Source organism: Curtobacterium uvaldense (genome assembly GCF_028307415.1).
Taxonomy (GTDB): Bacteria; Actinomycetota; Actinomycetes; order Actinomycetales; family Microbacteriaceae; genus Curtobacterium.
Map to the genome: position 1 here is coordinate 1 of NZ_JAQMHU010000019.1, position 56,579 is coordinate 56,579.

54 protein-coding genes (1 of these 54 running past the window's edge) are annotated in these 56,579 nt (G+C 72.9%); 29 read left to right on the forward strand and 25 right to left on the reverse strand.

Translation table 11 applies throughout. The features are described from left to right. Window positions 1–174 precede the first annotated feature (174 nt). Both PIJ49_RS11655 and PIJ49_RS11660 read right to left on the reverse strand, forming a co-directional pair. A complete protein-coding gene (locus PIJ49_RS11655; protein ID WP_235426368.1) occupies window positions 175–1,506 on the reverse strand; it encodes an NAD(P)/FAD-dependent oxidoreductase in 1,332 nt (443 codons plus the stop codon). A 101-nt stretch (window positions 1,507–1,607) separates the two neighbouring features. Further along, a complete protein-coding gene (locus PIJ49_RS11660) occupies window positions 1,608–2,156 on the reverse strand; it encodes a dihydrofolate reductase family protein (RefSeq protein ID WP_209685528.1) in 549 nt (182 codons plus the stop codon). Between the two features lie 93 nt (window positions 2,157–2,249). Between PIJ49_RS11660 and PIJ49_RS11665 the strand changes: the two genes are divergently transcribed. Both PIJ49_RS11665 and PIJ49_RS11670 read left to right on the forward strand, forming a co-directional pair. Then, on the forward strand, window positions 2,250–3,068 hold the full coding sequence (locus PIJ49_RS11665; RefSeq protein ID WP_271826659.1) for an alpha/beta fold hydrolase: 819 nt from the start codon (window positions 2,250–2,252) through the stop codon (window positions 3,066–3,068). Next, window positions 3,065–3,808 carry an esterase/lipase family protein gene (locus tag PIJ49_RS11670; RefSeq protein WP_251154452.1) on the forward strand — a complete coding sequence of 248 codons (744 nt, stop codon included), beginning with the start codon at window positions 3,065–3,067 and terminating at the stop codon, window positions 3,806–3,808. The genes PIJ49_RS11665 and PIJ49_RS11670 overlap by 4 nt, the downstream gene beginning before the upstream one ends. 130 nt (window positions 3,809–3,938) lie before the next feature. On the opposite strand, the gene PIJ49_RS11675 is transcribed toward PIJ49_RS11670, so the two are convergent. From PIJ49_RS11675 to PIJ49_RS11695, 5 genes are all read right to left on the reverse strand, one after another. Continuing rightward, complete coding sequence (locus tag PIJ49_RS11675; protein ID WP_235426366.1) at window positions 3,939–4,328, reverse strand: VOC family protein; 390 nt, start codon at window positions 4,326–4,328, stop codon at window positions 3,939–3,941. Window positions 4,329–4,412: 84 nt separating this feature from the next. Further along, a complete protein-coding gene (locus PIJ49_RS11680; RefSeq protein WP_066655952.1) occupies window positions 4,413–5,420 on the reverse strand; it encodes a LacI family DNA-binding transcriptional regulator in 1,008 nt (335 codons plus the stop codon). A 180-nt stretch (window positions 5,421–5,600) separates the two neighbouring features. After that, entirely contained in the window at window positions 5,601–7,121 is a 1,521-nt protein-coding gene (locus PIJ49_RS11685; protein WP_209685533.1) for a tripartite tricarboxylate transporter permease, read from the reverse strand. Between the two features lies 1 nt (window position 7,122). Further along, a complete protein-coding gene (locus tag PIJ49_RS11690; protein ID WP_271826660.1) occupies window positions 7,123–7,758 on the reverse strand; it encodes a tripartite tricarboxylate transporter TctB family protein in 636 nt (211 codons plus the stop codon). Then, window positions 7,755–8,711: a tripartite tricarboxylate transporter substrate binding protein gene (locus PIJ49_RS11695; RefSeq protein WP_271826661.1), complete on the reverse strand. Its 957-nt coding sequence runs from the start codon at window positions 8,709–8,711 to the stop codon at window positions 7,755–7,757. Before PIJ49_RS11695 ends, PIJ49_RS11690 begins: the two co-directional genes overlap by 4 nt. 249 nt (window positions 8,712–8,960) lie before the next feature. On the opposite strand from PIJ49_RS11695, the gene PIJ49_RS11700 reads away from it, so the two are divergent. Together PIJ49_RS11700 and PIJ49_RS11705 are read left to right on the forward strand one after the other, a co-directional pair. After that, window positions 8,961–10,238 carry an ATP-binding protein gene (locus tag PIJ49_RS11700; protein WP_271826662.1) on the forward strand — a complete coding sequence of 426 codons (1,278 nt, stop codon included), beginning with the start codon at window positions 8,961–8,963 and terminating at the stop codon, window positions 10,236–10,238. Continuing rightward, the gene (locus tag PIJ49_RS11705; RefSeq protein ID WP_235426364.1) at window positions 10,235–10,960 is read left to right on the forward strand and encodes a response regulator; all 726 of its coding nucleotides are present in this window, start codon (window positions 10,235–10,237) and stop codon (window positions 10,958–10,960) included. Before PIJ49_RS11700 ends, PIJ49_RS11705 begins: the two co-directional genes overlap by 4 nt. Before the next feature lie 196 nt (window positions 10,961–11,156). On the opposite strand, the gene PIJ49_RS11710 is transcribed toward PIJ49_RS11705, so the two are convergent. From PIJ49_RS11710 to PIJ49_RS11720, 3 genes are all read right to left on the reverse strand, one after another. Beyond that, window positions 11,157–12,029 carry a PASTA domain-containing protein gene (locus PIJ49_RS11710; protein WP_066655942.1) on the reverse strand — a complete coding sequence of 291 codons (873 nt, stop codon included), beginning with the start codon at window positions 12,027–12,029 and terminating at the stop codon, window positions 11,157–11,159. Between the two features lie 222 nt (window positions 12,030–12,251). Further along, complete coding sequence (locus PIJ49_RS11715) at window positions 12,252–12,725, reverse strand: nucleoside deaminase (RefSeq protein ID WP_066658599.1); 474 nt, start codon at window positions 12,723–12,725, stop codon at window positions 12,252–12,254. 76 nt (window positions 12,726–12,801) lie between these two features. Then, entirely contained in the window at window positions 12,802–13,452 is a 651-nt protein-coding gene (locus tag PIJ49_RS11720) for a CatA-like O-acetyltransferase (RefSeq protein ID WP_209685540.1), read from the reverse strand. A gap of 61 nt (window positions 13,453–13,513) precedes the next feature. Here PIJ49_RS11720 and PIJ49_RS11725 point away from each other — a divergent pair, with 61 nt between their 5' ends. Further along, complete coding sequence (locus PIJ49_RS11725; RefSeq protein WP_066655937.1) at window positions 13,514–14,185, forward strand: DUF2461 domain-containing protein; 672 nt, start codon at window positions 13,514–13,516, stop codon at window positions 14,183–14,185. Between the two features lie 43 nt (window positions 14,186–14,228). Beyond that, window positions 14,229–14,822 (forward strand): YbaK/EbsC family protein, encoded by a 594-nt coding sequence (locus PIJ49_RS11730; protein WP_251160406.1) that lies wholly within the window; start codon window positions 14,229–14,231, stop codon window positions 14,820–14,822. A gap of 6 nt (window positions 14,823–14,828) precedes the next feature. On the opposite strand, the gene hrpA is transcribed toward PIJ49_RS11730, so the two are convergent. From hrpA to PIJ49_RS11760, 6 genes are all read right to left on the reverse strand, one after another. Then, a complete protein-coding gene (gene hrpA, locus PIJ49_RS11735; protein WP_251160405.1) occupies window positions 14,829–18,698 on the reverse strand; it encodes an ATP-dependent RNA helicase HrpA in 3,870 nt (1,289 codons plus the stop codon). Window positions 18,699–18,735: 37 nt separating this feature from the next. Continuing rightward, window positions 18,736–20,565, reverse strand: a complete 1,830-nt coding sequence (locus tag PIJ49_RS11740; RefSeq protein ID WP_271826663.1) for a thioredoxin domain-containing protein — start codon at window positions 20,563–20,565, stop codon at window positions 18,736–18,738. 118 nt (window positions 20,566–20,683) lie between these two features. Continuing rightward, a complete protein-coding gene (locus PIJ49_RS11745; RefSeq protein WP_251160403.1) occupies window positions 20,684–21,214 on the reverse strand; it encodes a DEAD/DEAH box helicase family protein in 531 nt (176 codons plus the stop codon). Window positions 21,215–21,218: 4 nt separating this feature from the next. Continuing rightward, window positions 21,219–22,286 (reverse strand): NAD-dependent epimerase/dehydratase family protein, encoded by a 1,068-nt coding sequence (locus PIJ49_RS11750; protein WP_271826664.1) that lies wholly within the window; start codon window positions 22,284–22,286, stop codon window positions 21,219–21,221. 108 nt (window positions 22,287–22,394) lie between these two features. Continuing rightward, the gene (locus tag PIJ49_RS11755) at window positions 22,395–23,255 is read right to left on the reverse strand and encodes a sulfurtransferase (protein ID WP_271826665.1); all 861 of its coding nucleotides are present in this window, start codon (window positions 23,253–23,255) and stop codon (window positions 22,395–22,397) included. Window positions 23,256–23,514: 259 nt separating this feature from the next. Beyond that, complete coding sequence (locus tag PIJ49_RS11760) at window positions 23,515–25,086, reverse strand: MFS transporter (RefSeq protein ID WP_271826666.1); 1,572 nt, start codon at window positions 25,084–25,086, stop codon at window positions 23,515–23,517. 162 nt (window positions 25,087–25,248) lie between these two features. Between PIJ49_RS11760 and PIJ49_RS11765 the strand changes: the two genes are divergently transcribed. Beyond that, on the forward strand, window positions 25,249–25,908 hold the full coding sequence (locus PIJ49_RS11765) for a TetR/AcrR family transcriptional regulator (RefSeq protein ID WP_271826667.1): 660 nt from the start codon (window positions 25,249–25,251) through the stop codon (window positions 25,906–25,908). 169 nt (window positions 25,909–26,077) lie between these two features. Here PIJ49_RS11765 and PIJ49_RS11770 read toward each other — a convergent pair whose 3' ends face one another. Continuing rightward, complete coding sequence (locus PIJ49_RS11770) at window positions 26,078–27,709, reverse strand: dolichyl-phosphate-mannose--protein mannosyltransferase (protein WP_271826668.1); 1,632 nt, start codon at window positions 27,707–27,709, stop codon at window positions 26,078–26,080. Between the two features lie 53 nt (window positions 27,710–27,762). Here PIJ49_RS11770 and rsmI point away from each other — a divergent pair, with 53 nt between their 5' ends. The 5 genes from rsmI (at window position 27,763) to PIJ49_RS11795 (ending at window position 32,564) form a co-directional block, all read left to right on the forward strand. After that, window positions 27,763–28,584 (forward strand): 16S rRNA (cytidine(1402)-2'-O)-methyltransferase, encoded by an 822-nt coding sequence (gene rsmI, locus PIJ49_RS11775; RefSeq protein ID WP_066655921.1) that lies wholly within the window; start codon window positions 27,763–27,765, stop codon window positions 28,582–28,584. Between the two features lie 120 nt (window positions 28,585–28,704). Then, on the forward strand, window positions 28,705–30,285 hold the full coding sequence (gene metG, locus PIJ49_RS11780) for a methionine--tRNA ligase (RefSeq protein ID WP_271826669.1): 1,581 nt from the start codon (window positions 28,705–28,707) through the stop codon (window positions 30,283–30,285). Next, window positions 30,282–31,220 (forward strand): TatD family hydrolase, encoded by a 939-nt coding sequence (locus tag PIJ49_RS11785; RefSeq protein ID WP_066655919.1) that lies wholly within the window; start codon window positions 30,282–30,284, stop codon window positions 31,218–31,220. The genes metG and PIJ49_RS11785 overlap by 4 nt, the downstream gene beginning before the upstream one ends. 2 nt (window positions 31,221–31,222) lie before the next feature. Further along, complete coding sequence (rsmA, locus tag PIJ49_RS11790) at window positions 31,223–32,071, forward strand: 16S rRNA (adenine(1518)-N(6)/adenine(1519)-N(6))-dimethyltransferase RsmA (protein ID WP_066655916.1); 849 nt, start codon at window positions 31,223–31,225, stop codon at window positions 32,069–32,071. Window positions 32,072–32,141: 70 nt separating this feature from the next. Beyond that, entirely contained in the window at window positions 32,142–32,564 is a 423-nt protein-coding gene (locus PIJ49_RS11795; RefSeq protein WP_271826670.1) for a hypothetical protein, read from the forward strand. Window positions 32,565–32,699: 135 nt separating this feature from the next. Here the strand turns inward: PIJ49_RS11795 and PIJ49_RS11800 are convergent, their stop codons facing one another. Then, window positions 32,700–33,440: an SDR family oxidoreductase gene (locus PIJ49_RS11800; RefSeq protein ID WP_066655912.1), complete on the reverse strand. Its 741-nt coding sequence runs from the start codon at window positions 33,438–33,440 to the stop codon at window positions 32,700–32,702. Between the two features lie 101 nt (window positions 33,441–33,541). Here PIJ49_RS11800 and PIJ49_RS11805 point away from each other — a divergent pair, with 101 nt between their 5' ends. Then, window positions 33,542–34,399, forward strand: a complete 858-nt coding sequence (locus PIJ49_RS11805) for a helix-turn-helix transcriptional regulator (protein WP_209685564.1) — start codon at window positions 33,542–33,544, stop codon at window positions 34,397–34,399. Between the two features lie 3 nt (window positions 34,400–34,402). Here the strand turns inward: PIJ49_RS11805 and PIJ49_RS11810 are convergent, their stop codons facing one another. Continuing rightward, window positions 34,403–34,903 carry a hypothetical protein gene (locus PIJ49_RS11810; protein ID WP_271826671.1) on the reverse strand — a complete coding sequence of 167 codons (501 nt, stop codon included), beginning with the start codon at window positions 34,901–34,903 and terminating at the stop codon, window positions 34,403–34,405. A 140-nt stretch (window positions 34,904–35,043) separates the two neighbouring features. Between PIJ49_RS11810 and PIJ49_RS11815 the strand changes: the two genes are divergently transcribed. The 4 genes from PIJ49_RS11815 (at window position 35,044) to PIJ49_RS11830 (ending at window position 39,478) form a co-directional block, all read left to right on the forward strand. Beyond that, complete coding sequence (locus PIJ49_RS11815; RefSeq protein ID WP_271826672.1) at window positions 35,044–36,072, forward strand: ATP-grasp domain-containing protein; 1,029 nt, start codon at window positions 35,044–35,046, stop codon at window positions 36,070–36,072. A gap of 84 nt (window positions 36,073–36,156) precedes the next feature. Continuing rightward, on the forward strand, window positions 36,157–37,203 hold the full coding sequence (locus PIJ49_RS11820) for an LLM class flavin-dependent oxidoreductase (RefSeq protein ID WP_209685568.1): 1,047 nt from the start codon (window positions 36,157–36,159) through the stop codon (window positions 37,201–37,203). Next, window positions 37,203–38,510 carry an O-acetylhomoserine aminocarboxypropyltransferase/cysteine synthase family protein gene (locus tag PIJ49_RS11825; protein WP_251160394.1) on the forward strand — a complete coding sequence of 436 codons (1,308 nt, stop codon included), beginning with the start codon at window positions 37,203–37,205 and terminating at the stop codon, window positions 38,508–38,510. The genes PIJ49_RS11820 and PIJ49_RS11825 overlap by 1 nt, the downstream gene beginning before the upstream one ends. 35 nt (window positions 38,511–38,545) lie before the next feature. Continuing rightward, a complete protein-coding gene (locus tag PIJ49_RS11830; RefSeq protein WP_251154473.1) occupies window positions 38,546–39,478 on the forward strand; it encodes a 4-(cytidine 5'-diphospho)-2-C-methyl-D-erythritol kinase in 933 nt (310 codons plus the stop codon). 52 nt (window positions 39,479–39,530) lie between these two features. Here PIJ49_RS11830 and PIJ49_RS11835 read toward each other — a convergent pair whose 3' ends face one another. Then, entirely contained in the window at window positions 39,531–41,189 is a 1,659-nt protein-coding gene (locus tag PIJ49_RS11835; protein WP_271826673.1) for a glycosyltransferase family protein, read from the reverse strand. A 90-nt stretch (window positions 41,190–41,279) separates the two neighbouring features. Between PIJ49_RS11835 and PIJ49_RS11840 the strand changes: the two genes are divergently transcribed. From PIJ49_RS11840 to PIJ49_RS11860, 5 genes are read left to right on the forward strand one after another with little or no spacing between them, the layout of a single operon-like run. After that, complete coding sequence (locus PIJ49_RS11840; RefSeq protein WP_066655894.1) at window positions 41,280–41,693, forward strand: TOBE domain-containing protein; 414 nt, start codon at window positions 41,280–41,282, stop codon at window positions 41,691–41,693. Then, window positions 41,690–42,853, forward strand: coding sequence for a ThiF family adenylyltransferase (locus PIJ49_RS11845; protein ID WP_271826674.1), 1,164 nt, complete (start codon window positions 41,690–41,692; stop codon window positions 42,851–42,853). Before PIJ49_RS11840 ends, PIJ49_RS11845 begins: the two co-directional genes overlap by 4 nt. A gap of 25 nt (window positions 42,854–42,878) precedes the next feature. Further along, entirely contained in the window at window positions 42,879–43,712 is an 834-nt protein-coding gene (gene modA / locus PIJ49_RS11850; RefSeq protein WP_271826675.1) for a molybdate ABC transporter substrate-binding protein, read from the forward strand. A gap of 32 nt (window positions 43,713–43,744) precedes the next feature. Further along, window positions 43,745–44,554 carry an ABC transporter permease gene (locus tag PIJ49_RS11855; protein WP_271826676.1) on the forward strand — a complete coding sequence of 270 codons (810 nt, stop codon included), beginning with the start codon at window positions 43,745–43,747 and terminating at the stop codon, window positions 44,552–44,554. Next, entirely contained in the window at window positions 44,551–45,573 is a 1,023-nt protein-coding gene (locus PIJ49_RS11860) for an ABC transporter ATP-binding protein (RefSeq protein ID WP_209685578.1), read from the forward strand. Before PIJ49_RS11855 ends, PIJ49_RS11860 begins: the two co-directional genes overlap by 4 nt. Window positions 45,574–45,580: 7 nt before the next feature. Here the strand turns inward: PIJ49_RS11860 and PIJ49_RS11865 are convergent, their stop codons facing one another. From PIJ49_RS11865 to PIJ49_RS11875, 3 genes are read right to left on the reverse strand one after another with little or no spacing between them, the layout of a single operon-like run. Further along, window positions 45,581–45,811: a MoaD/ThiS family protein gene (locus tag PIJ49_RS11865; RefSeq protein WP_245172441.1), complete on the reverse strand. Its 231-nt coding sequence runs from the start codon at window positions 45,809–45,811 to the stop codon at window positions 45,581–45,583. A gap of 12 nt (window positions 45,812–45,823) precedes the next feature. Further along, window positions 45,824–46,903, reverse strand: a complete 1,080-nt coding sequence (gene moaA, locus PIJ49_RS11870; protein WP_209685581.1) for a GTP 3',8-cyclase MoaA — start codon at window positions 46,901–46,903, stop codon at window positions 45,824–45,826. 10 nt (window positions 46,904–46,913) lie between these two features. Then, entirely contained in the window at window positions 46,914–48,371 is a 1,458-nt protein-coding gene (locus PIJ49_RS11875) for a glycosyltransferase 87 family protein (RefSeq protein ID WP_271826677.1), read from the reverse strand. A 21-nt stretch (window positions 48,372–48,392) separates the two neighbouring features. On the opposite strand from PIJ49_RS11875, the gene PIJ49_RS11880 reads away from it, so the two are divergent. The 4 genes from PIJ49_RS11880 (at window position 48,393) to pheA (ending at window position 52,432) form a co-directional block, all read left to right on the forward strand. After that, complete coding sequence (locus PIJ49_RS11880; protein ID WP_271826678.1) at window positions 48,393–49,868, forward strand: molybdopterin-dependent oxidoreductase; 1,476 nt, start codon at window positions 48,393–48,395, stop codon at window positions 49,866–49,868. After that, a complete protein-coding gene (locus PIJ49_RS11885) occupies window positions 49,865–50,320 on the forward strand; it encodes a hypothetical protein (RefSeq protein WP_144411360.1) in 456 nt (151 codons plus the stop codon). Before PIJ49_RS11880 ends, PIJ49_RS11885 begins: the two co-directional genes overlap by 4 nt. Window positions 50,321–50,329: 9 nt before the next feature. Further along, on the forward strand, window positions 50,330–51,355 hold the full coding sequence (locus PIJ49_RS16955; RefSeq protein ID WP_307810456.1) for a GNAT family N-acetyltransferase: 1,026 nt from the start codon (window positions 50,330–50,332) through the stop codon (window positions 51,353–51,355). 114 nt (window positions 51,356–51,469) lie between these two features. Then, entirely contained in the window at window positions 51,470–52,432 is a 963-nt protein-coding gene (gene pheA, locus PIJ49_RS11900; RefSeq protein ID WP_271826679.1) for a prephenate dehydratase, read from the forward strand. 239 nt (window positions 52,433–52,671) lie between these two features. Here pheA and PIJ49_RS11905 read toward each other — a convergent pair whose 3' ends face one another. Further along, the gene (locus tag PIJ49_RS11905; protein ID WP_066658581.1) at window positions 52,672–53,754 is read right to left on the reverse strand and encodes a diacylglycerol/lipid kinase family protein; all 1,083 of its coding nucleotides are present in this window, start codon (window positions 53,752–53,754) and stop codon (window positions 52,672–52,674) included. 180 nt (window positions 53,755–53,934) lie between these two features. Next, entirely contained in the window at window positions 53,935–54,300 is a 366-nt protein-coding gene (locus PIJ49_RS11910; protein WP_066655875.1) for a VOC family protein, read from the reverse strand. Window positions 54,301–54,360: 60 nt separating this feature from the next. Here PIJ49_RS11910 and PIJ49_RS11915 point away from each other — a divergent pair, with 60 nt between their 5' ends. The 3 genes from PIJ49_RS11915 to PIJ49_RS11925 form a co-directional block, all read left to right on the forward strand. Next, window positions 54,361–54,822: a MarR family winged helix-turn-helix transcriptional regulator gene (locus tag PIJ49_RS11915; RefSeq protein WP_209685587.1), complete on the forward strand. Its 462-nt coding sequence runs from the start codon at window positions 54,361–54,363 to the stop codon at window positions 54,820–54,822. Between the two features lie 74 nt (window positions 54,823–54,896). Next, the gene (gene serS / locus PIJ49_RS11920; RefSeq protein ID WP_209685589.1) at window positions 54,897–56,165 is read left to right on the forward strand and encodes a serine--tRNA ligase; all 1,269 of its coding nucleotides are present in this window, start codon (window positions 54,897–54,899) and stop codon (window positions 56,163–56,165) included. Continuing rightward, window positions 56,162–56,579 carry the beginning of an HAD family hydrolase gene (locus PIJ49_RS11925; protein WP_081985027.1) on the forward strand. 527 nt of this gene lie beyond the right edge of the window, so only the first 418 of its 945 coding nucleotides appear in the window; its start codon is at window positions 56,162–56,164; the stop codon falls past the right edge of the window. The genes serS and PIJ49_RS11925 overlap by 4 nt, the downstream gene beginning before the upstream one ends.

Genomic DNA, 56,579 nt, shown 5'->3' on the forward strand with positions numbered 1-56,579 from the left:
ACTCCGTGTCGCGCCCGCCGGGCGGCGAGGCCCGCCCGGGCCCCCCGCCCGCGACCCCCGGGGGGCGAGAGGCGCCAGGGCGGACTTTAGGGCCACCAACCCCCCGATAATGTGCCGCATTGGCCTTGACTCGGCCGGCCCGGCGCCGGGCCGCCGGCCGGCCCGGCCGGCCGGCTACTCGGCCTTCTGCATCTGCCAGGGCTCGGGCTCGCGGTCGCCGTTCGGGCGCACCGGCCGGACGTCCCCGACGATCGGGATCGAGCGCTTCCGCATGAACCACAGGTAGCGGACGAAGAAGTGGGAGAGCGTCGACAGCCGGTTGCCGTTGCCGAGCAGCGAGGCGATGTGCACCGCGACCCACGCCAGCCACGCCACGGGGCCGACCATCGTGATGCCGCCGCGCAGCTGCGCCACCGCGGCGTTCGTCCCGATGGTCGCCATCGTGCCCTTGTCGAAGTACTTGAAGTGCTCGGTCGGCTTCCCGTCGAGCAGACGCACCACCTGGCGCGCGACGTGCTTGCCGCCCTGCAGTGCGGGCTGGGCGAGCTGCGCGAGCGCGTCGTCCTGCGCCGCGATGTCGCCGGCCGAGAAGATCCGCTCCACGCCCTTCACGCTCAGGTCGTCGTTCACCTGGATGCGACCGCCGTGGGTCTGCGGCAGGCCCCAGCCGGAGACCTCCTTGTGCGCCGCGACCCCGGTGGCCCAGATGACCTGCGACGCGGGGATGAACTCGCCCGAGGCGGTGACGACCCCGTCCTCCTTGACCTCGGCGACGCCCGTGTCCAGGCGGAGCACGACCCCTCGCTTCCGGAGGACCTTGGCCGCGTACCGACGGAGGCGCGGGGCGAACGGCTTGAGCAGCTCGCCGCTGCGGTGCACCAGCGTGATGGAGATGTTGCCGCGCTCGATCTCCGGGTAGGCGCCGACGAGCGCCTGGTCGCGGAGTTCCGCCAGGGCGCCGGCCATCTCCACGCCGGTCGCGCCGCCGCCGACGATCACCACGCGGATCTCGTCGGGACCCTGCTGGGCCGCGGCCTGCTCGAGGCGGGTGAACAGCTCGTCGCGGATGCGGAGTGCCTGCGAGCGGGAGTACATCGAGTAGGCGTACTCGTACGCACCGGGGGTGCCGAAGTAGCTCGTGTTGACGCCGTTCGCCAGGATCAGCCAGTCGTAGTGCAGGTGCTCGCCGTCCGACATCTCGGCGATGCGGTGCTCGGTGTCGATGCCGGTGAGCAGTCCGTGCCGGAAGTCGGCGTTCGACTGCTTCGCCCGCAGGCTCCGCAGGAAGTACGTCACGTCGCCCGCGTTCAGGCCGCCGGTGGCGACCTGGTACATGAGCGGCTGGAACATGTTGTAGACGTGGCGGTCGACGAGCGTCACCCGGACGTCCGCGTCGGCGAGTTCACGCATGGCCGCGATCCCCGCGAAGCCACCCCCGACGATGACGACGTGCGGGCGGGTGTCCTCGGACATGGTGTTCTCCAGGGTGGTGCGGTCGACGGCCACCCAGAAGGGTACGCCGGTCTCGGCACCCGTCCGTCCACCTGCCCGTCCGGCTGCCGATGGAGCGGTCCCGCGGTCCGGCCTGGAGGCACGCCCCGCCGCCGTCAGGCGTCGAACGGCGCGTAGGTGCTCAGCACGTTCCCCTTGCTGGTCACCACGCTCTGCACCAGGCGCAGGCGGGTGGGCGGGTCCGTCGGTTCGAAGAGCCGCCGCCCGGCTCCGGCGATCGCCGGGTGCACCATGAGCTGCAGCTCGTCGAGGAGTCCGGCGAACAGCAGGTGGCGCACCAGCGTGACGCTGCCGGTGACCGCGACGTCGCCGCCCTCGCCGGCCTTGAGGTCGCGGACGAAGTCGTCGACGTCGCCCTGGATCCGGTGCGCGTTCTGCCACGTCAGGTCGTCACCGAGGGTGGTCGACGCGACGTGCTTCTCGATCGGGTTGATCCACCGGCCGAACGGGTCGTCCTCGTGCCGGGGCCACCACTCGGACCACTCCAGGTAGCTCTGCTTGCCGAGCAACACCGTCTCGGTCCGCTCCATCCACGCCGTCATGGCGGTCCCGAGCTCGGCGTCGAACGAGTCGTACTGGAACTCGTACGGGTCCTGCACCACACCGTCGACCGATGCGAACAGCCCCGAGGTCACCTTGCGCATGCTGCGGAGCATAGGGCCGCGGCGACCCCGCGTCGAGAGGTGCGTGCCGATCAGGCTGACCCCGCGCCGGGGAGCGCCGGGTAGGTTCGCACCGTGCGCGCACGGGTGGAGTCCTTCGAGGTCGGTGGGCTGTCCGTGCGGCTCCGGACCCTCGCGCCGGCCGGGCGGCTGCACGACACGCTCGCGCCGACGGTCGTCCTCGTGCACGGCATCGGCATGTCGCACCGCTCCTTCGACCGGACGCAGCGCCACCTCGCCCGCACCCACCGCACGATCGCGGTCGACCTGCCGGGTTTCGGCGGGCTCCCCCCGGCAGGCCGCCCGCTCGACCTGCAGGAGCTCGGCGACCTGGTGGTCGAAGCCGTCCGGTCGCGGGGCGTCGGGGACCTCGTGCTCGTCGGCCAGTCGATGGGCACCCAGGTCGTCGTCGAGGCAGCCCGTCGGCACGCCGAGACGGTGACCGCGGTCGTCCTGGTCGGGCCCGTCGTGGACCCGGCGCGGCGGACGCTGCTGCAGCAGGCGACGGACCTCGGACGCGACTGCCTCGTCGAGGACCCGCGGATGAACCTCGTCGTGCTCACCGACTACCTGCGGAGCCTGCGGCAGTACGTCCGGCAGCTCCGACCGATGCTCCGTTACCGGCTCGAGGACACCGTCCCGGAGCTCCCGCAGCCGGTGCTCGTCGTGCGCGGCGACCGCGACCCGATCGGGCGACGGGACTGGGCTGCTGCGCTCGCGGTCGCAGCGCGTCGGGGTGTCCTGGTCGAGCTCCCCGGCGGTCACCACGTGCAGGACCGGCAGCCCGTCGCGTTCGCGCGGCTGGTCGACGAGTTCCGGCGGGTGCAGACCGTCGAGGACCTCGCGGCCGGTGGCCCGTCGACCGGTGACACCACGACGGGGCCGGCACGGTGACGGACCGGACCACCCCGGGGACGGGAGCGGCGTCGGGGACGGCGGCCGTGCCTCCCGGCCGTGTGCCGCTGCTGCGTCGTGCCTGGTGGGCCGCCCTCGACTGGTGGTACGCCGCGCGGTGGCAGCTGCGGAGCACCGGACCGACGACCGCCGAGGACTACCGGACCGGTGACGGCCAGCCGGTCGTCGTCGTGCCCGGCGTCTACGAGACCTGGCACTTCATGCGCCCGCTGATGGACGCCCTGCACGACGCCGGACACCCGGTGCACGTGCTGCCCGTCCTGCGGCACAACCTGCGTCCCGTGCCGGAGTCGGCGCGCGAGGTCCTGGCGTACCTCGACGAGCACGACCTCCGTGGGGTGCTGGTCGTCGCGCACAGCAAGGGCGGTCTGATCGGCAAGTACGCGATGACCCTGCCCGAGGGGGAGCGCATCGACCGGATGGTGGCGGTGTCGACGCCGTTCGGCGGGTCCGTGTACGCCCGGCTGGCGCCCGTGCCGCACCTGCGGGCCTTCCGTGCGGCGGACCCGGTGCTCGCAGCGCTCGGACGCGACCTCGCCGTGAACGCCCGGATCACGTCCGTCTACGGGGTCTTCGACACGCTCATCCCGGGAGGCAGCGAGCTCGCCGGGGCCACGAACGTGCGCGTGCCCGTCGGCGGGCACTTCCGGATCCTCGGCGCGCAGCAGACCCGCGAGGTCGTGCTCGACGCGGCCGCGGGCCCGGGCTCAGCGGGCTGAGCCGCGAGAGGCCGTGCGGCGGCCGTGCGCGAGACTCGCGCTGACGGACACTTTCGTCCCCGGGGCCCGCGAGTCTCGTCCGCCTGGCCGAGTCTCGGGGCCGTGCTGTGCCGCGCCGCTGCCGCCGCGGTCAGGCGCCGGGCAGGAACAGGCAGAAGGGGTGCCCGTCGGGGTCGAGGAGCACCCGCACGTCGTCCTGGGGCTGGAAGTCCGCCTCGGTCGCACCGAGCTCGAGCGCGCGGGCGGTCGCGGCGTGGAGGTCCTCCACCTGCAGGTCGAGGTGCAGCTGCATGCCCTGCGTCCCCGTGACCGGGGGCCAGGTCGGTGCCTCGTAGGCGTCGTCGTACTGCACCGAGAGCCCGACCCCGCCGTCGGCCGGGCGCACCCGCAGCCAGGTCGGACCGTCCTCGTGCACGGTCCACCCGGTCAGCGCACCCCAGAACCGCGCGAGGCGCACCGGGTCGGGGGACTGCAGGACGGTCGCGGTCAGCACGGGCATCGCGGGGTCGTCGGCACTCATGCGGCGCACGGTACCCGGGCCTGTCGACAGGACGGTCCAGCACCGCGACGGCCGCGCGACGGGCGCGCGACGGCTGCCGGCTGGTCAGCGGGCGGCGACGCTCGCGCGCTCGACGATCCGGTGCGGCACGACGACGGTCTCCGGAGCGGCCGTCGGGTCGGCGATGCGTCGGGTGAGCAGGTCGAGCGCCGCCGTGGCGAAGGCCCGCCGGTCGAACGACACCGTCGTCAGCGCCGGGATCGCGAAGGCTGCGGCGTCGACGTCGTCGAACCCCACGACGCTGACCTGCTCCGGCACGTGGACACCCCGTGCCGCCAGGACGTGCAGCACGCCGAAGGCGATCGAGTCCGTGTACGCGAACACCGCGTCCGGCAGCGGGTGCGCGTCCAGCCAGGTCGCGAACCCCGCCGCCGCCGCACTCGTCGACCACGTCGGCAGCGGCACGCGCAGGGCGGGGTCGACCTCGAGGCCGACCGCGCCGAGCGCATCCGCGTGACCCTGGTCGCGCAGCTCGCTCGTGGCGGTGGCGTCCGTCGGACGGGCGGCTCCGACGACCGCGATCCGACGGTGCCCGCGGTCGAGCAGGTGGGTCGTGACCTCGCGTGCGGCGCGGCGGCTGTCCACGTGCACCTGGTCGACGTGCTCCGGTTCGACCTCGCCGATGACGACGGTCGGCGGGAGCCCCTCGGTCTCGGCCAGGACGCTCGCGCTGAGCGATACCGGGTTGAGCACGAGGCCGTCCACCAGGTGGGCCCGGGCCCGGGAGACGAGGTCCCGTTCACGTCCGGGGTCGTGTCCGGTCTGGTCGAGCTGCACCGTCCAGCCGCGCTCGCGGGCGAGTTCGACGAACCACTGGGCGAGTTCGGCCGAGTAGGCGCTGCCGAGCTCGGGCAGCGTCAGGGCGATCGCGCCGGAGCGTCCGTTGCGCAGGCCGCGCGCGGACAGGTTCGGCACGTAGCCGAGCTCGGCGACCGCGCGCTCGACCCGCTCCCGTGTCGCCGGCCGCACGGGCACGCCGCCGTTCACCACGTTGGAGACGGTCTTCGGGGAGACCCCGGCGAGGGCCGCCACGTCCCGCACGGTCGCGCGCATCGGGACGAGCGTAGCGCGCCGCCCGGCGGACGGGAGGCGCGGTGCGGTGCCGCCACGTGCCTCCCGTCCGTCGCGGTGACGGACGGGAGGTGCGGTGCAGGACTGCCCCGTGCCTCCCGTCCGACACGGGGCGGGTCCGACCCGGACCGCGCGCCGCGGGCCGGCGCCGCTCGGTCGTGGCTACGCGTCGACCAGCTCGCGCCGCGCCGCTCGGCGTGCGCGGACGCGGCCGGTCACCGTGACCGCGACCACGACCGCCAGCACCGCGTAGAGCACGATCGGGATGGGGCCGGCCACCAGCACCGAGAAGTCCCCGTCGGCGCTCAGCGCCGCGTCCCGCAGGCTCGTCTCGGCGAGCGGACCGAGCACCATCCCGATGATGAGCGGTGCGAGCGGGATGTCGAGGGCCCGCATGAGGAACCCGACGAGGCCGATGCCGAGCAGCATGAGCAGGTCGAAGACCGAACCGCTCGTCGCGTAGATGCCGAGCCCGCAGAAGACGGCGATGCCCGCGTAGAGGTACGCGCGCGGGATCCGGAGCAGCTTCGCCCACAGCATCGCGAACGGGAGGTTGATGACGAGCAGCACCACCATCGCGATGAAGAACGACGCCAGCAGCGCCCAGACCAGGTCGGGGGACCGGTCGAAGAGCAGCGGACCCGGCTGCAGGCCGTACTGGCGGAACGCGGCGAGCATGATCGCGGCGGTCGCCGACACCGGCAGGCCGAGGGACAGCAGCGCACCCATCGCCATGCCGGTCGTGGAGTTGCCGGCTGCCTCGGGTGCCGCCAGGCCGCGGATCGCACCCGTGCCGAACTGCGGGTCCTTCCGGCGGGCGTCGAGACGCTTCTCGAGCCCGAACGCCAGGAAGGTCGGGATCTCCGACCCGCCGGCGGGCACGACGCCGAAGGGCAGCCCGATCGCGGTGCCCCGCAGCCAGGCGGGCGCCGCCTCGCGCAGTTCCCGCTTCGAGAGCCACGGGCGTCCGGTCGCCTGCACCATCCGGCCGTCCTTCAGGTGTCGGGCCAGGCACGCGACGTAGATGACCTCGCCGAGCGCGAGGACCGCGACCGTCACCGTGACGAGCGAGATGCCGTCGAAGAGCTCGGGCACGCCCATCGTGAAGCGCGGTGCACCCGAGATGCCGTCGACGCCGATCACCGCGATGCCGAGACCGAGGCACAGCGAGCCGAGGCCCTTCAGCGCGTCGTCGGTGACGACCGACGACGTCGTGACGAACGCGAACAGTGCGAGGGCGAAGAACTCCGCCGGTCCGAAGCTCGACGAGAACGACGCGAGTGCCGGTGCGAGGAACACGACCAGGACCGAGGCGATCATGCCGCCGACGAACGCGCCGATCGCGGCCGTCGCGAGCGCCTGGGCCGCTCGTCCGTTCAGCGCCATCTTGTGGCCCTCGAACGTCGAGGCGATGGCCGAGGCCTGGCCCGGCGTGTTCATCAGGATGCCCATGGTGGAGTCACCGAAGAGCCCGCCGAAGTAGACGCCGGCGAACATGATGAACGCCGCGGTCGGGTCGAGCGAGAACGTCACGGGCAGCAGCAGCGCCACCGCCATCGACGAGCCGAGGCCGGGGAGGACGCCGACCGCGGTGCCGAGGAGGCACCCGACGACGACCCAGAGCAGGTTGGCGGGGGTCAGGGCGCCGGCGAAGCCGTCACCGAGGAGACCGAGCACGTCCACGTCAGAACTCCCATCCGACGATGCCCGAGGGCAGCGACAGGTCGAGCAGCATGTCGAAGGCGATGTAGCTGATCGCGCTCACCGTCAGACCGACGACGAGCGGACGCAGCCACCCCGGGGCGCCGAGCCCCTTCGCGACACCGAGGAAGAGCAGTCCGGCACCGACGATCCACCCGAGCACGCCGAGCAGCAGGGCGAAGGCGGCGAAGGACAGGACCACCCAGGCCAGGGAGCGCCAGTCGACGCGGACCGAGCGCTGCTCGACCGAGGTGCCGGTCGTGTCGGTGTCGGCGGCGGTGTGCGCGTCGGCGCGGACGGCGGTGTCGGTGCGGGCCTCCGACGGTGTGCCGTCGGACCCGACCCGTCGGCCGCGCGCAGCCCGGACGACCAGCAGGGCGGCCAGCAGCAGGAGTGCGGCGGCGACGATGCCGGGGAACACCGCGGGCCCGGGGAACGCGGTTCCGTCGGGGACCTCCATCGTGACGATGCCGACGACGAGGTAGACCGCGAAGGCGGTGAAGAGCGCCGGGGTGGTCAGCTCCTTCGCCACCGCGGCGACGCGGCCGGGGTCGGCCCGCAGCGTGAGCCGCTGTCCGACGACCGCGGAGGACGACGTGGGGTTGCTCGGACGGGTCATCGGCCCAGCTCCTCGTACAGCCCGGTGATGCGCTCGCGCTCCTCGTCGATGAACGCGTCGAGCTCGTCACCCGTGATGATCCGCTCGGTCCAGTGGTACCGCTCCACGGCGTCCGCCCACTCGGGGGTGTCGAGCGTGTCCAGCACGATGTCGGTCAGCTGCGCCCGCTGCTCGTCGTCGAGTCCGCCCGGTGCAGCGATCTCGCGCCAGTTCGTCAGCGTGACGTCGTGCCCCTGCTCGACCGCGGTGGGGATGTCGATGCCCTCGACCGGCTCCGCCGCGACGAGCGCGAGTGCGCGCAGACGACCGGACTCGATCTGGTCGATGTTGTCCGGGTACCCGCCCGAGGCCGCCGCCGCCGTGCCGTTGAGGAGCGCCTGGATGGCCTCGCCACCGCCGTCCGACGGGATGTAGTTCGTGTCCTTCGGGTCGATCCCGGCCGAGACGGCGAGGTCGGTGACGACGAGCTGGTCGAACGAGCCGCCGCCCGTCCACGGCACCGAGCCGGGGCGCTCGCGCCAGGCGCTGACGAGGTCGTCGAGCGTCTCGTACGGCGAGTCGGCGGGGACGACGATGACGTCGTACTCCTCGACGGTGACCGCGAGCGGCGTGATGTCGTCGTGGGTGACCGCGGAACCGAACTGGATCTCGGCCGCGAGGAGCCCCGTCCCGCCGACGAGCAGCGTGTCCGTCTGTCCGGCGAGCCGAGCGACGTTCCCGAGCGCGATGGTGCCACCGGCGCCCGGCATGTTGACCACCTGGACGGAGTTGACGATGCCGTTCGCGCGCTGCGCCTGCTGCATGGACCGTGCGACGCCGTCCCAACCGCCGCCGGCCGCCGCCGGTGCCACGAGGGTCACCGACCGGGTCGGGTCGCCTCCGGCCGCTGCCGACGTCACCGAGCCGAAGGCCGCGACAGCGATGGACACCGCGGCGACGGCTGTCCCGACCACGCGTGCGACGGGGCGACGGGCACGCGGCGGACCCGGCGTCCCCGTCGTCGGCTGCTCCGGCACTGGTTGCTCCGCGGGCACTGGTTGCTCCGGCTGCACTGGTTGCTCTGGCATTGCTGGCTCCCTCCTGCGCACGTCGTCGTGCCGCAGGTCGAGAAGTACGATGGCAGCCGCCGACCGGGCGAGCACCCGGCGGCGGAGATGTGCTCATTGACGCTCACGGCGTCGCGGCCGAAGGGGGACGCCACGGTGACCAGGGCTCGTCTCGGGCGGTTGCGGCGGACCGCGGTGCTCGCGCTGCCGAGCGTCATCGTGCTCGCGGCGACGGGTGTCACGACCGGGGTCGCGGCCGTGGTGCAGGAGCGCGCCATCCGCACGTCCGTGGTCGACCAGGTGTCCGGCGTCGCGTCGAGCCTGGCCGACCTGCCCGAGGTGCGGGACGCGGTGGCGTCGGTCGCCGACCGGGGCGCACCCGGCGCGCTCGCCGACGCCGACGACCTCACCTCCGCCACCGCGGCACTGCAACCGATCGCGACGCTCGTCGAGGGTGCCGCCGGCGTCTCGTACGTCGTGGTCACCGACGACGACGGCGTGCGGATCACCCACCCGGACCCGGCGGAACGCGGTGAGCCCGTCGAGACGACGATCGCGCCCGTGCTCCGCGGTGCGGAGTTCGTCGGCACCGAGACCGGCCCGACCGGGACGACCCTGCGTGCGAAGGTGCCCGTCGTCGGCGAGGAGGGCGAGGTCGTCGGCGTCGTGGCGGTCGGCGTGCTCGAGTCCACCATCGCGGCGGACCGGGAACGGGCCCTCGGCACCCTGCTCCCGTGGAGCACCGGCGCGCTGGTCGCGGCGACGCTCGCGAGCGTGCTCCTGTCACTCGTGATCGCCCGACGGCTCCGCCGAGCCGACGCGGTCGACGCGGAGAGCCGGCAGGTCCGGTGGACGACCGAGGCGCTGCGCGAGCAGGCACACGAGTTCGGCACCCGTCTGCACGTGGTGCGCGGACTGGTCGAACAGGGGGACGACGAGGACGCGATGGCCTACATCGACGCCGTGGCACCCGGGCTGACCAGCGGCGGCGGTGCCGGGTCGCCGCGCCGCGGTGCGGTGGCGACGGCGTCGGTCGCGGCGGTGCGCTCGGAGCTCGCCGTGGCCGGGACCACGCTCGACCTGCGGATCGCCGACGACGTCGTGCTCGACGACGCGGTGCTGCTCGTCCTCGCCAACCTGTGCCGGAACGCCGCCGAGGCCGGGGCGGCCACCGTCAGCTGCACCATCGGCTCGCATGACGGGCGTGTGACGGTGACGGTCGAGGACGACGGACCGGGCATCGACCCGGCCGACGCGCACCGCGTGCTGACCCGCGGGTGGTCGTCGAAGACCGACGAGAGCGGCCTCGGGCGCGGCATCGGCCTGGCACTCGTCCGACGCACCGCCACCGACCGCGGCGGATCCGTGGTCGTCGGACGGTCGGCTGCGCTCGGCGGTGCCCGGCTCGACGTCGAGATGGCGGCGGGGTCGTGACGGCGGCGCTCCGCGTGCTCGTGGTCGACGACGACGCCGGCGCTCGCGCACTCCACACCCGGTGGGTGGCCGCGACCGAGGGGTTCGCCGTCGTCGGGGCGGTCGCGTCCGGCGGCGCCGCGCTGGCATCCGTGGAGCGCGGGGTCGACCTCGTGCTGCTCGACATGCGCCTGCCCGACATCAGCGGCATCGAGGTCCTGCACCGCATGCACGTCGCCGGCGTCGACGACACCGACGTGCTGGTCGTCAGCTCGTCCCGCGACCAGGTCACCGTCCGGCAGGCGCTCGCCGCGCACCCGGTCGGGTACCTGCTGAAGCCGTTCGACCGCGAGGCCCTGCAGGACCGGCTCCGCGCCTACGCGGCCGAACGTCGGTCCCGCGAGGACGCGCAGCGCGACGTCCCGATGGGGCAGGGCGACGTCGACCGGCTGCTCGCCACCGGATCGGTGCGCGTGGTCGGACCCGACCGCACGGCGACGCGAGCGCCCGAGGACGCCCTCCCGAAGGGCGTCAGCGCCACCACGCTCGGTCGGGTCGTGACGGCGCTCGACCCCGTGGTCGCCCGCTCGGTCGACGAGGTCGCGGCAGCGACGGGCACCTCGCGGGCCACCGCCCGCCGGTACCTCGACCACCTCGTCGCGACCGGCGCCATCGACCTGGCGCACCGGTACGGCCGTCGAGGCCGCCCGCAGGTGCTCTACCGGCTGACGCCGGCTCCCTGAAGGCCCGGCCACGGCAGCCGGGTCGCGATCCGCACCGGACGGGAGGCCCGTGGCGGCGTCGCCACGGGCCTCCCGTCCGTCACCGGGTCACGCGCGTCGCGTGGTGCCGCCCCGCCGTACGGACGCATCCGTGGCGGGCGGGCGTCCGGTCAGGACGGGTGGCGGGCGGTCCACTCGCGGAATGAGGCGGCGCAGCTCAGTTCGTCTTTGCGAACACGCTGCCGTCACCGAAGGAAACGATTCCGCCGTGGAAGGTGTTCGGGACCTGGAAGACGACCTCTCCGCTCGCGCTCTGGCCGGCACCGAGTGTGACGCTCGGCATCGACTTCGCGCCGGTGATGAACTCGGAGTCGTAAACGGAGCCGTCCGTGCCAGCAAGCGCGAGGTCGTAGGCGACAGATCCCGCTTCGACTCCCGCGGTCGTGGCCGTGACGTGCACGATCAGGAGCACGTACTTCATCCCGGCGTCCGGCTGCTCGAACTGGTTGGACGACGTGAAGTTGTCGTTGTAGCCGTCGACCCACTGCGTGTAGTCGGCGGACGACCCGTCGAGGCGGTTCGTGCTCGTCATCTCGAACTTGGTTCCGGCCGGAGCGGGGTTGGCGGCGCTCGAACCGTCATCGGCTGCCGGCGTCAAGAGGACGGTGGTACCCGGCTTTACGCTCGCTCCGGCGTCGGGTGCCTGTGAAGCGACCGTGTCGGCAGCTTCGCCGCCCCCACCGACGTTGAAACCAGCGGCCTTGAGCAGGTCGGTTGCCTCGTCGAAGGTCTTCCCGACGACGTCAGGCACCTCCACTGGCGCAACTTCCGCGACCTCGGCGGCCTCGGTCGCGGAGGTCAACGAAGCCGCCGTCTCGCTGGCAGCACCGAGCGACGCCACCCCGTAGATGGTCCCGAAGAGGAGGGAGACGACAACAGCAGCACCGCCCAGGATGACGCCAGCCAACGACTTCTGCAGGCGGTGACGCAGTGTGACGAGGCCGAAGACCAGGGCCAGGACCCCGAGGATGAACCCGAAGTGGAGCAGAACCGGGATGAAGGCGATGGCGAGGCCGATGATCCCGAGCACCAGGGACGCGGTTGCGAGCGGGACGGTCCGATTTCTCGGGTCTCCGGATTGCGGTGCGAAGGGCGGTTGCGGCGTACCCGGGGCGTACGGTGCGGACATTGGAGACTCCTGAATGAGTGATGGTCAGGATGACCGTAGCCGCTGCACTCCTGGTTCGGTAGTTCGCTCGGTCGCCAGGAACCGTCGGCGCGGTTCCCGGCTCGGAGACAGACGTCACCTCGGTCAGGACGGGTGGCGGGCGGTCCACTCGCGGAACGGGGCCGTCGGGTCGTCGACCCGGCCCTGCTCGCTCGGCAGGGCGCGCTCCGTGACGGGCTTCGCGTACTCGTCGTAGAAGGTGGCGAGCGTCATCAGGCGGTTGCCGTCCTCGTAGTGCTCGCCCTCCTGCTCCCGCGTCGCGGCGAAGACCACGCGGTCCGGCTGGGCGTAGTACAGCGCGCCGAGGCACATCGGGCACGGGTACGCGGTGACGAACACCTCGTGGCCGGTGAGGTCGGTGATGCCCTGCTCGGCGGCGGCGCGGATCGCGCGGATCTCGGCGTGCGCGGTCGGGTCGCCGGTCTGGGCGACGTGGTTGACGGCTTCGACCACGACCTCGCCGTCGCGGACGATCAGGCAGGCGAAGGGCTTGCCACCGTCGTGGACGTTGTCGAGGGCGCGAGAGACCGCGAGGGCGGTGAGTTCGTCGTCGTGCATGCCGGCCACGGTGCTCCCGGTCGGTGCTCGTCGGGTGTGCGTCCGGGGGACGGGGACGATCGGATCGCGGTGCTGGTCAGCCGAGCCAGGACGGGTCGGCGAAGAGCTCCTCGACCTCGGTGACGAAGCGCGAGGCGTGGAAGCCGTCCACCGCCGCGTGGTTGATCCGGAGCGCCATCGGCATGCGGGTGCGTCCGTCCACCTGCCGGTAGCGCCCGAGCGTGATCACGGGCGCCAGGTGGTCCTCGGCGCCCGTCAGGTGCAGCGCGAAGCCGGTGAACGACGTGCGGGGGAGCGTCGAGACGTCGAAGAGGTCGGTGCGACCGGTGCCCTGCGGGAACATGCGGTGGTCGTCGCGGTACCGCTCGGTCGTGGCGACCACGGCGTCGTGGAACGCCCGTGCGTCGGGGTCGTACTCGGTGACGAGCACCGAGAAGGTCTCGGTGTCGGGGTGGAAGACGGTGAAGGTCGGGTGCACCACGTCCCACACCGCGGGCCGGCCCTCCTCGGTGAGCTGCATCCGGAACTCGTCGTGCCGGTTCACGACCGTCGCGAGCACCCAGATCTGGGACGGGTACGTCTTCGCGCCGGCGGCCCGGGCGGCGTCGACGAAGGCGGTGACGTCGACCTCCACGGTCATCTCCCACGCACAGGGCTCCCGCCGGTAGTGCGCGAAGTGCTCGGCGCGGGGCCACTGGTCGAGGTCGATCGGTCGGAGTCGGTCCACCCGGCCAGTCTCGTCCCCCGGACTCCCGACGCGCGTGCACCGGACGGCGGTTCAGTGGTGCATGCCCTCGACCCCGTTCTCACCAGCGCTCGCGACGTTCTTCCGCGGGCTCGCCGCGCACAACGAGAAGTCGTGGTTCGAGGAGCACCGCGACGACTGGGAACGGCACGTGCAGGAGCCGATGGAGGCGCTCCTGCACGAGGCCGAGCGCCGCTACGGTGCCGGACGGGTGCTCCGGCAGCACCGCGACCTGCGCTTCACGCCGGACGAGCGGCCCTACCGCGAGGACACCGGTCTCACCGCGGGCGGCACGTACCTCAGTGCCGGAGCGGACGGGTTGCAGGTCGGCGGTGGACTCTACGAACCGTCCCGCGCACAGCTGCGGGCAGCGCGCACCACCATCGACGAGCACCCGCAGGCCGCGGCCGCGCTGCAGCGTGAGCTCGACGAACTGACCGATGCCGGGTACGAGCTGGCCGGACCGCCGCTGAAGACCGCCCCGCGCGGGTACGACGTGGACCACCCGCGGATCGACCTGCTCCGGATGCAGCACTACGCGGCGCTCGTGCACCTGCCGCTGGAGAGCTCCCTCGACGACATCACCGCGGCGTGGGACCGCGTGCAGCCGCTGGTCCGGTGGACGGTGAAGTGGGCACGGGCGGACGACCCGGAGGCTTCGGACGACCCGGCGCCGCCCGTGCCGGGAGCCCGGTCGATCGACGAGCGCGCCTGACCGCCTGATCGCCCGTCCGTCGGCTGCTCCCTAGGCTCGGGGCATGCCGACGCTCGATCGTTCCCCTGCCCTCGTCGCCACCGGGTTCCTCGCGATCCCCGTCGCCCAGGCGCTCGTCGCACTGCCGAGCGACCTGCTGTCGACGATCCAGGCGGCGCCGATCGACCCGGCCCTCGCCGACACCGCAGCGTTCTCCGAGGCGTACGGCTACCCGCTGGAGGGCGGCGCGAACTGCATCGTCGTCGTGGGGAAGCGCGGCGACGAGGTCCGCCACGCGGCGTGCGTGGTGCTCGCGTCGACGAAGCTCGACGTGAACCGGGTCGTGAAGAAGCTGCTGGACGTCCGCAAGGCGAGCTTCGCGCCGATGGACCAGGCGGTCGAGCTGACCGGCATGGAGTACGGCGGGATCACCCCGATCGGGCTGCCAGCGGACTGGCCGGTGTACGTCGACGCCCGCGTGCTCGGTGCTCCGGAGGTCGTCGTGGGCGCCGGGCTCCGCGGGGCGAAGGTGTTCCTGCCCGGGCGGACCCTGGCGGCGCTGCCGAACGTCACCGTGGTCGAGGGGCTGGCCGTCGAGGACCAGGCCACCGACGCCCCCGACACCCCGGACGCCTCCGACGCCACCGACGTCGGCTGAGCCCCGTCAGCGGGCGGCGGCCAGGGTCTTCGTGATCCGCTGCAGCGAGACCGTCTCGGCGGTGCCGAGCTCCTGGGCGAACAGGCTCAGGCGGAACTCCTCGAGCATCCACCGTGCGTGCACGAGCTCGGCGTGGGCCCCGACCGACGGCGGGAACACGCCACCGGCGTCGGTGTAGCGGTCGGTGGCGACCGTGACCTCACGCATCCACGTGGCGTCACGTCCGGGGTTCTGCAGGAGCTTCTGCACGCGGGCCTCGACACCCCGCAGGTACACCCGGATCCGCCGGAGCCGGTCGAGCCCGGCGACGGCGACGAAGCCCGGGAAGACCAGGCGCTCCACCTGCTGGCGCATGTCGGTCAGCGCCGGCAGGAGCGCCATCGAGTTCGCCTGCTTCATCGCCTTGTCGGCCGCCCGCTGCGCGGTGAGCACGGCGGCGACCTCGGACACGGCGGTGAACATCGTGTCGACGACGGTGGAGGACACGGCATCGCGGACCGCCTCGAAGTCGGCCTTCGTGAAGACCAGACCGTCGGGGTGGGTGCGTCGGATGCCCGCGTCCACGACGGCGGCCAGCACGTCGTCGAACAGCGCTGCGGTCGACGCGTACGGGCTCGCGGCCAGCGCGAGCTTCTCCTGCGCCGTGAGGTGCGACTGCACGTACGACACCGGCGAGGGCACGGCGTGCATGACGAGCCGACGGACGCCGGCGGGCATGTTCACAGCGCGGTCACCGGGGGTCGCCAGGAGGCGGACACCGACCGTCGCCTTCGGACCGTCGCCCTCCTCGACCAGCGACGGGTAGGCACGGATCACGCCACCGGCCTGCTTCGTGTCGAGGACCTGCGGCAGGTCGTCGGACGGCCAGGCGGTGAGGCCGGAGCGTTCCACCTGCGTGCCGGAGGAGGCCCCGGCGACGCGCGCCGCGCCTCCCGGCCGGGCCGCTGCCCTCGCCGTCGCGGAGGCGACGCTCTGCTGCGTCCGATCCTTCAGCTTCGTCTGGAGGGCCGCGAGGTCCTTCCCGGACTCGACCCGACGGCCGCGCTCGTCGACGACCGCCCAGGTGGGCAGCAGGTGCGCCGGCACCCGGGACAGGTCGAAGTCGGCCTCGGTCACCGGCACGTACGTCATCCGCTGGATCGCCGCAGCGAGGGTCGCGCGGAAGGACTCCGTCGGCTCGGTCGGAGCGTCGTCGGGCAGTTCGGCGACGATCTTCTCGGCCCAGTCGGCAGCGGGGACGACGTTCTTCCGGATCTGCTTCGGCAGCGACTTGATGAGTGCGGTGACGAGTTCCTTCCGCAGGCCACGGACCTGCCAGTCGAAGCCCTCCTCGCGCATGCGGGGGAGCAGCGCGAGCGGCACCTGCACGCTGACGCCGTCGTCCTGCGCGCCCGGCTCGAAGCGGTACTTGATCGCCAGGCGCTGGTCACCGGAACGCCACTGCGTCGGGTACTCCTGCTCGTCCTGGGCGGCCTCGGCGGCGTCCTCGTCGAGCAGGTCCTGCCGCCGCATCGTGAGCAGGTCCGGCTGCTCGCGACGGGTCGTCCGCCACCACCCCTCGAAGTCGCGCGTGGTGGCGACGTCCGCAGGGATCCGTGCGTCGTAGAAGTCGTACACACGCTCGTCGTCGAACAGGATGTCGCGACGGCGGGTGCGCTCCTCGAGCTGCTCGAGCTCGCGGCGGAGCTTCCGGTTCGCCCGGTCGAAGGCCTGCTGCGCGTCCCACTCGCCCTCGACCAGGGCGTGGCGGATGAACAGCTCGCGCGAGTGCTCGGGGTCGACGCGCCCGTACTGCACGCGGCGACGCTGCACGATCGGGACACCGAACAGCGTCACGCGCTCGTACGCGACGACCGCACCCTGCTTCTTCTCCCAGTGCGGCTCGCCGTAGGTGCGCTTGAGCAGGTCACCGGCGAGCGGCTCGACCCACGCGGGGTCGATCCGGCCGACGGTCCGGGCGAACAGCCGACTCGTCTCGACGAGCTCGGCGGCCATCACGGCGTCGGGCTGCTTCTTCGCCAGGACGCTGCCCGGGAACACCACGAACCGGACGTTGCGCGCGCCGAGGTAGTCGCGCTTCTCCTTGTCCCGCAGCCCGATTTGGCTGAGGAGCCCGGCGAGCAGCGAACGGTGCACGGCGTCGCCGTCCTCGGAGCGCGACTGTCCCACCCGCACGTCGACCTGCTTCGCGGCGCGGGACAGCTGCCGGTACAGGTCCTGCCACTCGCGGATGCGCAAGTAGTTCAGGAACTCGGCCTTGCACAGGCGGCGGAACGCGCTCGACGACAGCTCCTCCTGCTTGTCCTCGATGTGGTTCCAGAGGTTGAGCAGGGTGAGGAAGTCGCTCGTCGGATCGGCGAACCGGGCGTGCAGCTGGTCGGCGTGGGCACGCTTCTCGAGCGGTCGTTCACGTGGGTCCTGGATGCTCAGGGCGCTGACGATCGCGATGACCTCGCGCCCGACGCCCTGGCGACCGGCCTCGAGCACCATCCGGCCGAGCCGCGGGTCGATCGGCAACCGGGTGAGCTGTCGGCCCGACCTGGTGATCCGGCCGTCGCGGTCGACCGCGCGGAGCTCCCGCAGCAGGTCGAGGCCGTCCTTGACGCCCCGGGAGTCCGGCGGCTGCAGGAACGGGAAGCGTTCGATGTCGCCGAAGCCGAGGGAGATCATCTGCAGGATGACCGCCGCGAGGTTCGTGCGGAGAATCTCGGGGTCGGTGAACTCCGGACGGCGCGTGAAGTCGTCCTCGGAGTAGAGCCGGACCGCGATGCCCGCGCTGGTGCGACCCGCGCGTCCGGAACGCTGGTTCGCGCTCGCCTGGCTGATCGCCTCGATCGGCAGCCGCTGCACCTTCGCCCGCGGGGAGTACCGGGAGATGCGGGCGGTGCCGGTGTCGATCACGTACTTGATGCCCGGCACCGTCAGGGAGGTCTCCGCCACGTTCGTGGCGAGGACGATGCGGCGACGGACACCCGGGGTGGTCCGGCGCTCGAACACGCGGTGCTGGTCGGCGGCGGAGAGTCGGCCGTAGAGCGGCAGGACCTCGGTGCCCGGGTACCGCTTGCCCTCGATCGCCTCCTGCGCGTCGCGGATCTCGTTCTCGCCCGACAGGAACACGAGGACGTCGCCCGGGTCCTCGCGCGCGAGTTCGTCGAGCGCGTCGGTGATGCCCTGGAGCACGTCGCGGTCGTCCGCGCTCCCACCGCGGCCACCGCTGTCGTCGGTCCGCGGGTCGGTGTCGTCGCCCTCGTCCGCACCGGTGTCACCGTCCGCCGCGTCGTCGGCGACGAGCGGCCGGTAGCGGACCTCGACCGGGTACGTCCGGCCGGACACCTCGATGATCGGAGCGCCGCCGAAGTGCTGCGAGAACGATTCTGGGTCGATCGTCGCACTCGTGATGATGACCTTGAGGTCGGGGCGCCGGGGGAGCAGCCGCTTCAGGTACCCGAGCAGGAAGTCGATCGTCAGCGAGCGCTCGTGGGCCTCGTCGATGATGATCGTGTCGTAGCGCTCCAGGTCACGGTCGAAGTGGATCTCGTTGAGGAGGATCCCGTCGGTCATGAGCTTGATCCGGGTGTTCCCGCTCACCTTGTCGGTGAACCGCACCTGGTAGCCGACCAGGTCGCCCAGCTCGCTGCCGAGCTCCTCGGACACGCGCTCGGCGATGGTGCGGGCGGCGATCCGGCGGGGCTGGGTGTGCCCGATCGACTCGCGGCCGAGCTCCAGGCAGATCTTCGGCAGCTGCGTCGTCTTGCCCGAGCCCGTGGCGCCGGCGACGATGACGACCTGGTGGTCACGGATCGCGGCGGCGATGTCGTCCCGCCGCTGCGACACCGGCAGTTCGGGCGGGTACGTGATGACGGGCGTTGCAGACATGAGCATTCCAGGATAGCGGTCCGTGCGGCGGCTGTCGTCAGCGGAGCTGCTCGGCGAGCGCGGCGTCGCTCCGGGCCGGCAACGCACAGACGTGGTCGTGGCAGACGTAGGCGGCTGGTGCTGCGCTGTCCCGCCCGGCGAACAGCGAGAACCCGGCGGCGGCCCACGCCCGTGCCTGGTCCGGGGTCACGGTCGCGACCACGGTGCCCGGCCGGCGGGCGGCGAGGCCGGTCCACCGCATCGGGTCGTCGCGGCCGGACACGACGACGACCTCACGCGAGGGACGCTGCAGGGCGAGCGCGACCCCGAGGGCGTCGGCGTGGCCGAGCGGCCGCTCGGTACCGGTGCGTGCACGGTCGGCGACGAGCCGCGTCGCGGCGTCCCGGAGTGCCCGGTCACCGGTGAGTGCGGCCAGTGTCGCCGCGGTCGCAGCCAGTGCGACGGTGCCGGACCGCAGTGCCGTCTGCGGCTGCTCACCCGTCGTCGTTCCGGCTGCCCGCAGGACCGGATCAACCTCGAAGCGACCGGCGAGGCCGTCGTCGACGAGCGCGCGTGCCGTCTCGGCGTACCGGACCTCGCCGCTGAGCAGCGCGAGTTCGAGCAGCCCCTCGGCGAGCAGTCCGACGTCCTCGATCGTGGGAGGCGCCGCGGACGTGCCGTGGGCGGTGCTCGACCGGACCACCACGTGTCCGTCGCGCACGTGGGCGGCCAGGACCGCGTCGGCGGCACCCTGCGCGAGGGCGGTGCACTCGTCGTCACCGCTCCGGGCCGCAGCACGCGCGAGCCCGCGGATCGCGAGGCCGTTCCACCCCGTCAGCACCTGGTCGTCGAGGGGCGGTGCGTCGAACCGCCCGCGCTCGTCGAGTGGCAGCCGGTACCAGTCGCCCTCGACGCGTCGCCCGTCGATGGTCGACTCGCTGTCCTGCGCCGCGACGAAGGCGCCGTCGGGCCGTCGCAGCGTGTCGCGCAGGAAGTCGGCGATGCCCCGTGCCTGCTCCGCCCCGGCGATCGCGAGCAGCCCCGCGTTGTCGTAGAGCATCCGTTCGTAGTGCGGCACGCTCCAGTCGCGCTTGGTCGCGTACCGGAACACGCCGCCGTCGGCGTCCGTCAGCTCGGTCGTCCGGATCGCCCGGAGGCTCCGCTCGAGCAACCCGCGTGCGGCGGCGTCACCGTCGGCCGCGACGTCGGAGAGGAACTCGAGGAGCGGCGCGCTCGGGAACTTCGGCGCACCGCCGAAGCCGCCGTACGTGGTGTCCTCCGCCGAGACGAGCTGCGCGGTCACGGAGCGGATCGCGTCGACGGACGGGAGGCGCGGCGTGTCTGCGTCGGACCGCTCGCCACCCCGGGCGGTGGCGTCGGCCTGCGCCCCCTGCGCGATCGCCGCGGCGATCGCGCTCGCGTTCGCGTCCACCTCGTGCCGCCGCTGGGTCCATGCATCGAGCACCGCCGTGAGGACCTGGCGGAACGACCCGACCTGGCCGACCGGGGTCGGCGGGTAGTAGGTCCCCGCGAAGAACACCCGCCCCTCGGGCGTCGCGAACGCGGTCAGTGGCCACCCGAGCTGCTGCGTGAAGGCGCTCGCGGAAGCCATGAGGCTGGCGTCCACGTCGGGCCGCTCTTCTCGGTCGACCTTGACGGCGACGAAGTCGCGACGGAGCAGCTCGCCGATCTCGGGGTCGGAGAAGCTCTCGCGCGCCATCACGTGACACCAGTGGCACGTGGCGTACCCGACCGAGACGAGCACCGGGACGTCGCGCTCCCGTGCCTCGGCGAACGCGTCGGGTCCCCACTCGCGCCAGTCCACCGGGTTGTCGGCGTGCAGACGGAGGTACGGGCTGACGGCGGTCCCGAGCCGGTTGTCGTTCATGCGTCCAGCCTGCCCCGCGGGCGCTGGACGGTGCTGACGATCCGGTGACCGGTGGACAGGTCGTGCTCGTCCACAGGCGCAGGCCGTGGAGTCCGGGACACCGTGCCCGGGCCGGCGGTCAGCCGGGCAGCCAGCCCGTGAGCGACGCGAGCCGTCGCGCGATCTCGAGCGGGGACCTGTCGTCGGTGTCCACCCGGGCGACCGTGTCCGCGACGGCCGAGTCGAGCCTCCCGGCAGTCGCCGTGCTGTGGGCGAGCTGCGCATGCGGGACCGTGCCGCCCGCCCGCCGGGCCAGACGACCGGCGGTGGTGGCGTCGGAGGCGCGGAGCAGGACCGCGGTGACGAGCGGGTCGTCGCCCATCGCGGCGGCGAGCCGCTCGTGCTCGAGCACGGACACGGTGTTCGTGAAGACGAGCCGGTGGTGCCCGAGTTCGCGGTACGCCGCCCACATCGCGCGCAGGTTCCGCTCGGCGAGCCGGACGGCGGGGTGCGCCACGTGCGGGGCCGGGTGCGCGAGGTCCAGGAGGTCGCCCTCGATGACCGCGTGCGGGACGTCGGCAGCCACCAGCAGGTCGTGGAGCGCCTCGGCCGCGGTCGACTTGCCGACGCCCGAACGCCCGCCGACGAACAGGACCTCCGAGCGGGGCACCGGCTCAGCCCCTGCCGAGCGAGAGCAGCACGAGGGCGGCGTCCTCCGGGCCGTAGTCGAACAACCGCTCCCAGAACGGGTCCTCCGCCCAGGGGACGTCGCCGCCGGCCGGCACGGCGTGCGCGGTCTCGAGCAGCCAGTCCACCTCGGGCCGCACCGCCTCGGCGTACCGCGGGGGCTGCCAGCCGAGCGCCCGTGCCGCCGTCGTGTCGAGGACGAACGGCGACGGCGAGCTCCACGGAGTCGTCCCGACGAAGGCGGGGGCGTCCTCGTCGAGCAGGACCTCGTCGAAGCGGTGGTCGACGAGTCCGGCCACGGTCCGCACGATCTCCAGCACGTCGGGCGCGGTCTCGTCGGCCACGTTGAGGATCCGGCGGTCCGGAGCGTCGGCGACGAGGCGCACGAGTGACGCGATCCCACTCGCCGCCGTCGTGTGGTCGACGCCCCGTCCGTGGTCCGCGAGCAGGATCCGCTCCCGGCCGTCGAGCGCGCGACGCACCACGAACCACTCCCGGGGGCGGCCGATCCCGACGCCGTACACCTTCGAGGGGCGCAGCACGGTGACGGGAGCGCCGTGGTCGAGCAGGACCTGTTCGGCGGCGACCTTCGCGGCGCCGTAGCCCTCGCGCGAGGTCGGGTCGCCGTCGCCCGCGACGACGGTCGGCTGGAGCTCCGTGACCGCGCCGCCGAACACCGGCCGTCCGACCGAGTTCGCGTGCCGCCCTCGGTCGTCGACGTAGACCGCCTTCGAGGACACGAACACCGTCGAGCCGACGTCGTCGAGGAACGGTCGCAGCTGCAGGGCGTCGTCACGGGTCGCGCCCACGGTGTCGACGAGCAGGTCGGCGCCGGGACGCAGGAGTTCGCGGAGCACGCTCGTGTCGCGGCGGTCACCGGCCACGAAGGAAGCGCCGGCCGCCGTCAGCGCATCGGCTGCGGGACCGCCGTGTCGTGCCACGACGTCGATCTGCCAGTCGTCGCCACCGCGGCCGGAGACGTCGAGGAGGTCTCGGACCACCGCCGACCCGATCCCGCCGGTACCGCCGAGGACGACCGCGCGTCTGGTGCTCATGCGCCAACGCTAGTGCCGCGGGGACGGCCCGGACGCCCGGCCAGCCCGGCCAGCCCGGTCAGCCCGGTCGGCCCGGCCAGCGCGGTCGGCGTGGCCGACGTTGTGGCGTCAGGACGCGAGCAGCTCCGGCTCGAGGCGCCACCACTCGGCGAGCGAGCCGTCGTAGACCTTCACCTGGTCGTGCCCGAGCACCGTCAGGGCGAGCGCGTCGACGCAGGCCGCGCTGCCGACGCCGCAGTACGTCACGATCTCGTCGGCGTCGAGCACCGGCGCGAACACCTCGGCGAGTGCCGGGCCGCGGCGGAGGGTGTTGGTGTCGGGGTCGACCACGTCGTCCGTGGTGATCGCCGTGCTGCCGGGGACCACGCCGGGGTGGTCGGGTCCCAGCGCCGACGGGGGAGCCGCCAGGACGACCGCCGCGGGCTCCTCGCCGCGGACGGCGCGCAGGACACGGTCGTGGTCGGCCCACACGGGGCGTTCCTCGCCGGCCAGGAACGGCTCGGCGGACGGCGACGGGGTGCTGCCACGGAGCGGTCCGACGCGGACGGGCCGTCCCTCGTCCCGCCACTTGGTGAACCCACCGTCGAGCACCGCGACGTCGTCGAAGCCGAACGCGCGGAAGATCCACCAGAGCCGTGCCGCCCACTCACCGACGCTGTCGTCGTAGACCACCACGGTCGAGCCGTTGGTCACGCCCAGTCCACTCGCGGCGGACTCGAAACGCTCCGCCGTCGGGCGGGTGAAGGGCACGTCCGCGTCGGGCGTCGAGAAGTCGTCGACCAGGTCGGCGTACCGGGCGCCCGGTACGTGCCCGTGCTGCTCGTACGCGTCGCGGGCGGCCTGCCAGTGCATCGCCGTGCCGACCCCGGTGGTGTGCACCGAGGCATCGAGGACGACGAGATCGTCGGCACCGATGTGGTCGGCGAGCCACTGCGTCGACACGAGCGGCGAGGTCAGGACGGGGGCCATGGCGCTCAGGGTAACCGGGGCCACTGATGTGCCGCAGGAGGACCGACACAGTGCGCAACGCCGCCGTCCCGACCACGGGGTGTGCCGAATCCGTGCGCACCGGAACGGCCGGGGTCGGTCGTTCCTTCGGCCAGCCCCGGGGACGCGACATCCCACGCGTCGATCGACGCGTGGGATGTCGCAGAGCGGGGGCAGAGCAGGGCAGGGCGGACCGGGGGCGGACCGGGCGCGGAGCGGAGCGGCTCGGGGAGCGGGGCGGCTAGTGCGCCGCTGCCGGGATGCTGCCCGTGGTCGCGGACGCCGCGCGCTCGAGCCTCGCGAGTCGCACCGACTGCCGGTTGATGAGCAGCCCGCCTGCGAGGGCGACGAGCACGAGCACCCCGGCCGAGATGCCGAAGGCGACGTGGTACCCGTCGATCACCGCCTGGGCCTGCTGCAGCTTCGTCGGTGCTGCCGAGAGGTCCGACAGGCTGTCCTTCACGACGTCGGCGAAGATCGTCGAGAGCAGGGCGGTGCCGATCGAGCCGCCGATCTGCTGCATCGTGTTGACCGTCGCCGAGGCCACGCCGGCGTCCGCCCGTGCGACACCGGTCGTCGCGGTGTTCATCGCGGACGAGAAGATCGTGCCCATGCCGAGACCGATGACGATCAGCGCCGGCAGGACGGTGCCCGCGTAGGTGCTGTCGACGTCGGTGCGGAGCAGCAGCAGGAGCCCGGTCGCCGCGACGAGTCCGCCCGCGAAGATCAGGACCTTCGGGCCGACGCGGGGGAGCAGCCGCCCGCCGATCTGCGTCGCCGACACCATGATCGACAGCGGCATCGGCAGGAACGCCAGACCGGTCTGCAGCGAACTGAAGCCGAGGGTCTGCTCGAGGTAGTACGTCAGGAACAGGAAGATGCCGAACATGCCGATCGCCACGAGGCCGATCGCGATGAAGGCACCGCCGCGGTCGCGGTCGAGGACGACGCGCAGCGGCAGGAGCGGGTGCGCGACGCGGGTCTCGATGACCACGAACGCGGCGACGAGCAGGACGCCCGCGGCGAGCATGACGATGGTGAGCGGGGCGTCCCAACCGTTCGACTCGGCGTTCGAGAAGCCGTAGACGATGCCGACCAGGCCCGCGGTGATCGTCAGCACACCGGCCACGTCGATGCGCGGACGCTCGACCTTCGGCGGCTTCGCCATGAACACGAGCGCACCGATGACCCCGAGGACCGCGAACACGACGTTCACGTAGAGGCACCAGCGCCAGGACGCGTACTCGGTGAGCACGCCGCCGAGCAGCAGGCCGATCGCCGCACCCGAGCCGGCGATGGACCCGAAGATGCCGAACGCCCGGCCGCGTTCCTTCGGATCGCGGAAGGTCGTGGTGAGCATGCCGAGCGCCGAGGGGGCGAGCAGGGCACCGAAGACGCCCTGCAGTGCGCGGGCGGCGACGAGCAGGCCGAACGAGTCGGCGAGACCACCGAGCACCGAGGCCAGGGCGAACCCGACCAGGCCGACGATGAAGGTGGTCTTCCGGCCGAACAGGTCACCGAGGCGACCGCCGAGCAGGAGCAGGGAGCCGAACGCGAGCGAGTACGCGGTGACGATCCACTGCCGCTGGTCGGTGCCGAAGCCGAGATCGGCCTGCGCCGAGGGGAGGGCGATGTTCACGATGGTCGCGTCGAGCACGACCATGAGCTGGGCGAGGGCGATGACCGCCAGTGCGATCCAGCGGTGGTTCGGCCTGTCGGAGCCGGAGCCGGAGCCGGTCGTGGTGCCGGCAGCACGGCCGGTCGTCGTCGGTGCCGACCCGGTCGGGGTCGGCACGGTCTGTTCTGCCGTCACGGCAGCCTCCTTCGGAGAAGGGTGGAGGTGGCGGAGCACGCGCCGTCGAGCGCTTCGCGAGGAGGTGGAACCGGATGTGGTGCATCCGTTTGTGTCGAGTGTAGACCGAAACGGAGCCACCGCATCCGTTTGTTCCCAGAATCGTCAACTACCGTCGACGTCGTGAGCACCACCGACACCGCGCACGACCTCGAGCGCCCCCTGCGCGCCGACGCCGCGCGCAACCGCGAGCTGATCCTGCAGACCGCGCGCCGGTGCTTCGCCGAGCGGGGCCTGTCGGTCACGTTGAACGACATCGCGCACGAGGCCGGGGTCGGCGTCGGCACCGTCTACCGCCGGTTCGCCGACAAGGACGCCCTGATCGAGGCGTTGCTCGCCACCAAGTTCGAGGCGATGAACGCCGCCGCCGCCCGAGCCGCGCAGGAGACCGATCCGCGCGAGGCCCTCCGCGTCTACCTGACGGGCGTGTTCGAGTTCCGCGCGCGCGACCGTGCCCTGGCGGACGCCATCGTCCGCGCGGGGAAGGCGCGGCCGTCGATCGTGCACGAGCGGGACCGGCTCGAGCGCCAGGTCGCGACCATCATCGAGCGAGCGGCGGCGTCCGGGGTGGTGCGGGCCGGGTTCAGCTACGCCGACCTGCCGATGCTCACCACGATGGTCGGCGCCGTCGCGGACGCCACACGCGCCCACGACCCCGACGCCTGGCGCCGCTACGCCGAGGTCGTGCTCGAGGGCGTGCTGCCCGGCGGCACCACCGACCCCATGGTCGGTGCCCCGCTCGACCGCGCTGCCATCGAGCGCGCCCTGCACGGCCAGCCCTGACGGTCGCCTGACGCGGTATGCGCCGGGCGGGAGGCTCGTGGCCGTCGGGCACCGCGCCTCCGTGCCGACAGCGGGTCGGCCGCCACCGGCGTCCCGCGCGGTCACGTCCCCAGGGCCGGACCGCTCCAGCCAGCTCGGCAGCACCGCTCCAGCCAGCTCGGCAGCACCGCTACAGCCAGCTCGGCAACCAGTAGTGCGACCGGACGAAGTCCCACGGCATCTGCAAGCCGGTCCACATCGGGTACCAGTACGCCGACGCGAGCACGACGACACCGAGGTACACGCCGACCCAGACCAACGCCCGGGTCCGCCGCGGCCGCGGGTCGGTCCGAGAGCCGGCGACGAGTCCGATCGCCGCAGCCAGGGCGATGACGAGGAACGGCTCGAACGTCACCGTGTAGAACTGGAACACCGTGCGGTCGGTGTACAGCAGCCAGGGCAGGTACCCGCCCGCGACACCGATGAGCACGAAGCCGTACTCCCACCGGCGCCGCAGCACGAAGAGCACGAGCAGCGCGACCGCCGCGATCACCGAGGCGTACCAGACGAACGGGTTCGCGATGCCGGTGATCGCCTCGCCGCAGCGGTCCGCCCAGCAGCCGTCCTGGCCGCGGTTCGTCCCGACGTAGTACATCGACGTGGGGCGCTGCATGACGAGCCACAGCAGCGGGTTCGCCTGGTACGAGTGCGGGGTGTGCAGGCCGATGTTGAAGCCGTAGATCTCCGACTGGTAGTGCCACCAGTTCTGGAACGGGTCCGGCACCCACGCGAGCAGTCCCGTCCACCGCTCGCCGCCGGAGGCGATCCAGTTCCGGTCCCACCCACCGGAGGTCCGGAACCACCCCGTCCACGACGCCAGGTAGGTCACGGCAGCGACCGGCACGGTGAGCAGGAACGTCACCGGCGCCTGCTGCAGGAAGGCGCTCGAGGACCAGAACGTCACGCCCGCTCGGCGGCGCATCACCATGTCGCTCAGCACGGAGTACAGGGCGAAGAACGCCAGGAAGTACAGGCCGGACCACTTCGTCGCGGACGCCAGACCGAGGGCGACGCCCATCGCGACGAGCCACGGCCGCCAGACCAGCACCGGCCCCCAGAGCGTGTCGCCGCCGCCGTCCGCCCGGCGTCGGACCCAGTCGTCGAGCCGCCGCTGCGTCCACCGCCGGTCGAGCAGCAGCGCACCCGCGCCGAGCACGACGAAGAAGGTCAGGATGCCGTCGAGCAGCGTCACGCGCGACAGCACGATCGCCTGGCCGTCGATCGCGAGCAGGAAGCCGGCGAGCGTCCCGATCGCGGTCGAGCGGAACAGCGAGCGGGCGATGACCGCGGTCAGGAACACGGTCGCGGTGCCGAGCACGGCGACCGTGAACCGCCACCCGAACGAGCTGTCGGCGCCGAACAGCAGCATCCCGAGGCCGATCAGGTACTTCCCGAGCGGCGGGTGCGCGATGAACTCCGCCGCCCTCGAGTACAGGTCGGTCTCGCCGTCCGCGAAGCGCTGGTCGGTCGTCGGGGCGCCGTCGTCGGAGGAGTTCGCCGGCCAGGTGCCCTCGTAGCCGAGGTGCACGATCGACCAGCCGTCCTTGACGTAGTACGTCTCGTCGAACACGAGCGAGTGCGGGTGTCCGAGTCCCACCAGACGGAGCACGGCCGCCAGCAGCGTCACCGCGATCGGACCCGTCCAGCGCCACACGGCGACCCGCCGCGACGTCGAGAGGACCCGACCCCACCAGTCGTCGAGGCGGGAGCCGGCCGGTCCGTCGACGAGGGCGGTGCGGTCGTCGGTCAGCTCGCTGGTCATCGCCTGCATCCTACGGATCGCCGCCACGGCGGACCTGGCACCAGAATGGGGAGGTGATCGTCCTCGCAGCAACGCCCATCGGCAACCTCGGCGACGCGTCTCGTCGTCTCGTCGAGACCCTCTCGAACGCGAGCGTGGTGGCCGCCGAGGACACCCGGACCGCGATCCACCTGATGCGTGCGCTCGGCATCGAGAACCGCCCGCGCCTGATCGCCCTCCACGAGCACAACGAGCGCGCGAAGGCCGCCGAGGTGGTCGAGCTCGCCCGCGACGAGGACGTGGTGGTCCTCACCGACGCGGGCATGCCCGCGATCAGCGACCCGGGCTTCCCCCTCGTGGAGGCCGCGGCGGCCGCCGGGGTGACCGTCACCGCCCTGCCCGGGCCGTCCGCGGTGCTCATGGCGCTCGCCGTGTCGGGCCTGCCGACCGACCGGTTCAGCTTCGAGGGCTTCCCGACCCGCAAGGCGGGGGAGCGCCGTCGTCTCTTCGCGTCCCTGGCCGGTGAGCAGCGGACGATGGTGTTCTTCGAGTCACCGCACCGGCTCCCCGACACGCTCGCCGACATGGCCGCGGGCTTCGGGGACGACCGCCGCGCGGTCGTGTGCCGCGAGCTCACGAAGCTGCACGAGGAGGTCCGCCGCGACTCGCTCGCCGCGCTCGCCGCCTGGGCAGCCGACGGGGTGCGTGGTGAGATCTGCGTGGTCGTCGAGGGCTCGACCGGCGCGCTCGACGTGACGAGCATCGAGGACGGTGTGCGGCTCGTGCTCGAGCGGGTCGCCGCCGGGTCGCGCATGAAGGAGGCCGCCGCGGCGGTCGCGGACGCGACCGGCCTGTCGAAGCGCGACCTGTACGAGGGCGCGCTCGCCGCGCGGTAGGGCCGACCACCGTCGGTCTGGAGGCGCGGGGCGGGCCCGCCACCCGCCTCCCGTCCGGTTCTCCACAGGCGGCGCGCGGGGCGCGTCACGCGGCTCCGGCCCGCCCGTAGGATGGTCCGCATGTCCGACGGGTCCTCGTTCAGCATCACCACGCCGATCTTCTACGTGAACGACGTGCCCCACATCGGGCACGCCTACACCGAGGTCGCCGCGGACTTCATGGCACGGTGGCACCGGCAGCGGGGCGACGACGCCTGGCTGCTCACGGGGACCGACGAGCACGGCCAGAAGATCCTCCGGACCGCCAGCGCGAACGACGTGTCCCCGAAGGAGTGGGCCGACCGGCTCGTCACCGACGCGTGGAAGCCGCTGCTCGACACGGTCGACGTGGCGAACGACGACTTCATCCGCACGACCGACGAACGGCACGAGCGCGGCGTGACCGCGTTCCTGCAGAAGCTGTACGACGACGGCTACATCTACGCCGGCGAGTTCGAGGGCTTCTACTGCGTCGGGTGCGAGGAGTACAAGCAGCCGAGCGACCTCGTGCCCGGCACCGGTCCGTACGAGGGCCAGCAGGTCTGCGCGATCCACTCGATCCCCGTCGAGGTCCTCGCCGAGCGCAACTACTTCTTCCGGATGAGCGACTTCGAGCAGCGCCTGCTCGACCTGTACGAGTCGAACCCACAGTTCATCCAGCCCGAGAGCGTCCGCAACGAGATCGTCTCCTTCGTGAAGCAGGGCCTGCGCGACCTGTCGATCTCGCGCTCGAGCTTCGACTGGGGCATCACGATCCCCTGGGACCACGACCACGTGCTCTACGTGTGGTTCGACGCCCTGCTGAACTACGTTACCGCCCTCGGCTACGGGTCGGACGACGACGAGGCGTTCCAGCGCCTCTGGCCGAGCGTGCACATCGTGGGCAAGGACATCGCCCGCTTCCACGCGGTGATCTGGCCCGCGATGCTCATGGCGGCGGGTCTCCCGGTGCCGGAGCGCGTGTTCGGTCACGGCTGGCTGCTCGTCGGCGGCGAGAAGATGTCGAAGTCGAAGCTCACCGGCATCGCGCCGTCGGAGATCACCGACACCTTCGGCTCGGATGCCTTCCGCTACTACTTCCTCCGCGCCATCACCTTCGGGCAGGACGGCAACTTCAGCTGGGAGGACATCTCCGCCCGGTACTCGGCCGACCTCGCGAACGGCTTCGGTAACCTCGCCTCGCGTCTCGTCGCGATGCTGCAGAAGTACTTCGACGGTGCCGTGCCGTCGCGCGGCGAGCTGACCCCGTCGGACGAGGCGATCGACGCGCTCGCGGTGTCCGTCACCGAGCGTGCGGACGCCGCGGTCGAGGCCTTCGCGCCGCACGAGGCGATCGCCGCCGTGTGGGAGCTCGTCGACGCGCTGAACGGGTACATCACCGAGCAGGAGCCCTGGGCGCTGGCGAAGGACGAGTCGGCGCGCGAGCGTCTCGGCACCGTCCTGGCGACGGCCCTCCGCGGCCTCGGCACCGTGAACGTCCTCGTGTCCCCGGTGATGCCGAAGGCGACGGAGAAGCTCTGGGCGTCGATCGGTGCCGGCGGATCGGTGACCGAGCAGCGCGTCGACCGCGCCTACGAGTGGCAGGGCGCCGCAACCGTCGTGCCGCTCGGGTCCGGCCTGTTCCCGCGCATCGAGCAGCAGCCCGAGCAGGGCGCAGCGTGACCGACGCGGCGGACGGCTCGCACGTCCGGGCGCGTGGCGAGGGGGCGTCCGGCGGCTCGAAGCGCGACCTGAGCTACCCACCGCTGCCGCAGGCGCTCGTGGTGCCGGTGTACGACAACCACACGCACATGGAGATCGCCGACGGCGTCGGCGAGGGCGGCGACGGTCCGCTCGACTACCGCGAGCACCTCGACCGTGCGTCGAGCGTCGGGGTCCGCGGCGTCGTGCAGGTCGGCACCGACCTGGCGACGTCGGAGTGGTCGGCGCAGATCGCCGCGCGTGAGCCCCGCGTGCTCGCCGCCGTCGCGCTGCACCCGAACGAGGCGCCCGTGCTCGACGAGCAGGGGCTGCTCGACGAGCACCTCGCCGGCATCGAGCGGCTCGCGGCGCTGCCCCGCGTCCGGGCGATCGGCGAGACCGGTCTCGACTTCTTCCGCACCGGCGAGGACGGCCGCGCGGCACAGGTCCGCTCGTTCGAGGAGCACATCCGCATCGCGAAGGAGCACGACCTCGCGCTGACGATCCACGACCGTGACGCGCACGAGGCCGTGGTCGAGGTGCTCGACCGCGTGGGCGCTCCCGAGAAGACCGTCTTCCACTGCTTCTCCGGCGGTCCCGACCTCGCCCGGCTCTGCGCCGAGCGCGGCTGGTACATGTCCTTCGCCGGCACCGTCACGTTCAAGAACGCCCAGTCGCTCCGAGACGCCCTGCAGGTCGCGCCGCGGCACCTGGTCATGATCGAGACGGACGCCCCGTTCCTCACGCCGACGCCGTACCGCGGCCGGCCGAACGCGCCGTACCTGATCCCGCTCACGCTCCGGTCGATGGCCGAGACCCTCGGTACCGACCCGTCGATGCTCGCGGCGCAGATCGCCTCGACGACCGAGCTCGTCTACGGTGCGTGGGACGCCGAGCCCGTCACGGTGGACCAGTAGTCGTGGGCGCACTGCTCGGCCCGGCGGAGATCCGGGACCTCGCCGCCAAGCTCGACGTCACCCCGACGAAGAAGCTCGGCCAGAACTTCGTGCACGACGCCAACACCGTGCGCCGCATCGTCTCGGCCGGCCGGGTCACGCCGGACTCCCGCGTGCTCGAGATCGGACCGGGGCTGGGCTCCCTGACCCTCGGGCTGACCGAGACCGGCGCGTCCGTCACCGCGGTGGAGATCGACGGTCGGCTCGCAGCCCAGCTGCCCGCGACCGTCGCGGCGATGCAGCCGGACGCGCGCCTGCGGGTCGTGCACCAGGACGCGCTCGCGGTGACCGCGGACGAACTGCCCGAGGCTCCGACGCACGTCGTGGCGAACCTGCCGTACAACGTCTCCGTCCCCGTGCTGCTGCACCTGCTCGCGACCTTCCCGACCATCGAGCGGGTGCTCGTCATGGTGCAGGCCGAGGTCGGCCACCGCATCGCCGCCGGGCCGGGCAGCAAGGTCTACGGGGCGCCGAGCGTCAAGGCCGCCTGGTACGGGTCGTGGTCGACCGCCGGGCAGATCAGCCGCCAGGTCTTCTGGCCGGTGCCGAACGTCGACAGCGTGCTCGTCGGGTTCGACCGTCGTGAGCGCCCGGGGGACGAGACGCTGCGCGCGCAGGTCTTCGAGCTCGTCGACGGGGCGTTCCAGCAGCGCCGGAAGATGCTCCGGCAGAGCCTGTCCGGGGTCCTGGGGTCCAGCGCCCGTGCGTCGGAGCTGCTGACCGCGGCCGGTCTCGACCCGACCGCTCGGGGTGAGGCGCTGTCGCCGGACGACTTCGTGCGCCTCGGACGGACGGTCCTCGCCGCCGCCTGACGGCAGGCGGTCGTGTCACCGCTCCGGCCCGGTGGTCGTCGTGTCGGCGACGGAGCCCTAGGCTGACCGCGTGCACGCTCCGACCTCCCGTCTCGCCCTGGCGATCACGCTCTTCTTCCTCGCGGGCGGTGCACTCGTCGTGGTCGTCGCCGTCGTCGCCCTCGTCCGTGACGCCGGCGACGATGCTGCCTGGGCAGCCGCCCTGTTCGGAGCAGGCCTGGCGGCGTGGGGACTCTGGTTCAACCAGCTCGCGGACGAGGACGAGGACGGGGCGTCCACCGAGGCCGAGCCGCGGGCTGCGAGGAGCTCCATCGGCACCCTGGCGATGGTCGCCGTCCTGGCCGGGGGCGCCTTCTGGGTGCTCCGTGGACCGCTCGACAGGACGCTGGCCGAGTCGCTCCTCGTCACCGCCATCGTGCTGGGGCTCTGGGCGTTGAACCGGGGTCTCGACGCGCGGATCCGGCGTCGGCGCGCCGCCGGCGAGGTCGACTGACGGAGCAGCGTGCTCCCGCCGGCGTCGGCGCCGGCGCCGGCACCGGTGCCAGCACCGGCCCGACCCCGACCCCGGCCTGACGGTCGACGTGCACACGTCTCCTCGCCCGGGGCTGATCCGCCCGTGGTGCGTGGCTCAGTGACCGCGGCCGGCCATCGCCTCGAGGATCTGCTGGTGCGTCCCGTCGCGCTCGGCCCAGCGCAGCGGCTGGACGTCCTGCACGAGGATCTCCGGCGCGGCACCGGAGTCGAGCAGACCCATCACCTCGTCCGTGAAGGCGTCGAGGGGCATCCCGCCGAAGTCGGCGCCACCCATCAGGTCCGTCTGCACGGCCGGCGGGGCGAGCTCCAGCACCGCCACCGAGCTGCCGACGAGCTGCTGCCGGAGCGCCTGCGTGTACGAGTGCACCGCGGCCTTCGTGGCGCTGTAGGTCGGGGTCGCGGTCAGCGGGACGAAGGCCAGACCGGACGACACCGTGATCAGCGTCGCCGCCGGCCGGGAGAGCAGGTGCGGCAGGAAGGCGTCGATGAGCCGGATCGTCCCGACCAGGTTGGTCTGGACGGTCGCGAGTGCGTCGTCGATGTGTCCGGGGTCGCGCAGGTCCTCGTTGCGCATGATGCCCGACATCGTGACGACGGTGTCGAGCTCCGGCCAGCGGGTCGTCACGTCCGCTGCCGCGCTCGCGATGGAGTCCGCGTCGGCGACGTCGATCGCGACGGTACCGAAGCCGTGCTCGGCGGCGAGGGCGTCCAGGCGGTCCTGGCGGCGGCCGCCGATGACGACGGTGCTGCCGGCGGCCTGCAGGCGCTGCGCGAGGGCGAGCCCGAGGCCCGAGGTCGCGCCGGAGATGAAGACGGTGCTGTTCGTGGTGTCCATGCCGACCACGATGCTCCTGCGCGCGGGGCTCCTCCAGGGCGCGGGCATCGGGGGACCGGCGGTCCCTGGCTCCGCTCCGGCCGAGACGGCACGATGGGGGGATGGACCGCCCCGCGCTCGCCGACTTCCTGCGCCGCCGCCGCGAGCTGCTGCGCCCCGAGGACGTCGGCCTCGGCAGCGGTCCCCGTCGGCGGACCCCCGGACTCCGTCGAGAGGAGGTCGCCGCACTCGCCGGGATGAGCGTCGACTACTACACGCGGCTCGAGCAGCAGCGGGGCCCGCAGCCGTCGGAGCAGATGGTCGCGGCGATCGCCCGGGCCCTGCGGTGCAGCCTCGACGAACGCGACCACCTGTTCCACCTCGCCGGGCACACGGCGCCGGTCCGGATGCACCGCGCGGACCACGTGGACCCCGCGATCCTGCGTGTGCTCGACCGGCTCGAGGACACCCCGGCGATCGTCGTGAGCCACCTCGGTGAGACGCTCGTCGAGAACCGGCTCGCTCGGGCACTGCTCGGCGGATCCGTCGACCTGCCCGGCAACGAGCGCTACCAGGCGTGGCGCTGGTTCGTCTCGGGGACGGAGCAGGCGAAGTACGCGCCCGAACAGCACGAACGACTCGGTCGGGTCGTGGTCGCGTCGCTCCGCGCGGCCGTCGGGCTCGCGGGGCCGAGCGACCGTCGGGCGACGGAGCTCGTCGCCGAACTGCAGCGCCGCAGCCCGCAGTTCCGGGAGCTCTGGGAACGCCACGAGGTCGCGACCCGCTGGTCGGACGACAAGACCATCGTGCAGCCCGAGCTCGGCCGGATCACCGTCGACTGCCAGGTGCTCCACACCGACGACCAGGCGCAGGCGCTCCTGTTGTTCACCGCGCCCGCGGGGAGCGAGGACGCGCAGAAGCTCGAGCTCCTCGGCGTCGTCGGCACGCAGCAGTTCGGCGCCGACCGCGTCGCGCGCTGATCCTCAGTCCGCCGACGCACCCCGTGCCCGCAGGGCCGCGACGACGGCTTCGGGGTCGTTGCACCGGAACCGCAGCGACCGCGCCCCGCGGATCGCGACCTGCACGCCGGGTCCGCCGTCGAGCAGCACCGCCGTGCCGCCGGGGACGAGCCGGATGCCGAGCCCGCCGGAGTTGCCGCCCGTCATGTGCACGACCTCGGCCGACGTGATCTGCTCGGGGGCGACGCGCCGCCGGTACCACCAGGGGCGGACACGGACCTCGAGCACCTCGTCGACCCGCACCGTCATCCGCATGGTCATCATCCCGATGCCGAGCGCCACCGTGACGGCGAGGGTGACCACCAGCACGCCGACGTCCGACGCCGTCGGCGGCTGGTCCTGCCACCCCGCCGGCACCGCGAGCACGAGCGTCGCGATCCCGACGGCGGTCGCGATCACGGCCCATCCCACGACGGTCATCACACGGCCTGGACGGAGGGTCTCCTCGTACGCGGGGTAGGACATGCGTTCCACCCTCGCACACCCGGCGCTCCGGCACGAGGTGACCCCGCCGCGATGGCACGAGGCGACCGCGCGCGGACGCACGCCGCAATCCCGCGTCACACACCTGGCACCCCCAGGGGGAGCGTGCCTAGGGTGGCCCGGTGACAACTCCGCGCGTGTACGTCATCCACGAGAACCCCGAGTGGTTCCCGCCGTTCGCCGCTGCCTTCGCGGCAGAAGGGGTGCCGGTCGAGGAACTCCTGCTCACCGACGGCGGTGCCCTGGGCAGCATCGACCTCACCGCCGAGCCGGCTCCGGGCGTCTACTGGTCGCGGATGTCCGCGTCGAGCCACACCCGCGGCAACGAGCACAGCAAGGAGTACGCCCGCGCGCTGCTCGGCTGGCTCGAGCGCTCCGGTGCGACGGTCGTGAACGGCAGCCACGTGCTCGAGCTCGAGGTGTCGAAGGTCGCCCAGCACGGGCTCCTCCGGGACGCCGGCTTCGACGTGCCCCGCACGACCGCGGTCTTCGGGTCGGCCGCCCTGCAGGACGCCGCGCGGACCTTCACGGACGGGCAGGACGTCCCGTTCATCACGAAGCACAACCAGGGCGGCAAGGGCCTCGGCGTCCGCCGTTTCGACACCCTCGCCGAGTTCGACGCGTACGTCGACAGCCCCGAGTTCGAGGCCCCCGTCGACGGCATCACGCTGCTCCAGGAGCTGCTGACCGCCCGCGAGCCGTTCATCACCCGAGCCGAGTTCGTCGGCGGCGAGTTCGTCTACGCGGTCCGTGTCGACACGAGCGCCGGCAGCTTCGAGCTCTGCCCGGCCGACGCGTGCGAGGTGCCCCAGGCCATCGCCGGCGCCGTCTGCGACGTGCCCGGCGCCGAGACGACCGGCACCGGGGCACCGGGCGCACCGGCCGCCTTCAGCATCCGTGACGAGGTCACGGCCCACCACCCGCTCGTGCAGCAGCTCCGGACGTTCCTCGCCGACCAGCGCATCCAGGTCGCGGGTGTCGAGTTCATGGAGACCACGGACGGCCGCACGGTCGTCTACGACGTGAACACGAACACGAACTACAACCCCGCCGTCGAGGCGGTCGCGCCGGTCTCCGGTCCGCGCGCGATCGCGCGCTTCACCGGCGCGCTCCTCGAGCAGGCGTACGCCACGTCGGCGACCACGGCCTGAGACGACACCACCCACCGGCCTGGAGGCTCGTGGCGGGCCCGCCCCGCGCCTCCCGGCCGTCACGACACACCTGAGGAACCACTCGTGCGATTCGGATACTGGACCCCGCTCTTCGGCGGCTGGCTGCGCAACGTCGAGGACGAGGACATGCCCGTCACCTTCGACTACGTGAAGCGGCTGGCGCAGCGTGCCGAGCGGATCGGCTTCGACCTGACGCTCGTGCCGGAGCTCAACCTCAACGACATCAAGGGCACGGCCGCGCCGAGCCTCGAGGCGTGGGCGCTCGCGGCCGCGCTGGCCGCGACGACCGAGCGGCTCGAGATCATGGCCGCGATGCGTCCGGGCTACCACCTGCCTGCGGTGACGGCGAAGCAGGCCGCGACCATCGACGAGATCTCCTGTGGTCGCTTCACGTTCAACGTCGTGAGCGCGTGGTGGGCGGAGGAGGCCCGTCAATACGGCGGCATCTTCTCCGAGCACGACGACCGCTACGCGCGGACCGAGGAGTTCGTCGCGATCCTCAAGGGCCTCTGGGCCGAGACGCCGTTCTCGTTCACGGGCGAGTACTACGACGTGCAGAACACGCACCTCGAGCCGAAGCCGCGGGTCACCCCGCGCATCTACGCCGGCGGCGAGAGCGAGGCGGGCAAGAGCTCGATCACCCGCTTCGCCGACGCGTACCTGACGCACGGCGGCACCGTCGACGAGCTCCGCACGAAGATCGACGAGATGAAGCGTCGCCGCGAGGACGCCGGCGCCGCGCCGTTCGAGGCGTTCGGCATGGCCGCGTACGTGATCGTCCGCGAGACCGAGGAGGAGGCGCAGGCCGAGCTGGCCCGCATCACCGACGTCCGCCACGGGAAGGCGTACGAGTCGTACCAGGACTTCATCTCGAAGTCGCAGCTCGAGCACGTCCCGTCGCTCGAGGACTACTCGGTGTCGAACCGCGGTCTGCGCCCCGGGTTCGTCGGCACGCCGCAGCAGGTCGCCGACCGGATCCGCGAGTTCGAGGACGCCGGGGTCGACACGCTCCTGCTGCAGTTCTCGCCGCAGGCCGAGGAGATGGAGCGCTTCGGCGAGCAGGTCATCCCGCTCGTCCGCGCCGCCGTCCCCGCCGAGCCGGTCGCCTGATGGCGGCCGAGGACGACTGGGCGTTCGAGACGCGGCAGATCCGGGCCGGCTTCACGGCCGACCCGGGCTTCGGAGCGAACGTGCCCCCGATCGCGCAGAGCGCGGCCTTCGTGTACCCCTCGGGCGAGGACGCGGCGGCACGGTTCATGCTCGACGCACCTGGACACACCTACACACGCGTCAACAACCCGTCGGCGGCGGCCCTGGAGCGACGCGTCGCGGACCTCGAGGGCGGGGTCGGAGCACTGGCGCTGGCGTCCGGTCAGGCGGCGACCTCGCTGGCGGTGCTCGGCGTCGCGCGGGCGGGCGCCCACGTCGTCTCGTCGGCGTCGCTCTACGGTGCGACCTACACGCTCTTCCACTCGACGCTGAGCGACCTCGGCATCACGTTCACCTTCGTGCAGGACCCGACGGACCTCGACGAGTGGCGCGCCGCGGTCCGTCCGGAGACGCGGGCGTTCTTCGGCGAGAGCATCCCGAACCCGCGTGGCGACGTGCTCGACTTCGCGGGGGTCGCCGGTGTCGCGCACGACGCCGGGGTGCCGCTCATCGTCGACAACACCATCGCGACGCCGTACCTCGTGCGACCGATCGAGCACGGCGCGGACATCGTCGTGCACTCGGCGACGAAGTACCTCGCCGGCCACGGCAGCGCCGTCGCCGGGATCATCGTCGACGGCGGGAACTTCGACTGGGCGGCGCAGGCGGAGAAGTACCCGCAGCTCACGACGGTCGAGCAGTCCGGGTTCGCCGGGACGGCCTTCGCCGAGAAGTTCGGCCGCCGCGCGTTCATCCAGCGCACCCGGTCGAAGCTGTCCGCCGACCTCGGCCCCGCGATCGCCCCGTTCAACGCCTTCCTCGTCCTGCAGGGCATCCAGACGCTGTCGCTGCGCATGGACCGGCACGTGGCGAACGCGGCCGCGGTCGCCTCGTGGTTGGACGGACACGCGCAGGTCGAGCACGTGCACTACGCCGGGCTGCCCTCGTCGCCGTGGCACCACCTGCAGCAGCGCTACGTGCCGAAGGGGCCGTCGGCCGTGCTGGCGTTCGACCTCGCCGGTGGGGTCGCTGCCGGTCGCCGGTTCGTCGCCGCGCTCGAGCTCTTCGACCACGTGTCGAACCTGGGTGACGTCCGGTCGCTCGTCGTGCACCCCGCGTCGACGACCCACGTGCAGATGACCCCGCAGCAACGCGCGGCCGCCGGCGTCGGGGAGGGCATGATCCGCCTGTCGATCGGTCTGGAGCACGTGGACGACATCTTGGCCGACCTGGCTCGCGGGTTCGCGGCGGCGGGGACCTCGGCGTAGTCCGCGGCCCGGCGCGGGGAGGATAGGTTGGACGCATGACCTCGCTGGCCGCACCGACCCGCGTGCGGGTGCGCGCTCCCGGCAAGATCAACGTGTTCCTGTCCGTCGGCGCGCTGCAGGACGACGGCTACCACGACGTGGCGACCGCGTACCAGGCGGTGTCGCTGTACGAGGACGTCACCGCGGAAGCGGCCGACGACTTCTCCGTGCGCTTCACGGGACCGATCGACACCAGTGCGGTCCCGACCGACGACTCGAACCTGGCGATCCGCGCCGCGCGTCTCGTGGCCGAGGCCGCCGGGCACCGGGGCGGCGTCCGGCTCACCATCGACAAGCAGGTCCCCGTCGCCGGCGGGATGGGCGGGGGATCGGCCGACGCCGCGGCGACCCTGCTCGCGTGCGACACCCTCTGGGGCACCGCCCTCGGGCGGGACGAGCTGCTGCGGCTCGCGGCCCGACTCGGCGCGGACGTCCCGTTCGCCTTCGCCGGCGGCACCGCCGTGGGGACGGGTCGCGGCGACGAGCTGAGCCCGGCGCTCGCCAAGGGGGAGTTCCACTGGGTCCTCGCGCTCAGCGAGGACGGTCTCTCCACCCCTGCTGTCTACCGGGCGCTCGACGAGCACCGGGAGCGCTACCGGGCCGACATCCGCCCGGCTCCCACGACCCCCGTCGTCGAGGCGAACGTGCTCCAGGCGCTCCGTGCCGGCGACGCGGACCTGCTCGCGGACTGCCTGCACAACGACCTGCAGGCACCCGCGATGCGGCTGCAGCCGGGGCTCGCGGCGACGATCGAGGCGGGGGAGAAGGCCGGCGCGCTCGCGGGCATCGTCTCGGGGAGCGGCCCGACGGTCGCGTTCCTGGTCGCCGACCGCGATGCTGCGCTCGAGGTGCAGGTCGAGCTCAGCGCCTCCGGGCTCGTCGCGCTCCGGGCGACCGGCCCGGTGCACGGTGCCCGCGTCGTGCACTGACCACCGGACCCGCGGTGCCGACTGACCACCGGACCTACGGTGCCGTCGGGGCTCAGTCGCGGACGAACTCCGTGATGACGACCCGACCGGTCCGCCACTTCTGCTCGACGTGGAAGCCGTGCTCGGCGAGCACCTCGGTCGTCTCCGGCTGGATGTTGCGGGCCTTCGGGGTGCCGCCGACGAACCACACGGTGTCGATGTCACCGAGGCGTGCCGGGATCGTCGACGCCAGGTCGCCGTTCTCGTTCCAGAGCACGCCCGTCTCGGCGCCGTTCTTCCGGATGCCCAGGTCGGTCATCCCGGTGAACGCCCAGGGGTAGGAGACGCGGATGATCTCCGCGGTGGACGTCGGGTGCCCGTAGACGCTGCCGAAGACGACGCCCTCGTTGGCGCCGGTGTTCGCCCCACGCTCGGCGGCGATGATCGACGCGGCGTTCGCCCAGGTCGACTCCTGCTTCGACCGGGGCGTCTTGACGTCGATCGCGCTCGGGACGCTGATGACGAGGAAGACCGCGAGCAGCGCGGCGATCAGGGCCTTCCGCCGCAGGGCGGTGATCGCGAGCGCGATGAGGAGCGCGACGAACGGCATGCTCAGCGATGCGTACTTGGGGGAGTAGAGGTGCTTGCCGAGTGCCGTCGCGGCGAGCAGTGCCCCGGTCGGCAGCAGTGCCAGCGGCAGGGCGATCCGGACCGACTGTGCCCGGAGGAGCGCGCGGACGGTGGGGACGCGGCGGTGTGCGGCGACCAGGGACACGACGACACCGATGACGAGGAGCGTCCACGCGACCGCGGCGTACGAGTCGATCCCGCCGAACCACGAGGTGGCGAACACCTGGCGCGGGGTGCGCTGCGTGATGCCCGAGATCCACGCGACCTGCTTGGACTGCTCCGTGACCTCGAGCACGAGCGGCGACGCGAGGAGCGCGGCAGCTGCGGCGGCGACGACCCAGCGGACGAGGACGACACGGCCCACGAGCGGGTCACCGGCGTCCGACCTCCGGGTCCACGTACGCGATCGGCGCTCGGCCAGCCACGTCCAGGCCAGGGCCGCCGCGTGTGCGACCACGGCGAGCGCGAGGTACACGTTGAAGCAGACGGCCAGGAGCGCGAGCAGCCCGTAGGCGACCCACCAGCGGATGCTCGACGCCCGCGTCGCCCCGGACCGGGTGCGTCGGACGGCCGTGATGCCGACGAGCGTCAGTGCGACGGCCAGGGTCGTGACGGTCGCGTAGGGGCGGCCCTCGGACCCGGCCCACTGCACGCGGGGGATCGCGAGGAACACGAGCCCGGCGACGATGCCGAGCCGACGACCACCCAGGCGGCGTCCGAGTGCGACGACGAGCCCGGCGGTGACGCCGATGGCGAGTGCGCTCGGGAAGCGGAGGGTGAACGGCGTGTACCCCACGAGCCAGAACCAGGCGTGGATGAGTGCGTAGTACAGGCCGTGCACGGCGTCCACGTTGTGGAGTTCGGCCCAGAGCTGCGGCCAGCTGCGCGTGGCGCTGGTGACCGTCGCGGCCTCGTCGTACCAGAGCGAGGGGACCCAGGCGAAGAGCGCGCCCGTGACGACGCCGAGCGCACCCACGGTGAGTTCGGGGGTCCGGACTGCTGCGACACGCAGGGCCGTGGACGCGGACCGCAGGCGGGTACGGACCGGCGCGACCCCGGCGGAGGCGGGGACGTGGATGGTGCCGGTCTGTGGTGCAGTCACGCCCGCGACGGTAGCGCGCACGGCTGGGCGCGTGCCCCGTACCGCTGTCCCCTCCGTGAGAGTTCGCCATGCCGTAGGGTCACGGACACCATGACGACACTCCGCATCCGAGACGCCGCGCGGTACCTGGGCGTCAGCGACGACACCGTCCGGCGCCTGGTCGACGCCGGCACGCTGCCCCGTTCCGAGGACCCGTCCGGCCGCACGGTGGTCGAGGGGCGGGACCTCGCCGCGTACGTCCGCGGTCGTGACGCCGGGCTCGACGACCCGTCCGGTGTCCGCAGCTCGGCGCGGAACCGCTTCGTCGGCATCGTCACCGACCTGGTCGTCGAGGGGGTGGTCGCCCAGGTGGAGCTGCAGGCCGGCCCGAACCGCGTGGTGTCCCTGATGACCGCCGAGGCCGTCCGCGACCTCGGGCTCGAGGTCGGTTCCGTCGCGGTCGCGTCCGTCAAGGCCACGATGGTCACCGTCGAGGTGCCGGAGCAGCCGGAGCGCGCGCGGTGACCACGCCCGACCCCGCCACGCCCGACCCCGCCGTGTCCGACCCCGCCGTGTCCGACCCGGCCACGCCCGACCCGGCCACGCCCGACCCCACAGCGCTCGCCGCCCGGAGGCGGAGCACCTCGCGCACGGCCGCGCTCGACGGTGCCGGGCAGGCGGCGCTCGACGCGCTCGCCGGCGCCCGGGTCCTCGTCGTCGGAGCGGGCGGGCTCGGCGCACCCGTCCTGACGTACCTGGCCGGCTCCGGGCTCGGCCGGATCACGATCGTCGACCACGACACGGTGGACACGTCGAACCTGGCGCGACAGACGCTGTTCGCTGCCGCCGACGTGGGGCGCTCGAAGGCGGCGTGCGCAGCCGACCGGGTGCGCGGCGTCGACGCCGTCGTCGAGGTCGTCGCCCTGACCGAGCGCTTCCGCCCCGAGCACGTCGCCGACCACGACGTGGTGGTCGACGCGGCGGACAGCGTCGAGGTCACCCGTGCCGTCTCCGACGCGTGCGCCGCGGCGGGCGTGCCCTTCGTCTGGGGCACCGCGCTCGGCTACGACGGACAGGTCTCCGTCTTCCACGACGCCGCCGCCGACCCGGTCGACTTCCACGACCTCCACCCCGAGGCGCTGCCGGACGAGGGCTCCTGCGCCGCGGACGGCGTGCTGCCCGCCCTGTGCGGCGCGGTGGGCGCGGTGATGGCGGCGCAGGTCACCGCCCTGGTCGCCGGGCTCGGCGAGCCGCTGCTCGGCCGGGTGCTCACGGTGGACGCCCGTCGGTGGCGCTGGACCGAGAGCGTCCTGCGTCGCGGCCCGGGATCGGTCCGTCCCGCGCCGTCGGCGGTCGCGGAGCCGCCGCGGATCGCCCCCGCCGAGCTGGCACGACGACTCGGTGACGACGGTGCGGACGACGTCGCCGGCGACCGGATCGTCCTCGTCGACGTCCGGACCGAGGCGGAGCGCGCGACCGGGGTCATCCCGGGCTCGCGGACCCCGGACGACCTCGGCGGCTCCGGGGCGGTCGACGAACTGGTCGTCGTGTGTGCGTCCGGGAAGCGTGCCACCGCCTGGGCACGACAGGCCATCGCGGACCGTCCGGCGGGGGCGTCGTCCGTCACGGTCCTCGACGGCGGGATCACCGCATGGGGTCAGGAGGGCCACCCGATTACCTCCTGACCGCAGGTGCGGCTAGGATCGCCCCGTGAAGACGCTCCTGCGAACCTCTGTTGCGATCGCGCTCCTGGTCGTCGTCGGGACGAGCCTCGCCGCGTGCACGACCCGGCCCGCCACCGGCGGCGCGACGGGGAGCAGCGCGACGGGCACCTCGGCGAGCGGCACCGCCACGGGCAGCACGGGCCCGACCGGGTCGATCACGGTCTTCGCGGCCGCCTCGCTCCAGCGCACCTTCACGGAGCTCGGGGAGCAGTACGAGCGGCGGCACCCGGGGACCACGGTCACGTTCTCGTTCGCCGGTTCGAGCGACCTCGTCTCGCAGATCCGCAACGGCGCCCCCGCCGACGTGTTCGCCTCCGCCGACGAGGCGACCATGGCGAAGCTCGCGACGACCGACCTGGCGACGGGGTGGCCCCGCGACTTCGCGACGAACACCCTCGAGATCGCCGTCGCACCCGGCAACCCCGAGCAGGTCGCGGACCTCCGCGACCTCACCGCGTCCGACCTGCAGGTCGTCACCTGCGCCGCCCCCGTGCCGTGCGGTGCGGCGACGGCGGAGGTCGAGCGGGCCGCGGGCGTCGAGCTCCGACCGGTGAGCGAGGAGCAGTCGGTCACCGACGTCCTCGGGAAGGTCGAGTCCGGGCAGGCCGACGCCGGGCTCGTCTACGTCACCGACGTCGAGGGCTCCGGGGGGAAGGTCGAGGGCGTCCCGTTCGCGGAGTCGTCCGAGGCCGTGAACACGTACCCGATCGGTGTCCTCAAGGAGTCCGCGAACCCGGTGACCGCCGCGTCGTTCGCCGCGTTCGTCCGCTCCGACGCCGGACGCGAGGTGCTCACGGACGCCGGCTTCGGCGCACCCTGACGACGACCGCGATGCACCGGACGACCAGGACGATGACGAGCAGGCCGCCCCAGCGCCACCAGCGGACCCCCGTGCCGTGGTGGCTCCCGGTCCCCGCGGTCCTCGGCGGACTGTTCGTCGTCGTGCCCGTGGCCGCGATGGTCGGTCGGGTCGACTGGTCGTCGTTCGTCGCCCTGGTCACGGCACCCGCGTCGACCACCGCGCTCGGGCTGAGCCTCGGCACCGCGGCCGCCGCCACCGGGGTCGCGTTCGTCCTCGGCTACCCGCTGGCGGTGCTGTTCGCCCGCTCGACCTCCCGCTGGGTCGGGGTCCTCCGTGCGCTCGTCCTCCTGCCGCTCGTGCTCCCGCCCGTGGTCGGCGGTCTCGCCCTGCTCGCGGCCTTCGGGCGGCTCGGCGTGCTCGGCGCGTTCCTCGACGAGCACGGGCTCCGGATCGCCTTCACCACGACGGCGGTCGTGACGGCGCAGGTCTTCGTGTCGATGCCGTTCCTGGTGTCGTCGATCGAGGGCTCGCTCCGCACCGGCGGCGGTCGCGCCGAACGGGTCGCCGCCACGCTCGGCGCCGGACCGACCCGGACGTTCCTCACCGTCACGACGCCGTGCGTGCTCCCGGGCATCACCTCCGGCCTGGTGCTCTGCGGGGCGCGGGCGCTCGGCGAGTTCGGCGCCACCCTCACCTTCGCCGGCAGCCTGCAGGGGGTCACCCGGACGCTCCCGCTCGAGGTCTACCTGCAGCGCGAGATCGACCCGGACACCGCCGTCGCGCTCGCGCTCGTCCTCGTCGTGGTCGCCCTCGTCGTGATCGGGACGACGACGGTGCGCACCCGCCCGGTGACGACGTGACGGGCGGTGGAGCGGGGCTCGTCGCTCACGTGCTCGTGCCCGAGCGGGACGTCGACGTGCGCCTGACGATCGGCCCCGACGAGTGCGTCGCGCTGGTCGGGCCGAACGGCGCCGGCAAGTCGACCGTCGTCGAGGCCCTCGCCGGCCTCCTCCGCACGCGCGACGGCAGTGTCGTGCTCGCAGGCCGCGACCTGACGTCCGTGCCGACGCACCGCCGCCGGGTCGGCCTGGTCGCACAACGCCCGGACCTCTTCGCCCACCGCACGGTCGCCGGCAACGTCGCCTTCGGCCCGCGTGCCACCGGGGCCGGCCGCCGGGAGGCACGACACCGCGCCGCCACGGCCCTCGCCGCCGTCGGTGCGTCCGTACTCGCCGACCGGTCTCCGACCACGCTGTCCGGTGGGCAGGCGCAGCGTGTCGCGGTCGCCCGTGCCCTCGCGACGGAGCCCGCGCTGCTGCTCCTCGACGAGCCGACCACGGCGCTCGACGTCGACGCCCGCACCGAGGTCCGCGCGGCGCTGCGCGCCGCCCTGCGCGGCCGCCCGACCCTCCTCGTCACGCACGACCCGCTCGAGGCCGTCACGCTCGCCGACCGCGTCGTCGTGCTGCAGGACGGCCGCGTCGTCGAGGAGGGGCGCACCGAGGCCGTCCTCCGGCAACCGCGCACGCCGTTCTCGGCGTCCTTCTCCGGACTGGTGCTCGTCCCCGGGACGGCCACGCCGACCGGGATCGCGCTCGACGGCGGCGGTGAGCTGGCGTCCGCGACGCACACCGTGCCTCCCGGCCGACCCGCGGTCGCGGCCCTGCACCCGACCGCGGCGCGCGTGCGCCGTGACGGGCCGGGGCTGGCACGGACGGTGACCGCGGTGGAACCGCGTGACGGGCTGGTGCGGGTGCACGCGGGTGACCTGGTGGCCGACGTGACCGTCGCGTCGGCCGCGGCCCTCGGTCTGGAGCCGGGCGTGGCCGTGCGGATCGCTGTCGACCCGGACGAGGTCAGCGTCGCCGCGCCCGCGTGACGGTGGCCTAGCCGCCGGCGAACGGGGGCATCACGTCGACGGTCGCGACGCCGTCGAGCGACGTCGAGCGGTCGCGCGTCGTGACCCCGTCGACGAGGTACGAGCACCGCTCCTGCAACGCCGTCCACCGGTCCGGATCGGCCGCCGTGACGCCCCGCAGTGCCGCATCGAGCGTCGTCGCGGCCACCGTGGTCTCGTCCTGGCCGACGGCCGCGCGGGCCGCGGCGAAGAACCGCATCGTCGTCACCGGTCAGCCTCCGATCGCACTCATGCCGCGGGACGGGTGCACGATCCCGTCCGCGTCGTCGCCGTGGTCCCGCGGCTTCGCCCACATCGCGCGTCGCCAGGTGTCGAGCAGGACGTCGTCGTCGGCGCCGGCGCGCAGGGGGCCGAGCAGGTCGACCTCGTCGTCCGAGAACAGGCAGGAGCGCACGTGTCCCTCGGCGGTCAGGCGCGTGCGGGTGCAGTCGGCGCAGAACGACTCGGTGATGCTCGCGATCACACCGACGGTGCCGAGCGCTTCGCCGTCGAGCGTCGACACGCGGTACCGCTCGGCGGGGGCGCCGTCACGCGGCGCCTCGTCGGGCTCGAGCCGGTAGTGCTCGCCGAGCAGGGCGCGGGTCTCCTCCGCCGTGACCATGGTGGCGCCGTCCCAGGCGTGCCCCGGGTCGAGCGGCATCTGCTCGATGAAGCGCAGCTCGTGCCCGCGCTCGAGGCACCAGGCGAGCAGGTCGACGGCGAGGTGGTCGTTCACCCCGCGGAGCAGCACCGCGTTGACCTTGACCCCGAGACCCGCGTCCGCCGCGGCGGCGATGCCCTCGAGCACGCGGTCGAGGAACGGGCGCCGGGTGACCTCGGCGAAGACGTCCGGGTCGACGGTGTCGAGCGAGACGTTGACGCGGCGCAGTCCGGCGTCCGCCAGGGCCTGTGCGCGGTTCGCCAGGCCGATCGCGTTCGTGGTGATCGACAGTTCGACGTCGTGGGCCGAGCACCGACGGACGATGTCGACGAGGTCGGCGCGCAGGAGCGGCTCACCACCGGTGAAGCGGACCTTGCGCACGCCGAGGGTGCCGGCGGCGAGGCCGACCAGACGGTCGATCTCCGCCGCCGTCATGAGCGCGTCGGACGGGATCACGGGCAGCCCCTCCGCCGGCATGCAGTACGTGCATCGGAGGTTGCAGCGCTCGGTGAGCGAGACCCGCAGGTCGACGGCGCGCCGGGCGAACCGGTCGACGAGCCCGGGGTCGTCGACGGGTCGAGGAGGGATGGCCGGCGACTCGCTGCGCACCCGGCGCAGCAGGCCGGTCGAGGGCAGGATCCGCGCCGTCATCCCCGTGATGCTACCCCGCGTCGATGCGGTCGCGGGTGCGGGGGTCCACGGACCGCCACCCACGGGGGTCGAGTCGTCGTCCCCAGCGCACCCAGTCCTCGCGCCGGGTGCGGACGAGCGTGACGACCACGATCACGAGCACCGCGGCGAGGAGCCACCACCGGAACGCGGGCGCCGAGGGCCAGACCCCGCGCAGGGCGATGGCGAGGTTCAGGGCCATCCACTCCCACCGACCCGAGAGGACCACGAAGGGGATGAGGAGCAGCGCGTACCAGGGGTACCGCGGGGTCACGGCGAGGAAGGTCACACCGATCATGAACACCTCGGCGGACCACGGCCGTGCGGGGTCCGCGAGGCGCCAGGACACCACGGCGGCCAGGAGCACCACGAGCCCGACGACGATCGTCGCCGCATCGCCCTTGATCACGGACGAGACCAGGGCGAACCGGGAGCCGTCCTCGTAGCCCTCCTCGGACAGGTAGCCGGGCAGGTACCCGAGGACCTTCACGCCGGTCGTGAGCACGTAGGGCACGTAGAGCAGCGCGAACGTGGCGATGCCGACGGGGACCGCCCACCAGTACCGCCACCGGCCGAGCAGGGGCGGGTAGACGATCGCCGGGATGAGCTTGGTGGCCGTCGCCGCACCGAGGGCGATCCCGCCCCAGATCGGCCGACCGAAGGCGACGAGTACGACGCCCGCCGTGGCGAGGGCGGCACCGACGACGTCGACGTGCGAGTTCGTGACCGCCTCGGACGCGACGAGCGGCGACCAGGCCCACAGCGCGGCCCACCAGGTCGGGCGGCCGACGCGACGGAGCACCGCGACCAGACCGATCGTGACGCCGAGGGAGACGAGGAGTCCCGCGACCTGGAACGGCATGTACTGCGCGGTCGCGGGCACGAAGGCGCGCACACCGGCGAACCACAGCTGCGCCATCGGCGGGTAGATCGTGGTCACGTCCGGCCGGTTGATGGCGACGCAGTGCCCGTCGGCTCCGTCGCCGAGCCCGCGCATCCGCGGCTCGAGCGGCTTGCAGGTGCCGTCGATCTTGTCCGGGAACAGCCAGTCCGGGCGCAGGTCGGCCAGCGCGTTCGACTGCGGCGTGTGGGCGTACGGTGAAATGCCGGCGTGTTGCACGATGCCGTCCCAGGCGTACCGGGCAGAGTCGGTACTGGTGTTCGGCGGGCCGACGAGCGCCGCGATGCCGACCACGACCGCCCCACCGAGGACGATCCGGGTCGTCCACTCGCGGGGCACGAACCGCACGGCGACCACTGCTCCCGCGAAGACCGCCCAAGCGATGAGCGTCCAGGCAACGAATGGTGCACGATGACCGGCACGGAGGAACCCCAGATGCGTGATGCCGAAGGCGATGACACCCGCCAGCGCCAGCACGCCGACGACGGACAGGACGGTCGACACGACCGCGGTCGTCGGGACGGAGGCGGCGCGCGGTCGTCTGCTCATGGTTCCCCGAGGCTACCGATCGTGCGCCGGGTCCTGCTGGATGCACGCGCGACCATGGCGTCCCCGAACCGCAACGCCCGCTCGGCCGTCGTCTGGGGTCGCCTGCTCGGCATCGCGTTCGTCGTCTGCTTCGGGACCGGCGTCTACAGCCACCTGCTGCAGGACCCCCTGCCGTGGATGCGCTTCCCGACCCGGCCGACGCAGCTCTACCAGTTCACGCAGGGCCTGCACATCACCGCGGGCATCGCGATCATCCCGCTGCTGCTCGCCAAGCTGAACGTCGTCATGCCCGCGCTGGCCCAGGTCCCGCCGGTGCGCGGGGTCCTGCACCTGCTCGAGCGGCTGTCGATCGCGGTGCTCGTGTCGGCGTCGATCGTGCAGGTCGGCACCGGCCTGCTGAACACGTACCAGTGGTACCCGTGGCCGTTCCCGTTCCGCCAGGTCCACTACGCCATGTCGTACCTGATCATCGGTTCGCTCGTCGTGCACATCGCGTCGAAGCTGCCCGTGATCGTGCGCTACTGGCGGGCGCGGGACGCCTACGACGCCGAGGGTCGGTTCGTCGCGGACCCGACGGTGGGCAGCGAGCTGCTGCCGGACGGCCGGGAGGCCCGCCCCGCCGTGGGTGGACGCCCCGCGGCCGAGCAGACGGCCGGCGCGTACCCCCGTGGCCTGACCGGCCGCCTGCTGCGGTGGGTGGACGGCGCGGCTGCGCCGGCTGCGCCGGCTGCGCCGGCTGCGCCGGTGGGCGCCGCCGAGACTCGCCCTGGCGGACAGGTTCGCGGTCTCGGGACCGCGAACACGTCCGCGGAGCCGAGTCTCGGGGACGGCGCAGGCGGGGCGGAGGCGGGTCGCGCCTCCCGGCCGGAGCACGACGACGCGCTCCCCGGACCCCGTCAGCGGATCGCACGCCGCGGGTTCGTGGCGGGAGTGACGGCGGCGACCGTCGGCGTCGTCGCGCTCACCGCGGGACAGTCGAACCGGCTGCTCGAACCGCTCAACGTGTTCGGTGCCCGTCAGCGGTACATCGGACCGGACGACCTGCCGGTCAACCGCACCGCTCGCGCCGCCGGGGTCCTGGCGACGGCGACCGCGGCGGACTGGACGCTGACCGTGGTCGGTCCGGACGTCACACGGACGTTCTCGCGTGCCGAGCTCGTCGCGCTCGGCACCGCCACCGCGGACCTGCCGATCTCGTGCGTCGAGGGGTGGAGCCAGGTGGCGTCGTGGCGGGGTGTCCGGATGCGGGACCTGCTCGCCTCCGTGCAGGCCGACCCGGCGTCGGCGCTGCGGATCACGAGCCTCGAGAAGAGCGGCGGGTACCGGGTCACCGAGATGGGCCCGGAGTACGCGTCCGACCCGACGACGCTCCTCGCGCTCGAGGTGAACGGGAAGACGCTCGACCTGGACCACGGGTTCCCCGCCCGGGTCATCGCGCCGGGACGACCCGGCGTGCTGCAGACGAAGTGGATCGGGAAGATCGAGGTGATCCGATGAGGGCCGCGAGGATCGTGCTCGTCGTCGTGGGCGTGCTCGTGATGGCGTTCGGTGCGTACGTGCTCGTCACGACCGTCCGACCGAACCGCATCTGGGGCCTGGCGACGTGGCTGCTCGGCGCGGTCGTGCTGCACGACGTCGTGCTGTCGCCGTTCGTGGTCGGAGCGGGACTCCTGCTCCGTCGGACCGGCAGGACGCTCGGCGCCGGGGTGCTCGTCGTCGTGCAGACCGCGGTGGTGCTCGGGAGCGTGCTCGCCCTGGTGGTGCTCCCGGAGATCGCCGCGAAGCAGCACGGACAGAAGAACCCGACCGTGCTGCCGTTCGACTACACCACGCGGTTGCTCGTCGTCGAGGGGCTGCTGCTCGCGGTCGTCGTGGTCGCACTCGTGGTGGGCGTCGTCCGTGCCCGACGATCCCCGCGACCACTGGTTGCATCGACAACCAATGGCTAGCATGAGTGCATGACGGACGAGACGCCCTGGCTCACGCGCGACCAGCTCCGCGCGTGGATGAAGCTGGTCGCCGTCATGGAACTCCTCCCGGCCGCGCTCGACCAGCAGCTCCAGCGGGACGCCGATCTGACCCACTTCGACTACATGGTCGTCGCGATGCTGTCGGAGACCGAGTCGCGCACGCTCCGGATGTCGGCGCTCGCCGCGGCGACGAACGCGTCCCTGCCGCGCCTGTCGCACGTGGTGTCGCGGCTCGAGAAGCGCGGGCTCGTCACCCGGTGCCCCTCGGTCGACGACCGCCGAGCCACCGACGTCCGACTGACCGACGACGGGTTCGCGGCCATCGTCGCGGCGGCGCCCGACCACGTCCGGACCGCCCGACGCTTCGTCATCGACGCGCTGAGCGACGAGCAGGTCCGGCAGCTCGACGGCATCACGCGGGCGCTGCTCGGGCGGCTCGACCCCGAGGGGCGGTTCGCGGCGCTGACCTACCCGCGGTCCGACGGCGAGGTGCTGTGCGAGGAGCGTCTGACGGGTGCGTCGCCTGCGGCACCGGCGGGCGTGCTCTTCCGGGACGCGACTGCGGACGACACCGGGCTGCTCCGGCACGCGACGCTCGCGGCGATGAACTGGAAGGCCCCGTCCTTCGTGGACGCCGACCTCGACCGCCCCGAGTTCGCGCACTACTTCGTCGGTTTCGACCCCGCCCGCGACCACGGCGTCGTGGCGGTGGACGGCGAGGGACCGGTCGGGGTGGCGTGGGCGCGGTTCCTGCCGGCGGACGACCCCGGGTACGGGTTCGTGGCCGAGGACGTCCCGGAACTCACGATGGCCGTCGAGGCGCGCGGGCGGGGTCGGGGGATCGGCACGGCGCTGCTCGCGCGGTTGCTCGACGCCGGCCGGGCCGCGGGCTGGCCGGGTGTCAGCCTGAGCGTCGAGGACGGCAACACCGGGGCGCGGATCGCGTACGAGCGGGCCGGGTTCCGGACGGTCGGGCGGAACGGGGACTCGGACACGATGCTCGTCCGGTCCTGACGTCCGGGCCGGCGCCCTGGTCGGCCTGGTCGGTTCGGTCGGCCTGGTCGGTTCGGTCGGTCTGGTCGGTCTGCTCGCGTCGCGGGTGACTGGTACACCAGTAGGATCTGGCGCATGACCGACCGTGCCACGCCGTCCGACACGTACTCCTACCTCGGACCCGCCGGCACGTTCACCGAGGCGGCACTCAAGCTCGTCGAGGCCGCCGCCGGTAAGCCCTGGCGCAGCGTGAACAACGTCGGCGAGGCGCTCGACGACGTCGTGACGGGACGGTCGGTCGGAGCGGTGATCGCGATCGAGAACAGCGTCGACGGCGGCGTCAGCGCCACGCAGGACGCCCTGGCGCGGATCCCCGGCGTGCGGATCGTGGGCGAGTACCTCGTGCCCGTCGACTTCGTGCTCGTGGCCCGGCACGGCACCGCCCTGTCGGACGTGCGGACCGTGAACGCGCACCCGGTCGCGTACGCGCAGACGCACCGCTGGCTCGAGACCAACCTGCGCGGCCACGGCCACATCCCGGCGTCGTCGAACGTCGCCGCCGCGACCGCGCTGCTCGACGAGCACCCCGTCGCGGACGCCGCCGTGGCCCCGCCGGGGATCACCGACCACCACGACCTGGCGGTGCTCGCGTCGTCCATCGGCGACAACGCCTCGGCGGTCACCCGCTTCGTGCTCGTGTCACGCACGCTCGCGATCCCGGAGCGCACGGGAGCGGACAAGACGAGCGTCATCGTCGAGCTGCCGAGCGAGCACCCCGGCGCCCTGGTCGACATGCTCGAGCAGTTCGCGACGCGGGGCATCAACATGGGGCTGCTGTCCTCGCGGCCGATCGGCGACGAGCTCGGGCGCTACCGGTTCGTGATCGACCTCGACGGCCACGTGCACGACGAGCGGGTGGCCGACGCCCTGCTCGGCCTGCGCCGGTTCAGCCCCCGCGTGACGTTCCTCGGGTCGTACCCGCGCGCCGACGGCTTCCGCCCGGAGGTCTCCGCGCGCTACTCGGACGAGGCGTTCGTCGAGGCGCGGGACTGGCTCCGCGCGATCGTCTCCGGCGAGCCCGAGCCCGAGGCCGGCTGAGCCCGAGGCCGGCTGAGCCCTGACCGAGCCCGAGCCCGGCCGAGCCCGAGCCCGACGTCGAGCCCGAGCCTGGCGCGCGCGGCCGAGCCCGGCGGAGCGGCTGGTCCGGCAGTGGCGCGACGTGCCGCCGAACAACCGGAGGCACGTCGCACCATGCTCTTCGGTGGTGCGACGTGCCTTCGGTTGTGCGGGCCGCTCTCCGTCCCAGCAGGCGCACGCCCGCCGGAAGGGTGCCCGCGTCAGCTGTGGGCGTTCTCGACCCGGCGCGTGTTGCGGGTCTGGTCCTGCGGTCCGGCGACGCGCACCCGCAGCCCACCGGTGTCGATGCGCGCCTTGAACGCCACGACCTCGCCGACCGGGTCGCCGTCGATCTCGAACTCGTCCGGACGCTCGAGCCGCGCCACGAACTCCTGACCGCGGATGTAGCGCAGCGGTCGTTCGTCGCGGGCCGCGGTGGCGATGCGCTTGCCGACCTGGGTCTGCCCGATCTTCGAGCGGCGGAACGAGCGCAGGATCGCGTTCTCCCAGAACACCCGGGCGCCGATCCGGACCCACCCGAAGAACCCGCGGGGCCGCATCACGACGATGTCGAACACACCGTCGTCGATCTCGGCGTCCGGCAGGAGCGTCGCGCCGGCCTGCAGCATCCCGCAGTTCCCGACGATGAGCGAGTGCGCGCGCACGGACTGGTTGCCCTCGCCGTCGAGCCGGTACCGGAACTCGAAGGCGTCGGCGTCGCGGAGCGACCGGAAGAGCGAGTCGACGTAGGCGAGCCAGCCGACCTTCTTCTTCAGGTCGTCGTTCGTGTTGGCGAGCATCCGGGCGTCGAGCCCGAGCCCGGCCATGACGACGAAGCCGAACTGCTCGCGCTCACCGCCCTCGCGCTCGACCTCGAGCTCACCGAAGTCGATCGGGCGGTCCTCGCCGCGGAAGATCGTCCGGACGCTCGCACCGAGGTCGTCGATCGGCGCCGGGATGTTCCGGGCGAGCAGGTTGCCGGTGCCGCTCGGCAGCAGGGCGAGCACGGCGTCGGACCCGTGCACGATCTCGGCCACGGCACGGACGGTGCCGTCACCGCCGGCCGCTGCGACGACGTCGGCTCCGGCGTCGAGCGCGGCCTTCGCCATGCCGCCGCCCGGGTCCTCCTCCGAGGTCTCGAACCAGAGGGTCTCGGCCCAGCCGGCCTCCTGCTCGTGCTCCGCGACGGTGCGCTGCAGGGTCTCGAGGTCCACCTTCACCGGGTTGTAGACGACCGCGGCCGTCTTCTGCTCGGTGGGGAGGGCGTCCTGGCCCGCGGGCGCGGTCTCCGATGGTGTCGACATGCTGCCGACGTTACCGACGGACGCCTGCGAGCGACCGGCCGGGTCGGCGCGCGACCGCCCGGGTCGGCAACCCGACCGGCCGACCGGCGCACGACCGCGCGCGTCGCCGACCGGCCCGTCCGGGTCGGCGCGACCGCCCGCGTCGGCGACCCGCCCGCGTCGGCGACCAGCCCGTCCGGCTCAGCGCCGGTCGTGCAGCGTGACCGGGTAGCCGTCCGGGTCCGCGAAGGTGAACGTCCGGCCGAACGGGCCGTCGAACGGCGGGGTCACGATCGTGTGCCCGTCGGCGACGAGCGCGTCGTGGATCGCCTGGACGTCGGTCGCGTGGAACCACAGTGCGACGCCGAGCGCGGGCTGCCCGGCGGACAGGTCCGTCCCGGGCACGAGGTCGCGGAGCGCGAACGCGATCGGCTCGGTCTGGAAGACCACGGCGTGCGGCGGGCCGGCGGGGGAGCGGACGAGTCCGAGGTACCGCTCGTAGAACGCCTGCGAGGCGTCGAGGTCGCGGACCTGCAGCGAGGTGAAGTCGATCCCGGTGGCGGGCATGGTGTGCTCCTTCGTCTGTGTCAGATGCCTGACACGAGCAGTATGTGTCAGACTCCTGACATGCGTCAAGCGCGGATCGACCTCGACAGCTCGGTCGGCTACGTCCTGAAGGAGGCCGCCAGTGCCCTGCGTGCCGCCATGGAGGACGCCCTCCGTCCCCTCGGCATGACGGTCACGCACTACTCGTGCCTCGAACTGCTCGCCCAGCGCCCCGGCATGTCGAACTCCGACCTCGCGCGCGGCACCTTCGTCACCCGGCAGTCGATGAACACGCTCCTGCAGCAGCTCGAGCGCGACGGCATCGTCACCCGGCCGGCCACCCCGACCACGGGCAAGGTGCTCCCCACCACGCTCACCGCAGCCGGACGACGACAGCGCGAGGCGGCGAGTGCGGCGGTCCGGCAGGTCGAGCTCCGGATGACCCGGGACCTCGACGAGGCGGGCCGCGCAGCGGCCTTCCGCCTGCTGCGCGGGATGGTCGCCGCCCTGCGTGACGTCCCGTCGGGTGCCGTGACCGACTGACGGACGGGAGGCCCGTGGCGGGGCCGCCACGGGCCTCCCGTCCGGCGGTCACACGCTCCCTCTAGGATGATCCGGTGATCGATCTGCAGCTCCTGCGCGACAACCCTGACCTCATCAAGGCCTCGCAGGAGGCGCGCGGCGCCTCCGTCTCCGTCGTCGACGACGCGGTGTCCGCCGACACCGCCCGCCGCGCTGCGATCACGTCGTTCGAGGCGCTGCGCGCCGAGCAGAACGCGTTCGGCAAGACCGTCGCGAAGGCCCCGAAGGACGAGAAGCCCGCGCTCGTGCAGCAGGCGCAGGCGCTCGCCGCACGCGTGAAGGAGGCCCAGGCCGAGGTCACCGCAGCCGAGGAGACCTTCGACCGGGTGGTCCGTACGATCCCGAACGTCGTGCTGCCGGACGTGCCGAAGGGCGGCGAGGACGACTTCGTCACGCTGCGCACCGTCGGCACGAAGCCCGAGTTCGCCTTCGAGCCGAAGGACCACGCCGACCTCGGCGAGCACCTCGGCATCATCGACATCCCGCGCGGCGTGAAGGTCTCCGGATCGCGCTTCTACTTCCTCCGCGGCCTGGGCGCCCGGCTCGAGATCGCTCTCATGCACCTCGGGCTCGACCGCGCCGTGGAGCACGGGTTCGAGCCGCTCATCACGCCGACGCTCGTGCGTCCGGAGACGATGGCGGGCACCGGGTTCCTCGGCGAGCACGCGGCCGAGGTCTACCGGCTCGAGGCCGACGACCTCTACCTGACCGGCACGAGCGAGGTCGCCCTCGCCGGGTTCCACGCCGACGAGATCCTGTCGTTCCCGGAGTCGGGCGACCCGATCCGCTACGCCGGCTGGTCGACCTGCTACCGGCGCGAGGCCGGGTCGGCGGGCAAGGACAACCGCGGCATCCTCCGCGTGCACCAGTTCAACAAGCTCGAGATGTTCTCGTACGTGCTCCCGGAGCAGGCCGAGGCGGAGCACCAGCGCCTGGTCGCGATGCAGGAGTCGATGATGCAGGACCTCGGCCTGCACTACCGCGTGATCGACGTCGCCGGCGGTGACCTCGGCACGAGCGCCGCACGCAAGTACGACATCGAGGCGTGGGTCCCGACGCAGGGCACCTTCCGCGAGCTCACGTCGACCTCGAACTGCACGACGTTCCAGGCCCGTCGCCTCGACACCCGGTACCGGACGTCGACCGGGAAGACGGCGCCGGTCGCCACGCTGAACGGCACGCTCGCGACCACCCGCTGGATCGTCGCGATCCTCGAGACCCACCAGCAGGCCGACGGGTCGGTGGTCGTGCCCGAGGTGCTGCGGCCGTACCTGGGCGGCGTCGAGGTCATCGAGCCCCGATGAGCGCCCACGAGCGGTTCGTCGACGGGTCGGCGCAGGGCGGCGGCTCCGGCGCCGGTGCGTCCGGCTCGGGCTCGGTCGCTGCCGGCGGCGCTGTCGCTGGTGCCACCGGTGGTGCTGCCGGTGGTGCTGCCACTTCTCCGCGGACGAAGCGCTGGCTCGTCGCGCTCGACGTGGACGGCACGACGATGCGCGAGGACGGTGTCATCACGGACACGGTGATCGACGCCGTCCGCGACGCCGAGGCCGCCGGGCACGAGGTCATGCTCTCCACCGGACGCAGCGAGGGCATGACGATCCCGCTGCTCGAACGCCTGGGGCTCCGGTCGAAGTACGTCGTGTGCGCCAACGGTGCGCTGACCCTCGCCCGTCAGGACGACGGGTCCTACCGCCGGGTCCACGTCGAGCGGTTCGACC

Bases quoted from the DNA above. Each gene is read 5' to 3' on its own strand.
- PIJ49_RS11660 (WP_209685528.1), bottom strand. From the start codon at position 2,156: ATGCGCAAGGTGACCTCGGGGCTGTTCGCATCGGTCGACGGTGTGGTG.
- PIJ49_RS11675 (WP_235426366.1), bottom strand. From the start codon at position 4,328: ATGAGTGCCGACGACCCCGCGATGCCCGTGCTGACCGCGACCGTCCTG.
- PIJ49_RS11680 (WP_066655952.1), bottom strand. From the start codon at position 5,420: ATGCGCGCGACCGTGCGGGACGTGGCGGCCCTCGCCGGGGTCTCCCCG.
- PIJ49_RS11690 (WP_271826660.1), bottom strand. From the start codon at position 7,758: ATGACCCGTCCGAGCAACCCCACGTCGTCCTCCGCGGTCGTCGGACAG.
- PIJ49_RS11715 (WP_066658599.1), bottom strand. From the start codon at position 12,725: ATGCACGACGACGAACTCACCGCCCTCGCGGTCTCTCGCGCCCTCGAC.
- PIJ49_RS11725 (WP_066655937.1), top strand. From the start codon at position 13,514: ATGCCCTCGACCCCGTTCTCACCAGCGCTCGCGACGTTCTTCCGCGGG.
- PIJ49_RS11730 (WP_251160406.1), top strand. From the start codon at position 14,229: ATGCCGACGCTCGATCGTTCCCCTGCCCTCGTCGCCACCGGGTTCCTC.
- hrpA (WP_251160405.1), bottom strand. From the start codon at position 18,698: ATGTCTGCAACGCCCGTCATCACGTACCCGCCCGAACTGCCGGTGTCG.
- PIJ49_RS11740 (WP_271826663.1), bottom strand. From the start codon at position 20,565: ATGAACGACAACCGGCTCGGGACCGCCGTCAGCCCGTACCTCCGTCTG.
- PIJ49_RS11750 (WP_271826664.1), bottom strand. From the start codon at position 22,286: ATGAGCACCAGACGCGCGGTCGTCCTCGGCGGTACCGGCGGGATCGGG.
- PIJ49_RS11755 (WP_271826665.1), bottom strand. From the start codon at position 23,255: ATGGCCCCCGTCCTGACCTCGCCGCTCGTGTCGACGCAGTGGCTCGCC.
- PIJ49_RS11770 (WP_271826668.1), bottom strand. From the start codon at position 27,709: ATGACCAGCGAGCTGACCGACGACCGCACCGCCCTCGTCGACGGACCG.
- metG (WP_271826669.1), top strand. From the start codon at position 28,705: ATGTCCGACGGGTCCTCGTTCAGCATCACCACGCCGATCTTCTACGTG.
- PIJ49_RS11800 (WP_066655912.1), bottom strand. From the start codon at position 33,440: ATGGACACCACGAACAGCACCGTCTTCATCTCCGGCGCGACCTCGGGC.
- PIJ49_RS11805 (WP_209685564.1), top strand. From the start codon at position 33,542: ATGGACCGCCCCGCGCTCGCCGACTTCCTGCGCCGCCGCCGCGAGCTG.
- PIJ49_RS11810 (WP_271826671.1), bottom strand. From the start codon at position 34,903: ATGTCCTACCCCGCGTACGAGGAGACCCTCCGTCCAGGCCGTGTGATG.
- PIJ49_RS11825 (WP_251160394.1), top strand. From the start codon at position 37,203: ATGGCGGCCGAGGACGACTGGGCGTTCGAGACGCGGCAGATCCGGGCC.
- PIJ49_RS11830 (WP_251154473.1), top strand. From the start codon at position 38,546: ATGACCTCGCTGGCCGCACCGACCCGCGTGCGGGTGCGCGCTCCCGGC.
- PIJ49_RS11840 (WP_066655894.1), top strand. From the start codon at position 41,280: ATGACGACACTCCGCATCCGAGACGCCGCGCGGTACCTGGGCGTCAGC.
- PIJ49_RS11855 (WP_271826676.1), top strand. From the start codon at position 43,745: ATGACGAGCAGGCCGCCCCAGCGCCACCAGCGGACCCCCGTGCCGTGG.
- PIJ49_RS11865 (WP_245172441.1), bottom strand. From the start codon at position 45,811: ATGCGGTTCTTCGCCGCGGCCCGCGCGGCCGTCGGCCAGGACGAGACC.
- moaA (WP_209685581.1), bottom strand. From the start codon at position 46,903: ATGACGGCGCGGATCCTGCCCTCGACCGGCCTGCTGCGCCGGGTGCGC.
- PIJ49_RS11875 (WP_271826677.1), bottom strand. From the start codon at position 48,371: ATGAGCAGACGACCGCGCGCCGCCTCCGTCCCGACGACCGCGGTCGTG.
- PIJ49_RS11885 (WP_144411360.1), top strand. From the start codon at position 49,865: ATGAGGGCCGCGAGGATCGTGCTCGTCGTCGTGGGCGTGCTCGTGATG.
- PIJ49_RS16955 (WP_307810456.1), top strand. From the start codon at position 50,330: ATGACGGACGAGACGCCCTGGCTCACGCGCGACCAGCTCCGCGCGTGG.
- pheA (WP_271826679.1), top strand. From the start codon at position 51,470: ATGACCGACCGTGCCACGCCGTCCGACACGTACTCCTACCTCGGACCC.
- PIJ49_RS11905 (WP_066658581.1), bottom strand. From the start codon at position 53,754: ATGTCGACACCATCGGAGACCGCGCCCGCGGGCCAGGACGCCCTCCCC.
- PIJ49_RS11910 (WP_066655875.1), bottom strand. From the start codon at position 54,300: ATGCCCGCCACCGGGATCGACTTCACCTCGCTGCAGGTCCGCGACCTC.
- PIJ49_RS11915 (WP_209685587.1), top strand. From the start codon at position 54,361: ATGCGTCAAGCGCGGATCGACCTCGACAGCTCGGTCGGCTACGTCCTG.